Consider the following 57,671-nt stretch of genomic DNA (forward strand, 5'->3'; position numbering starts at 1 on the left):
AACGGCGATCCTTTTTTTATTTACGTTTTTGTTTTCCAGCATTGCGACCTTTATTGCCGTTTGCTTTTGGTTGGTTCGTTTTTTGTGTTACTTTGTTTGTTTCTTTTGGTGTCACATCCTTAATAGGAGTAACCACTTGTTTTGGTGGGTTATTTTTCAATTCTTCTTGTACTTGTTTTTTAATTCTTGGACGTAAGAGGATATTTGTGATGGCAGATTGAATACATGTGAAAATACCACCAACTACCCAGTAAAGCGCTACGCCTGCAGGTGAGCTAAAGGACATGAAAACAATCATTAATGGTGAAACAATCAGCATTGATTTCATTGTTTTCTTTTGTTCTTCAGGAATACCAATCATTGAAATATAACCTTGAGCTAAATAGGCTAAACCAGCTAATGCCACTAAAATCATATTTGGTTGCCCTAAATTCATTCCTAAGAAGCTTGCCGTGGCAATACCTTTTGTATAACGAGCAGCAAAGAACAGAGAAGAGAAAATAGGCATTTGAATTAATAAAGGCAAACAACCAATTCCGCCAACCATACTCACATTGTTTTCTTTATAAATCCTTTGTAGTTCTGCTTGTGCGGCCATTTGTTCTTCACGCGTACTTGCTTGTTTCATTTTTGCTTGTGCAACATCCACTTGAGGTTTGATTGCTTGCATTTTTTCCGTTTGGATAAAGCTTTTTTTCGATTGATGTAAGCCTAACGGTAAAATAATGATCCGTACAATAATGGTGATAAAAATAATCGCCCAACCATAGTTCCAATTAAAGTTATCGACAAGATAAGTAATTGCATTACTCATCGGTAAAACAAGGAAGTTATAGACAAAACCTTCACCAGTTGGTTGTCCATCTGCTCCTGTTTTCACACAGCCTGATAAAAACATTACTAAAAATAGTAAGCCAGAGCCGTAAAGCCATCGGTTTAATTTACGCATGTAATTCGGTCCTTTTCTAAAAAATTTTTACATGGTTAACTATACTTGAAACAGCGCTCTTTTTCAATCAAAATCGAAAAGAAGCTCTTACAAAAATCAATAAAAAGCAGGAACTACTTGCTGTTCAAGGCTTCTTCCCAAAGAAATCAATCGTTAGAAAGTAAGTTTATTGAATCACTTTAAATTGTTCCGTTTCTTCTAACAAAGGGTCTTCTTGAATATCAACATACGTTACACGTCCCGCTGGACTGGGGGAATCTTTGATTTTTTTGATAAATGTTTCCATTATGTCTTCAGGTGCAATTGCTGTGATTGAAACGGACCCGTCGTCTTCGTTTCTCACTGAACCAGTGACACCTAATTGATCTGCCACCATTTTGGTCATGTAGCGGAAGCCAACACCTTGGACACGCCCTTGTACATTCATTCTTAGTTTTTCCATGAGAGACACTTCCTTTGCTTTTTTCTTTATGATAGCGATTTTTCTTGGTTCTAGCAAGTATCCAAGCAAGCTAGAAGCATGCTATAATACAAAGGCGAGGTGACTTATGAAAGAAATTACATCAACGAAAAATAACCAATTAAAAGAATGGAAAAAATTACACAAAAAGAAGTACCGAGAAGAACTGAACCAATATATAATAGAAGGATTTCATTTAGTTGAAGAAGCTGTGAAGGCCAACGCCGATGTTCAGTGGATTTTGTTTAACCAAAGAGGTCAACAAGAATGGGGAACTTGGTTAGCTGAACAAGAAACAGAAAAATTAATTTTTGTAAGTGATGAGGTTTTAAATAGCTTGTCGGAGCTGCCAACTTCACAAGGAATTTTGGCAATTGTCACCTTGGAAACGCAACAAGAGCAGTCGCTTTCTTTTAAAGGTGGTTGGTTACTTTTAGATAATATCCAAGACCCTGGTAATGTTGGTACGATGATTCGCACAGCTGATGCAGCAGGTTTAGCAGGTGTGATTTTAGGCAAAGGCACAGCAGATATTTACAATACAAAAGTGTTGCGCTCAATGCAGGGAAGCCACTATCATTTACCAGTTCTCCAACGAGAGTTGACTGAAGTGGTTCAGGCATTCAAGAAGCAAGGTCTACCAGTTTTCGGTACAGAACTAAATGAAGCTGCGATTGCTTATTATGAACAAGAGGCAGTGGAAAATTATGCGTTGATTTTAGGCAATGAAGGTAGCGGGGTTTCGCCAGAATTGTTAGCAGAAACCACGAAAAATCTTTATATTCCAATGAAAGGTCAAGCAGAATCATTGAATGTCGCTATCGCAGCGGGCGTGTTAATGTTTTATTTTGAAAATAATCAATAACAGAAACGAGTGTCAAAAAATGCTGACTATCAAAAAGACAACCCAGTTAACAGAAAAAGAATTAGAAACCATTATGACTATTTGGCTGCAAACGAATCTAGAAGCTCATCCATTTGTCGCACCAACTTATTGGCAAGAAAATAAGGCATTTGTCCGCGCTGCGTTACCAAAAGCAACACTGATCTTAGCGGAAGAAGAGGGTCAGATAATTGGGTTTTTAGGCTTAATGGATAACTATATCGCAGGAATTTTTATAAAAAAAGCGTTTCAAGGGAAGGGCATCGGTCAGAAATTACTGCAAGTAGCAAAAGAAGAACAGGACCTCTTATCTTTGGCTGTTTACAGGGAAAATCAAGCAGCTTATGCCTTTTATCAAAAACAAGGCTTTGTCCAACAAAAGCGAACCATCGATGAAACGGGAAACGAAGAATGTCATCTTGTTTGGCAAGCGCAGTAGGAGCGACATTTCTTGTTTTAAGGCTTGCTATTTTTCTGAAAATATCTTATACTGTTAAAGGTGTGATTTTCACACACGAAATCCACATTCTTTTCCATCTGCGAAGTGGTGCTACTACGGTAGTTCTTCAAGGAGTTGACGAAAAGAAGAGGAAAATAAAAACCAAACTGGAGGAAACACAACATGGCAGTAATTTCTATGAAACAATTACTAGAAGCCGGCGTACACTTTGGTCACCAAACTCGTCGCTGGAACCCAAAAATGAAGAAATATATCTTCACAGAAAGAAACGGTATCTACATCATTGACTTACAAAAAACAGTGAAATTAGTAGATGCAGCTTACGATTACATGAAAAACGTTGCAGAAGAAGGCGGCGTTGCTTTATTCGTAGGAACTAAAAAACAAGCACAAGAAGCAATCAAAGATGAAGCAATCCGCGCTGGTCAATACTATGTAAACCATCGTTGGTTAGGTGGTACGTTAACTAACTGGGATACAATCCAAAAACGTATTGCTCGCTTGAAAAAAATCAATGCAATGGAAGAAGACGGCACTTTCGAAGTTTTACCTAAGAAAGAAGTTGCTGGCTTAAACAAAGAACGTGAACGTTTAGAAAAATTCTTAGGTGGTATCGCTGATATGCCAAGAATTCCAGATGTAATGTACATCGTTGACCCACGTAAAGAACGCATTGCTGTTCAAGAAGCACACAAATTAAACATTCCAATCGTTGCAATGGTTGATACAAACTGTGATCCTGATGAGATCGATGTTGTAATCCCTTCAAATGATGATGCAATCCGCGCCGTGAAATTAATCACTGCTAAAATGGCTGATGCTTTCATCGAAGGTAACCAAGGGGAAGACCAAGCAACTGAAGAGTTATTCGTTGAAGAAACACCAGAAGCAACTTCAATCGAAGAAATCGTTGATGTTGTTGAAGGAAACAACGAATCAGCTGAATAATAATGATTACGGAGCTGTCTCAAAGGCTAGGCGACAAAAAGCCTGATTCTCCTTTGAGATAGCTTTTTTAAAAAGAATTGATAATATCCGAGGAGGACACAAATAATGGCAGACGTTACAGCTAAAATGGTAAAAGAATTACGCGATATGACTGGCGTTGGAATGATGGACGCTAAAAAAGCATTAGTAAAAGTAGAAGGCGACATGGAAAAAGCCGTAGACTTTTTACGTGAAAATGGTATGGCTAAAGCAGCGAAGAAAAATGACCGCATTGCGGCTGAAGGTTTAGCAAACGTAGCAACTGTAGGTAACGTTGCAGCAATCGTTGAAGTAAACTCAGAAACTGACTTCGTTTCTAAAAACGAAATGTTCCAAGATTTAGTTAAAGATATTGCGACTAAAGTTGCTGAAAACAAACCAGCTACGATGGAAGAAGCAATGGCTATTAAAACTGAAAAAGGCACAATCGAATCTGATTTAATCGAAGCAACAACTGTTATCGGTGAAAAAATCAGCTTCCGTCGTTTTGAAGTTGTCGAAAAAGCTGACAATGCTGCATTTGGCGCTTACTTACACATGGGTGGCCGTATTGCTGTATTAACAGTTATCGATGGCACAACTGACGAAGAAGTAGCGAAAGATGTTGCTATGCACATCGCGGCAATCAACCCTCGCTATGTCAACGAATCTCAAATTCCTCAAGAAGAATTAGAACACGAAAAAGCTGTGTTAACTGAACAAGCATTAAACGAAGGTAAACCAGCAAATATCGTTGAAAAAATGGTTGTTGGTCGTCTACAAAAATTCAAAGCAGAAATCGCTTTGGTTGACCAACCATTTGTTAAAGATCCAGATATGACTGTCGAAAAATTTGTTGCTTCTAAAGGCGGCGAAGTGAAATCATTCGTACGTTTTGAAGTTGGCGAAGGTATCGAAAAACGTGAAGATAACTTTGCGGATGAAGTAATGAGCCAAATGAAAAACTAAGAGCATCAAACGCTCGGTTGAAAAGCCGTGAATCATAAGTATCTAAACAGACAGCGCTCCCCAAAGGAAGCTGCATAAATTGATTACTGCTTGATTCAAGGCAGTCTTTCAGCCATTTGGGAACGCATAACTTTGATATGCGCTCCCTTTTTTTAGGCAAAACCAGTGGATCGCACTGCTTGGTCTAAAAAATCATTTTGGTGAAAAGTCATCTAAATGAGGAATTGAATGATTTTTAGAGAATCTTGGAGGGAATTATGATGGTTAAACCTAAGTATCAACGTGTCGTATTAAAGTTAAGTGGAGAAGCGCTAGCCGGAGAAGACGGTTTTGGCATTAAACCACCAGTCATTAAAGAAATCGTCCAAGAAATTAAAGAGGTCCATGAATTAGGTATCGAAATGGCCATCGTGGTTGGCGGCGGAAACATCTGGCGTGGACAAATTGGTGCTCAAATGGGCATGGAACGTGCACAAGCAGATTATATGGGCATGTTAGCTACTGTGATGAATGCCTTAGCATTGCAAGATACATTAGAAAATCTTGGTGTGCCTACACGTGTTCAAACATCAATTGAAATGCGTCAAATTGCAGAACCATACATTCGTCGTCGTGCAGAACGTCATTTAGAAAAAGGCCGCGTTGTTATTTTTGCCGGAGGAACAGGAAATCCTTACTTCTCGACAGATACAACGGCTGCTTTACGAGCTGCAGAAGTGGATGCGGACGTCATCTTAATGGCGAAGAACAATGTTGATGGTGTTTATTCTGCAGATCCACGTGTGGATGAAACAGCGACAAAATTTGAAGAACTAACACATTTAGATGTTATTTCTAAAGGGCTGCAAGTAATGGATTCAACAGCAAGCTCATTAAGTATGGATAACGATATTCCTTTAGTTGTCTTTAACCTAAATGAAGCAGGAAATATCCGTCGTGCCATCCTTGGTGAAAATATCGGAACAACTGTAAGGGGGAAATAAAGAATGTCTAAAGAAGTTTTAGCAACAGCCAAAGAAAAAATGACAAAAGCGGAAGAGAGCTTACGCCGTGAATTAGGTCAAATTCGTGCTGGTCGTGCGAACGCAAGTCTATTAGATCGTATTCAAGTAGAATATTATGGTGCACCAACACCAGTTAACCAATTAGCAAGTATCAATATCCCAGAAGCACGTGTATTAATGATTACACCGTTTGACAAAAATTCTATCGCTGACATTGAAAAAGCTATTCAAATGAGTGATATCGGCATTAGTCCAACCAATGATGGAAATGTCATCCGTTTAGTGATTCCACAATTAACGGAAGAACGTCGGAAAGAATTAGCCAAAGACGTGAAAAAAGAAGCGGAAAACTCAAAAGTTGCTGTCCGTAACGTTCGTCGTGATGCAATGGATGAGTTGAAAAAAGCTCAAAAAAATGGCGACATCACTGAAGATGAATTACGTTCATTTGAAAAAGATGTTCAAAAATTAACAGACGATAGCATCAAAAATATCGATGCGATTACTGCTGAAAAAGAACAAGAACTTTTAGAAGTATAAAACCAATCACTAATAAAAATTATTGAATCCAGAGAAGCAAATGCTCTGGATTTTTTTGTATAGATGAGGAAGGCGTATCTCAACGCTCTCTTTGCGAAAGTCATTCTAAAGTAATTATTTAAGAAAACGCTTTCTTTAATAAATTTTTTTATTCTACCAGAATTTTTTTCTTTGTGTAGGGAGGATCACTTAAAAATATAGAGAAACTTTGAAATATCAGCCTTTTAAAATTTTCCTTCACAAATTGAATCCTAAAATTTGATGATAAGAGTTGTTATTTTTAGCAATTGTAATTTGCGATTCATTCTCAATTAGGCTAAAATGAGTGAGAACGGAAAAACGATTAAAACAAGTTGGAGGGAATTGTACATGTCTGTGTTAGAAATCAAAAATTTACACGTATCAATTGAAGATAAAAAGATTCTAAAAGGAGTCGATTTAACAATTAATACTGGAGAAATCCATGCAATTATGGGGCCTAATGGAACTGGTAAATCTACTTTATCAGCAGCAATTATGGGAAATCCTAACTATGAAGTCACAGAAGGAGAAATTCTATTTGACGGCGTCAACGTTTTAGATTTAGAAGTAGACGAACGCGCTCGCCTAGGCTTATTCTTAGCAATGCAATACCCAAGTGAAATTCCAGGGATTACCAATGCTGAATTCATGCGTGCAGCAATCAATGCAAAACGTGACGAAGACAACAAAATGTCAGTCATGCAGTTCTTAAAAAAATTAGATAGCAAAATGGAATTATTAAATATGCCTGAAGAAATGGCTGAGCGTTACTTAAACGAAGGGTTTTCTGGCGGCGAGAAAAAACGAAATGAAATTTTACAATTATTGATGTTAGAGCCTACGTTTGCCATTTTAGATGAAATTGATTCAGGCTTAGATATCGATGCGTTAAAAGTAGTTTCTAAAGGGGTTAATGAAATGCGAGGTGAGAACTTTGGTGCGTTAATTATTACCCATTACCAACGCTTATTGAACTATATCACGCCAGATGTTGTTCATATCATGATGGAAGGCCGCGTTGTGAAAACCGGTGGGGCTGATTTGGCAAAACGTTTAGAAACAGAAGGCTATGCTGGTATCAGCCAAGAATTAGGTATTGATTACAAAGAAGAAGCGTAAGGAGGACAAGATAAATGAAAAAAGTAAATCTAATGGATTATCTTGACGAAGTCACCGCTTTTTCACTAGAACATGAAGAACCAGCTTGGATGACTGAATTGCGAACAACGGCTTTAAAAAACGCTGACGAAAGTGAGTTACCACATATTGATCGTGTGAAATTTCATCGTTGGCCTTTATTAAATGTTTACATGGAAAGTTATGTTCCTTCTGAAGGAAATGTCGCAAGTTTTGATCAAATGAAAGACAATCCTTTAATTGTTCAACAAGGATCTTTTCATGCTTTTGAGCAATTGCCAGCCTCATTAGCGGAACAAGGGGTAATTTTTACAGACATTTTTACTGCTTTACAAGAGCACCCAGAATTAGTTAAAGAATACTATATGACTAAAGCTGTATTACCAGAAGAAGATAAGCTGACAGCAGCTCATGCAGCTTTCATGAATAGTGGCGTTTTCTTATACGTTCCTAAAAACGTAGTGATTGAAGAGCCCATTGAATCTTTGTTTATTCAGGATTCAGATAGCAACCAACCTTTCTTTAAACATGTTTTAATCGTTGCAGATAATCATAGTGAATTCAGTTATTTAGAACGCTTTCAATCAACCGGTCATCATGCAGAGAAAGCTTCGGGAAATATTGTTGTGGAAGTGATTGCGAAAGATGGCGCAAAAGTTAAATACTCAGCTGTAGATCAATTAGGGCAAACTGTAACGACTTATATGAATCGTCGTGGCTATATTATGCGGGATGCCTCTGTTGATTGGGCTCTAGGCGTCATGAATGATGGCGATGTTGTTGCTGATTTTGATTCTGATTTAGTTGGCGAAGGCGCTCATTCAGAAGTTAAAGTCGTTGCAATTAGTGCAGGTAAACAAACACAAGGCATCGACACACGAGTGACAAACAAAGCGCCACATTCGATTGGTCATATTTTACAACATGGAGTCATTCGTGAACGTGGTACTTTAACGTTTAATGGAATTGGCCACATTTTAAAAGGAGCAAAAGGAGCCGACGCACAGCAAGAAAGTCGTGTTTTAATGCTGTCTGATAAAGCTCGTGGTGATGCCAATCCAATTCTTTTAATTGATGAAAATGAAGTGACTGCCGGACACGCAGCCAGCGTTGGTCGAGTAGATCCAGAAGAAATGTATTATTTAATGAGCCGCGGCTTGCGTAAAGAAGAAGCGGAACGTTTGGTGATTCGTGGCTTCCTAGGTTCTGTCATTACAGCAATTCCAGTTAAAGAAGTACAAAATGAATTTGTAGAAGTAATTGAAGGGAAGTTAAACGCATGATGGATGCAGCAACCATTCGTCAATCGTTTCCTATTTTATTTCAAGAAGTTAATGATGAACCGCTAGTTTATTTAGACAATGCTGCGACAACCCAAAAACCAACGGCGGTGTTAGATGTTTTACGACATTATTATGAAACCGATAATGCCAATGTTCATCGTGGGGTGCACACGTTAGCCGAACGAGCAACGAAGGACTATGAAGCCTCCCGCGAAAAGGTTCGCCAATTTATACATGCTAAAGAAACAGCGGAAGTTTTATTTACACGAGGAACAACAACCAGTTTGAATTGGATTGCCAAAAGTTATGGTGACTTGGCAGTTACAGCCGGGGATGAAATCGTCATATCTTACATGGAACATCATTCAAACATTATTCCCTGGCAACAATTAGCCCAACGTACAGGAGCCATTTTGAAGTATATAGACGTCACTGAAGACGGCTTTTTAGACATGGCAAGTGCACGTCAACAAATTACAGAAAAAACGAAAATTGTTTCGATTGCTCATGTTTCAAATGTGTTAGGAGTCATTAATCCGATCGTAGAATTAACACAATTAGCCCATCAAAATGGCGCTGTGATGGTGGTAGACGGCGCGCAAGCAGTTCCTCATATGCCTGTGGACGTTCAAGCCATCGATGCTGATTTTTATGCATTTAGTGGTCACAAAATGTGTGGACCAACTGGAATTGGTGTCCTTTATGGCAAACGTCATTTATTGGAACAAATGGAACCTGTGGAATTTGGTGGCGAAATGATTGACTTTGTTCATCTTCAAGAAAGTACTTGGAAAGAGCTTCCTTGGAAATTTGAAGCTGGCACACCTAATATTGCCGGGGCAATTGCCTTAGGTTCCGCCATTGATTATTTAACAGAAATTGGTTTAGAGGCCATTCATCAACATGAAGCAGCCCTTGTTCACTATGTTTTGCCGAAGTTGCAAGCTATCGAGGGCTTGACGATTTATGGTCCACAGAATCCAAAAGACCACACAGGTGTGATTGCTTTTAATATTGAAGGTTTACATCCACATGATGTGGCTACGGCGTTAGATATGGAAGGGGTCGCTGTCAGAGCGGGTCACCATTGCGCGCAACCGCTATTAAACTATCTGAGCGTGCCAGCAACTGCACGGGCAAGTTTTTATTTATACAATACCAAAGAAGACGCAGATCGCTTAGTTGAAGCGATTAAAGCGACAAAGGAGTTTTTCCAGCATGGCACTTTCTAAATTAGATAACTTATATCGCCAAGTCATTTTGGACCATTCTAGCCACCCACATCACCACGGAACGCTAGATGCGTCTAGCCAAACAATTGAACTGAATAATCCTACTTGCGGAGATGTGATTGAACTGGATGTGGCCATTGAAGACGGTGTGATTAAAGATATCGCCTTCCAAGGAAGTGGCTGTTCCATCAGTACAGCAAGTGCTAGTATGATGACTGATGCGGTCTTAGGAAAAACAATCGCCGAAGCAACGGCCTTAGCAGAGGATTTCTCTCAACTTGTTCAAGGAAATGAAGTGGCCGAAGATGAAAAATTAGGTGATGCGGCAATGTTAAGCGGCGTAGCTAAATTTCCAGCTCGGATCAAATGTGCAACCCTAGCTTGGAAAGCCTTAGAACAGGCTGTTGCTAATAACGGCCAAGGCGAAGCCGGTCATTTACATTGTGAAAAATAAAGAAAGGGTGACGACGAATTGAGTACAGTACCTGAATTAGAAGAATATAAATTTGGCTTTCACGACGATGTGGAACCAGTCTTTAGTACCGGAGACGGCCTAACCGAAGACGTCGTTCGTGAAATTTCTCGCGTGAAAGGCGAACCAGAATGGATGCTTGACTTCCGTTTAAAATCGTTAGAACAATTCAATAAAATGCCCATGCAAGAATGGGGTCCAGACCTGTCAGATATTGACTTTAGTAAAATTAAATATTACCAAAAACCGAGTGACAAACCCGCACGCGATTGGGATGATGTACCTGATAAAATCAAAGAAACCTTTGAAAAAATTGGGATTCCCGAAGCTGAGCGTGCTTATCTAGCTGGGGCTTCGGCTCAATATGAATCAGAAGTTGTTTACCACAACATGAAAGAAGAATTTGAAAAATTAGGCATCATTTTTACAGATACTGACTCTGCTTTAAAAGAATATCCTGACTTATTCAAAGAGTATTTTTCAAAACTTGTGCCACCAACAGATAATAAACTGGCCGCTTTAAACTCAGCTGTTTGGTCAGGTGGAACCTTTATTTATGTACCAAAAGGCGTTCGAGTTGATGTACCATTACAAACATATTTCCGAATCAACGCTGAAAATACCGGCCAATTTGAACGGACCTTGATTATTGTCGATGAAGGGGCTAGCGTTCACTATGTTGAAGGTTGTACGGCACCCACGTATTCAAGTAACAGCTTGCATGCGGCCATCGTAGAAATTTTTACAAGAAAAGATGCTTATTGTCGTTATACCACTATTCAAAACTGGTCAGATAACGTCTACAACTTAGTAACCAAACGTGCTAAAGCTTACGAAGGTGCCACTGTCGAATGGATTGATGGTAACCTAGGAGCTAAAACAACCATGAAATATCCAAGCGTTTACTTAGATGGCAAAGGCGCCCGTGGCACGATGTTATCGATTGCCTTTGCTGGTGCTAACCAAATCCAAGATACTGGGGCCAAAATGATTCACAATGCGCCGAATACCTCTAGCTCAATTGTTTCAAAATCAATTGCTAAAGACGGCGGCGAAGTTAACTACCGTGGCCAAGTGACTTTTGGAAAAGACAGCGCAGGCTCGATTTCCCACATCGAATGCGACACGATTATCATGGACGAAAAATCAAAATCAGATACGATTCCGTTTAACGAAATCCATAACAGCCAAGTGTCCTTAGAACACGAAGCCAAAGTTTCAAAAATTTCTGAAGAACAATTATATTATTTAATGAGTCGCGGCTTATCTGAAGCCGAAGCGACAGAAATGATTGTTATGGGCTTTGTTGAACCATTTACGAAAGAATTACCGATGGAATATGCGGTTGAGTTGAATCGATTGATTAGTTATGAGATGGAAGGGTCTGTCGGCTAGTTTTTCACTCTACCAACAAATAATCAACTAAAACAACAACGGAAAGCCAAACAAGAAACACACTAATCATGCTTCTTCAAAGAAAGTACAAATAAAAAAGCGATGACTCGAGAAGAAAATCTCTATGGAGCCATCGCTTTTTCTTATATTTTAGTTAAAAAATTATTTTACTAAAGGTTGAAGTAACTTGTTCCAGAAACTAATGAGTGGGCCAGCACCAAATGCACAAATAATTGTACCAATCCCAATTGGACCACCAGCAATAAAGCCAATTAATAGGACCAACAAATCTTGTGCTTTTCGAACAGAAGCGTAAGGTTTGTTGATTTGTTGACAGATGGTTGGCGCAATCGCATCATAGGGGGATTCGCCTTGATCTGTAGACATGTATAAGGCGCAGCCAAATGTAAAAATCAGGACTCCGACGAATAAAGAAAGTAGTTTGCCAATTGTTGAGCCTCCTAAACTATCGGCGTAAGGTTGAAGCCAAGTAGAAATCTGTTGAATCAAAATCCCTACTAAAAGCATATTTAAAATAGTTCCTAGACCAATGGCTTTTTTGTTTTTTAAATAGACATAGAATAGAATAAACGCATTGACAATAATTTGAAAAATACCTAATTGCATACCAAACATTGAAGAAAGTCCGATATTCATAGCAGTGAAAGGATCAACTCCTAAACCTGCCACTCTTAAGGTGGATGCGCCAATCCCGATAATAACTAAACCAATTAAAATTAAAAAAACATTTTTGACTAGTTTCATGGTAAGCCTCCTGAATAGATTTTGTGTGTGATAGTACAAAGTCTGCAACAAAAATTCATAGAGAATTTTGTTGCAGACTACTTTTTAACCAGCTCCGTGTTGGAACGAAGGGTATAGAGACATCCCGCCATCTACAAAGAGTGTTGTTCCGGTTACGTATGAGGATTCATCAGAAGCTAACCAAGCGGCCGCAGCAGCTACTTGATTTGGTTTACCAATAATGCCCATAGGAACCATGCTCGTTGTTTGTTTTAACTGTTCGGGATCGGAAAATTTTTCAGCATTAATAGGTGTGTTAATCGCTCCAGGTGCAATACAGTTGGCACGAATACCATATTCCGCATATTCCAAAGCGATTGTTTTCGTGAACATTTCGGTTGCACCTTTACTTGCCGCATAGTGGGCGAACGTTGGCCAAGGAATTCTTTGGTGAACGGAGGACATATTAATGATTGACCCTTTGATTTTTTGATCTCTAAATATTCGGAGTGCCTCTCTAGAACCCAAAAAGACACCGTTTAAATTGACATCAATGACACGTTGCCATTCTTTTAATGGCATATCAATTGTCGGAAAAGAAGCCTCCACACCGGCGTTATTTACCCAAATGTCAACATGACCAAACTCTTTTAAAGCGGTTTCAGCTAACGCTTTAATATCTTCTTCATTAGAGACATCAGCCTTCACGAATTTTACGCGGTCTGCGTGCTTGGCTTGGACATCTTCAAATTCTTTAGGCAGCTCACCGACATAGTCAGCAACAACATTCATGCCCTCTAAGATATAACGCAGAGTAATAAATAATCCTAAACCCGTAGCTGCACCAGTGACAACGGCTACTTTACCATGTAATTCTCCATACATTGATTCATTCCCCCTAAAATAACTATTAATACTTTCATGGTAGCACATGTCAATCAGCGTGTTGATAAAATACGACAAACTGTCGGAAAAGTTTATGGTCTAAAGTTAGCTACTATTGTTGAAGGTCTTTAAAATAAATACTGGTCGTAGTAATCAATTCCTCTCATTTATACAGTTTTCTAAAAAAACACAAAATATCTAGGCGAAGTGGTCAAGTCCAATGGTTATTTATGAGTGAATATGCTAAAATAAAACTTGTCTTACATAAGGAAAGATTTGTTCACTAACAGTGGCGACTGTTCTCAGTAAACAGTTGCACTGGTTTATCGGGAAGGGAACAGAGCAAGTTTTACGAGACTTTCCCATGTAATAATAAAAAGCACTGAACGTCAGTGAATGAAGGAAGAAGGACATCTATGAAAACAATTATCACATTCATTATTGTCTTCGGTATTCTTGTCCTCGTACATGAATTTGGCCACTTTTATTTTGCAAAACGAGCGGGTATTTTAGTTCGTGAGTTTGCAATCGGAATGGGACCAAAGATTTTTGCGCATCGTGGAAAAGATGGCACCACTTATACGATTCGCTTATTGCCGATTGGTGGCTATGTGCGAATGGCTGGGATGGGCGAAGACATGACAGAAATCACACCAGGTATGCCTCTATCTGTTGAGTTAAATGCCGTGGGTAATGTGGTTAAAATTAATACAAGTAAAAAAGTACAATTACCTCATAGTATTCCGATGGAAGTCATTGATTTTGATCTTGAAAAAGAATTATTCATCAAGGGCTATGTCAATGGAAACGAGGAAGAAGAAACCGTTTATAAAGTTGACCATGATGCAACGATTATTGAAAGTGATGGAACCGAGGTGCGGATTGCGCCACTTGACGTTCAATTTCAATCAGCGAAATTATCGCAACGCATTTTAACGAACTTTGCGGGACCCATGAATAACTTTATCTTAGGGTTTATTCTGTTTACGTTAGCGGTCTTTCTACAAGGAGGCGTCACTGATTTAAACACGAATCAAATTGGACAAGTGATTCCTAATGGCCCAGCCGCAGAAGCTGGGTTGAAAGAAAACGATAAAGTCTTATCGATTAATAATCAAAAAATCAAAAAATACGAAGATTTTACAACCATTGTGCAGAAGAACCCCGAAAAGCCGTTAACGTTCGTAGTTGAGCGTAACGGCAAAGAAGAGCAACTAACAGTGACACCAGAAAAACAAAAAGTGGAAAAACAAACGATTGGTAAAGTCGGCGTTTATCCTTATATGAAAACCGATTTACCGTCAAAATTGATGGGCGGTATTCAGGATACTTTAAATAGTACGACACAGATTTTTAAAGCACTCGGCTCACTATTCACCGGTTTTAGCTTAAACAAACTAGGTGGGCCAGTCATGATGTTTAAATTATCGGAAGAAGCATCCAATGCTGGAGTAAGTACAGTTGTATTCTTAATGGCCATGTTGTCAATGAACTTAGGGATTATTAATTTGTTGCCAATCCCAGCTTTAGATGGCGGGAAAATTGTCTTAAACATTATTGAAGGTGTACGTGGAAAACCAATTAGTCCTGAAAAAGAAGGCATCATTACGTTAATTGGCTTTGGGTTTGTCATGGTGTTAATGGTGTTAGTTACTTGGAACGATATTCAACGCTTTTTCTTTTAAGGAGAAAGCTTAAGTAAAAAAGTGTGTAAAGAAATCAAAAATAGTTGATTTTAAAATAGAGGAGAGTTTTAATGAAACAGTCAAAAATGTTAATTCCAACGTTAAGAGAAGTACCAAATGATGCAGAAGTCTTAAGTCATCAAATTCTGTTGCGCGCAGGCTATATTCGTCAAGTCGCTGCAGGGATTTATTCTTATTTACCTTTAGCCAATCGTGTTTTAGAAAAATTAAAAACGATTATGCGAGAAGAATTTGAGAAAATTGATGCAGTTGAAATGTTAATGCCTGCGTTATTACCCGCAGAACTTTGGAAAGAATCAGGCCGTTATGAAACTTATGGACCTAACTTGTATCGCTTAAAAGATCGCAATGACCGTGACTATATCTTAGGCCCAACGCATGAAGAAACCTTCACAGAATTAATTCGTGATGAAATCAATTCTTACAAACGATTACCTTTGAATTTATACCAAATTCAAACAAAATATCGTGATGAAAAACGCCCTCGTTCTGGCTTATTAAGAGGCCGTGAATTTATTATGAAAGATGGCTATTCTTTTCATGCCGATGAAGCTAGTTTAGATCAATCATACCGTGATTACGAAAAAGCTTACTCACGCATTTTTGAACGCTGTGGACTAGAATTCCGTGCCATTATTGGGGACGGTGGTGCCATGGGTGGTAAAGATTCTAAAGAATTTATGGCGATTTCTGAAATTGGGGAAGATACTATTTGTTATTCAACAGAAAGTGATTATGCTGCCAATTTAGAAATGGCAACAAGTCTTTATACGCCGAAAAAATCACATGAAACACAATTAGATTTAGAAAAAATTGCAACACCAGAAGTGGGTACAATTGCCGAAGTGGCAAACTTCTTTGAAGTTGAGCCACAACGTATTATTAAATCAGTACTATTTATTGCCGATGAAGAGCCAGTAATGGTCTTGGTTCGTGGCGATCATGATGTCAATGATGTCAAATTGAAAAACTTCTTAGGCGCTGATTTCCTAGATGAAGCAACAGAAGAAGATGCTCGCCGTGTCTTAGGAGCTGGCTTTGGTTCAATTGGTCCAGTCAATGTTTCCGAAGATGTTAAAATTTATGCAGATTTAGCTGTTCAAGATTTAGCCAACGCCATTGTTGGAGCTAACGAAGATGGCTATCATTTGACAAATGTAAATCCAGATCGTGATTTCCAACCAATTAGTTACGAAGATTTACGCTTTGTTCAAGAAGGCGATCCTTCTCCTGATGGCAATGGTGTCTTAGCCTTTACTAAAGGAATCGAAATTGGTCATATCTTTAAATTAGGAACGCGTTATAGTGATGCTATGGGCGCAACAGTTTTAGATGAAAACGGTCGTGAAAAATCAGTGATCATGGGTTGCTATGGCATCGGCGTTAGTCGTTTACTTTCAGCAATCGTTGAACAAAATGCAGACGAGCGTGGTATTAATTGGCCAACAGGAATTGCGCCATTTGATTTACACGTGGTCCAAATGAATGTGAAAGATGAGTATCAAACAAAACTATCACAAGAAGTTGAAGCAATGATGACCGAAGCGGGCTACGAAGTATTAGTTGATGACCGCAATGAGCGCGCAGGTGTAAAATTTGCTGATGCTGATTTAATTGGTTGTCCAATCCGTATCACAGTCGGTAAAAAAGCAGTCGATGGTGTGGTAGAAGTCAAAATCAAACGTACTGGTGAAATGTTAGAAGTACGCAAAGAAGAATTAGAAAGCACACTTTCTATTTTGATGAACACAACATCAGAAGCGGAATAATAATGAAAAGGGTGGACAAAATGATTAGGATAAACTGTTTCCGCCACTTATCAGCGTTTAAGCTTGAAGCAAAAATCACTTTAGATTTTTGCTTCAAGCTCTTCTTAGCTCTTTTTAGAAAAGAAACAAGATTGTTTTTTTACAAAAAACGAGTATACTTAATAGAGAAGCGAATGCAGAGAAACCGAAAAAAGGCACTTGACAGATTTGTCTGAGGGCCTTTTTTCAATGATAGAAGGAGGTTCATTTTGTGACAGAAAAAGCACGCGATTTATTTGATAAACTGATGACGCAAATTCAGTTAGATGACATAGCGAAAGAACATCCCTTAATTCAAAATGGCCGGATTGACAAGGTCATTGTTCACCAACAAAGTCGCTTATGGGAATTTCATTTAAGTTTTGATGAATTGATGCCAGTGATGCTATATCAAACATTTATGCAACAATTGGAACTAGCTTTTCAACAAATTGCACAGGTTTCCGTTCAAATAACCACAAATCAGACAACATTTACTGAGGAACAATTAACGGATTATTGGCAGTTGGCCTTGTTAAATAGTCAATGCAATACGCCGTTAGTTCAGAAAGTCTTAAAAACACAGACACCACAATTTGAAGATCGGAAAATTATTTTACCTGTTGATAATGAAGCAGTTATTCCTTATTTGAAGCAACAATATTTACCAATTATTGAGGAACTTTATTTCTCTTACGGGTTTCCTAAATTTCATATTGAACCAAAAATGGATCAACAGCAAGCTGCAGAAGTGTTGAAAAAGTTTGAAGAGCAAAAATTAGAACAAGCCGCAGCCTTTCAACAACAAGCTGCTGAATCGCTTGTTAAACATGAACAAATGAAAAAAGAAAAACAACAACAAGCGCCTGCGTTTGATGGTCCAATTCGTTTAGGGCGGAATATTCCCAATGATGAACCCATTATGCCAATGGGAAACATACTGGAAGAAGAACGTCGGATAACGATTGAAGGCTTTATTTTTGATAAAGAAGTGCGTGAATTGCGTTCTAAACGAAAAATTTTAATTTTGAAAATAACTGATTATACTTCCTCTTTCGTGGTGAAGAAATTTTCGAATGGGGAAAAAGATGAACAAGTTTTTGATGCGATTCAACCACAAAGTTGGATTCGTGTTCGTGGTAGTGTACAAGAAGATACCTTCATGCGTGATTTAGTCATGAATGCTCAAGATTTGATGGAAGTCGCCCATGCGCCAAGAAAAGACTACGCGCCAGAAGGTGAAAAACGTGTAGAATTACACATGCATAGTAACATGAGTACAATGGATGCGACCAATAAAGTCGGTGACTTGGTGGCGCAAGCGGGGAAATGGGGTCACAAGGCCATCGCAATTACGGATCATGGCGGCGCCCAAGCGTTTCCTGATGCCCATGCCGCAGGTAAAAAAGCGGACGTTAAAATTTTATACGGCGTGGAAGCCAATATTGTTGATGATGGTGTACCTATTGCTTACAACGAAGAACATATTGAATTAACAGATGCTACCTATGTGGTCTTTGACGTGGAAACAACGGGGCTTTCCGCTGTTTATGATACAATTATTGAATTGGCCGCTGTCAAAATGCACAAAGGAAATGTCATTGAGACATTTGAGCAATTTATTGATCCTGGCCATCCATTATCTCAAACAACGATCAATTTAACTGGGATTACAGATGAAATGGTACGCGGTTCAAAATCCGAAGAAGAAGTTTTACGCATGTTTAAAGAGTTTTCAGAAGGAACTATTTTAGTGGCCCACAACGCTTCTTTTGATATGGGGTTCTTAAATACAAGTTATGGCAAACATGGAATACCTGAAGCGGCTAATCCCGTCATCGATACATTAGAATTATCCAGATTCTTGTATCCACATTTCAAAAGCCATCGTCTAAATACCTTATCGAAAAAATTTGGCGTCAACTTAGAACAACATCACCGCGCCATCTATGACTCGGAATCAACAGGTCATTTGTGCTGGATTTTCTTAAAAGAAGCGAAAGAGAATCATGATATGCATTTCCATGATGATTTGAATCGTCATATTGGCGAAGGAGACTCATACAAACGAGCTCGACCTTTCCATGCAACGATTTTAGCAACAACTCAAGCAGGATTAAAAAATCTTTTTAAATTGATTTCCATGTCCAATGTAGATTATTTTTTCCGAGTACCACGGATTCCTCGTTCGCAATTATCGAAGTTAAGAGAAGGGCTTTTAATTGGTTCCGCATGTTCAAACGGCGAAATTTTTGAAGCAATGATGCAAAAAGGTGTCGAAGAAGCAAAAAATCGTGCCAAATTCTACGATTATATTGAAGTTATGCCCAAACCAGTTTACGCGCCATTAATTGAACAAGAATTGGTGAAAAATGAAGCAGATTTGGAAGAAATTATTAGTAATCTAGTGAAAATCGGTGATGAACTTGGCAAGCTGGTTGTCGCCACTGGAAATGTTCATTATTTAAATGAAGAAGATGCCATCTATCGGAAAATTTTAGTCGGGTCTATGGGTGGCGCTAATCCGTTAAATCGCCATAGTTTACCAAAGGTTCATTTCAGAACCACCGATGAAATGTTAACGGAATTTCAATTTTTAGGACAAGACGTCGCTAAGCGAATTGTAGTAGAAAATCCCAACAAAGTCGCTGATTTATGTGAAGAAGTTATTCCAGTAAAAGACGATTTGTATACGCCGAAAATTCCTGGGTCTGAACAAGAAATCACTGATTTAAGCTACAATCGTGCGCGCGAATTGTATGGCGATCCTTTACCAGAAATTGTCGAAAAACGGTTAGAAAAGGAACTGAATTCGATTAACGGAAATGGTTTCTCGGTCATTTATTTAATTTCTCAAAAACTGGTGCATAAAAGTAATGAAGATGGCTATTTAGTTGGTTCACGGGGCTCTGTCGGTTCTAGTTTTGTTGCGACAATGACAGGGATTACTGAAGTAAATCCTTTAGCGCCACATTATTATTGTCCTGAGTGTCAATATTCTGAGTTCTATGAAGATGGTTCCTATGGTTCAGGGTTTGATATGCCTGAAAAAGCCTGTCCGAAATGTGGCGCTCGATTGTTTAAAGATGGTCACGATATTCCTTTTGAAACGTTCTTAGGGTTCCATGGCGACAAAGTTCCCGATATCGATTTGAACTTTTCTGGCGATTATCAAGCCGAAGCCCATAACTACACGAAAGTTCTTTTTGGTGAAGAATATGTCTACCGGGCAGGAACCATTGGTACAGTTGCCGACAAAACAGCGTATGGCTTTGTTAAAGGATATGAAAGAGATCATAATTTACATTTGCGTGGTGCTGAAATTGATCGCTTAGCCAAAGGTTCAACAGGGGTTAAACGGACGACTGGGCAGCATCCTGGCGGTATTATTGTAATTCCTGATTACATGGATGTTTATGACTTTACGCCAATTCAATACCCTGCTGATGATCAAGAGGCAGAATGGAAAACGACGCACTTTGATTTCCATTCCATTCACGATAATATTTTAAAACTTGATATTCTGGGACATGATGATCCAACCGTGATTCGGATGTTACAAGATTTATCTGGGATTGAGCCAAAAACCATCCCAACAGACGATCCAGAAGTGATGCGTATTTTTGAAGGACCTGATGTTCTAGGTGTGGATGCAGAGCAAATTTATTCTAAAACAGGAACTTTAGGAATTCCTGAATTTGGAACACGTTTCGTTCGAGGCATGTTAGAGCAGACCCATCCATCAACTTTTGCAGAATTACTTCAAATTTCTGGACTGTCTCACGGAACCGATGTGTGGTTAGGGAATGCAGAAGAGTTGATTCGCCGTGGCGAAGCCAATCTTGCTGAAGTAATTGGTTGTCGGGATGATATCATGGTATATTTAATTCATGCTGGTTTGGACAGTGGGATGGCCTTTAAGATTATGGAAACGGTACGTAAAGGACAATGGAATAAGATTCCCGATGAACTACGGGATACGTATTTAAATGCGATGAAGGAAAACAACGTCCCTGACTGGTATATTGATTCTTGTTCTAAAATTAAATATATGTTCCCGAAAGCCCATGCGGCAGCATACGTATTAATGGCATTGCGGGTCGCTTACTTTAAAGTTTATTTCCCAATCTTATATTACTGTGCATTTTTCTCCGTTCGGGCGGATGACTTTGACTTAGTGGCAATGTCACAAGGGAAAGAAGCTGTGAAAGCACGAATGAAAGAAATTACGGACAAAGGGATGGACGCCTCCACTAAAGAGAAAAACTTATTAACGGTTTTAGAATTATGTAATGAAATGTTGGAACGAGGCTATAAATTTGGCATGATTGATTTGTACAAATCGGACGCTGAAAATTTTGTGATTGAAGGGGATACCTTGATTGCACCTTTCCGAGCAGTGCCAAGTTTAGGACTCAACGTAGCGAAAGCCATTGTCGCTGCGCGAGAAGAGCAACCGTTCTTGTCGAAAGAAGATTTGGCAACACGAGGCAAAGTTTCTAAAACGTTAATTGAATACATGAATGAAAATGGTGTCTTAAAAGACTTGCCAGATGAAAACCAATTATCATTATTTGATATGTTATAAAAGAAAAATCTCTTAGAAAAAGGCCGGTGAAGCAACTTATTCACCGGCCTTTTTTAGTCATCAAATAAATTAGAAAATCATTGCTAGAAGCGTTTTAATTACTTATTAAAAAGCCATCTTTATTTAATTATGTTGAGCTTGTGCATAAAAAGTAAAATGCTTATGATAAATGAAGAGCTTTATTTTTTTAATAAGAAAGGAATTGGTTATATGGACAAAAAGCAATTACGATGGTTCACCGTCGGGTTAATTGCCTTTAACATGGTCTGGGGTCTTGGAAATGTTGTGAATAATTATGCACAACAAGGGATTTCAGTGGTCACTTCATGGCTTTTGATTTTAGTTTTATATTTTATTCCCTATGCGTTAATCGTAGGACAATTAGGTTCAACATTTAAAGACAGTAATGGTGGGGTTAGTTCGTGGGTGCAAAATACCAGTACTAAACGTCTAGCCTATTATGCAGCATGGACTTATTGGGTAGTGCACATTCCTTACTTGGCACAAAAACCACAAGCAATTTTAATTGCCTTAGGTTGGGCAGTTCAAGGGAATGGAAACCTAGTCAATACGATGCCAATCGTAACGGTATCATTTATTTCATTAATAATTTTCTTGGTTTTCTTGTTATTATCAACAAAAGGGTTAACCACCTTAAAAGTTATTGGTGGTTTAGCTGGAACCGCCATGTTTGTGATGTCTATTTTATTCATTTTATTAGCGGTAGGCGCACCATTTATTAATTCAACGGTTGAATTTGCGACGCCAAACATGTCACAAGTCAGCACCTACATTCCTAAATTTGATTTTAGTTATTTTACAACCGTATCAATGTTAGTTTTTGCGGTAGGTGGCGCTGAAAAAATTTCTCCTTACGTAAATGCAACTAAAAATCCAGCCAAAGAGTTCCCTAAAGGAATGATTTTCCTAGCAGCAATGGTTGGTTTATCGGCTGTTTTAGGTTCATTTGCAATGGGCATGTTATTCTCAAGTGACAATATTCCTAAAGATTTAATGGCAAATGGTGCCTACAGTGCCTTCCAAAAATTAGGCGCATATTATGGTGTCGGTAATCTCTTAATGATTGTTTATGCTTTGACGAATACAGTGGGTCAAGTGGCTGCGTTAGCCTTTTCAATTGATGCTCCACTGAAAATTCTTTTAGCTGAAGCAGATCCAGAATTTGTTCCAAGTTGGTTACGCAAACGTACGAAAAAAGGTACGTTAATTAATGGTTACCTATTAACAGGTATTTTAGTAAGTATTATTATCGCTTTACCGATGTTTGGGTTGAAGGACATGAACGAAGTGGTTAAATGGCTAACTAACTTAAATTCTGTAGTTATGCCAATGCGTTACTTGTGGGTCTTCTTTGCCTATATGCTTCTAAACAAAGCATACAAACAATTTAATTCAGAATATAAATTTGTTAAAAATCCTAAAATTGGTTTTGTGTTTGGTCTTTGGTGTTTCCTATTTACAGCCTTTGCTTGTATCCTAGGAATGGTGCCTAAATTTGAGTATGCCTCAGACCCTCAAGGCTGGTTGTTCCAATTAGCTTCTAACATTGTGACACCAATCGTCTTAATTCTATTAGGAATGATTTTACCAGCAATTGCACGTCGCGAGAAAAAAGACACAATTTTGCCAATTGATTCAGCAGAATAATTGGTTGCATGTTTCAAGGATAAAATAGTCAGTTTAAGTATTTTGCGTGAGATAAATGGTCAATAGGACTGTTTGTCTCACGTTTTTTTCTATCGATTTTTCTCTAAAATTTCTGTTGTCTCTTAAAAACATGAGAAAATCAGAAGAATTTCTCCTGTATACTAAAGGTATCTATCATTAAAAATGGTTATTAACAGAGAAAAAGGAAGTGAAACTCATGACTAAAACACTTGAAACACAACCAGAAGAGAAAACGGTCTTTCTTTGTAAAGAAACGAATCCAGATTTTTTAGGACGAGAAATTTATGCGGATAATGTTGAAACACCGTATAATTTTTACTTAATTCGCAAGCTTTATTTAGCGAAAGAGTATCAAAATTTAGCAGAAGGGGAACAATTTTTTGAGGCTTTATGTGAAAGTTGGGATGAATCAGAACAGTTTGAAGAGTTAATTGTTAAAAAGATTTATGTCTATGTTGAAACGGAGTTAATGTACTACACTGTTTATTTTGGAAGCTTTGAGCCGACCACTCGTGACTTACGATTCGCACTGAAACAATGGATGTATGAAATACCGACAACTAAAAATAAAAAAACAGTCCGTATGAATGAAACCAATGTGCAAGTAGTGCCGCAAGAAAATCAATTAACGGAATTAGCTGGTGAAATTGCTGTCTTACGTGAAATGTTGACACTTTTAAAAGAAAATTTAGCCTCCTTGAATGAAGCCGTTAATCAAACGAGAAATCCCGTCATTTCTAGACAAATAAAAACGATCCATTTGAAAAGAGCTTCTCCTGTGATAGCCGCAGAACAGGCATCTCTGAAAATATCAGAGGATACTAATCCGGAACAACCAGACGTCAATCTCTCGCCTGATAATCTGGAAAAGCAAGAAGTTGAAACAACTGTAGCACCAAGTGAAGCAGTGCTTCCTGTTAACAAACCAGCGCTTGAAGAACCAGCAAAAGAACCAGTGTTATCTGAACCAGCGCCATTTGAAGAAGCGCTGCCAGAAGAACCTCAAGAAAACCAGCAGAGCACCGCGGCAAAACCTTTATTTACTTTTCCACAAGAAACAGAAAAAAGCTCGCTAAATTCAGTGAATGATTCTGCCGAAAAAGAAGAGGAGCAGAAGCCAGAAAAAGAAGCTGTCTCTATGGAAAGTGAGGAAGAAAATTCATCAAGTCGGACAATTCCTGCAGACTTTCAACGACAATTGGACGAATTAGAAGAGGAAATTTATCGTCGCTTTATGAGTCGCCAGTTAGAGGATACTGATGGAAATCAAGCAGTTCCGAAAATAACGATTGAAAAAAGACAGTTAGAAGCACAAATGCTTGAAGCAAAAGCATTCTCACAATCATTTAAACAAGTTCAAAAGAAAAAGGCAGGAGACGTGCGAATTTGCAATCAGTTAAGTTGTATGAAATTAGAAAAAGGATTAGATAAATTTTTAGACGAAGTTACAGAATATGTTGAAAAGCGGACCCTATTTAATAAAAAGGTTCGTTGTCCGCTCCCAGTAATCAGAGAATTGGAAGGCTATGGGCAATTAAACCAGTATATGCAGAAAATCCTTGACTGTTATTAATCGTTTATTTAGGAGAAGGTAAGACAAAACCGTTCAGTTTATCAGCTTTTAAGCCTGAAACAAAAATCACTTTGGATTTTTGTTTCAGGCTCTTTCTTATTATCTCTGGAAAAGATTTCAAGAGAATTTTTGAAATACTAGTGAAAATCCTATAAATTGTAGTATAATTTTCAAAGATGAATGAAAGGCGTGAAGTCATTGAAAGACAAACAAGTGTATGCAGTAGTTGACCTTGAAACGACTGGAACAGATCCTACAAGTGATCGGATTATTCAGTTTGGATGCGTTCTCGTTCAAGATGGAAAGATTATTGCGAACTTTGCGACAGATGTGAATCCCAATCAAGTAGTACCAAAACAAATTCAAAGTTTAACGGGGATTAGTAATACGCAAGTTCAAAAAGCGCCTTATTTTGAAGATGTAGCACATACAATTTATCATTATCTGGAAGATACTATTTTTGTGGCGCATAACGTCCACTTTGATTATAATTTTTTAGCTCGTGAACTGGTACGGTGTGGCACGCCGCCACTTACCATTCCAGCCATTGATACAGTGGAATTGGCACAGATTTTTTTACCGACAGAAAAAAGTTTCCGTTTAAGTGATTTGTCGGAAAGTTTAGGTTTGTCTCATGAGAATCCCCATCAAGCAGATAGTGATGCGCAGGTTACAGCCGAACTTTTGTTATTAATTCAAGAAAAAATGAAATCTTTACCGTTAGTCACTATGGAAAAAATTGCAGAATTAAGTCAACAGACAGCGCGGGAAACCAGTGCCTTTATTCAACAAACGTATGAACAAATGAAAAAACAAGTCACACCATTAAATCCAGCTTATCAAGTGGTCAGTGGCATTGCTTTACGCAAAAAAGAAGTCCCACTTTTTGAAGAAACGTTCTATCAGACTAGTACGTATCCCAAAACTAAAAAAGCCAAAGAAAAACTGTTTGGCGAACGTTTCGCTTATCGTGCGGAACAGAGTCGGATGATGAATTTAGTCTATGATCATTTTACAGAAGGAACGACAAAAGATTTATTTATTGAAGCAGCGACTGGAACGGGAAAAACATTAGGCTATCTGTTGCCGATGAGCTATTTAGCAACGCCAGAAAAACCAGTCATCATTTCAACAGTTTCGATTGTTTTACAAAATCAATTAGTGGAAAAAGATTTACCATTAGCCAATAAAATCTGCCAAGGGAAATTACGAGGCATTGTTATTAAAAGCCATCGACACTATCTTGATTTACAACGCTTTAAGGCAACGTTGAATCAGCCCACTCCGCAAAAACAATACGCTCTTTATCAAATGGGCGTTCTCGTCTGGTTGCTAGAAACAGAAACGGGCGATTTAGATGAACTACAATTGACGAATTTAAATCATTTATTCTGGAAAGAAGTTACACATCGCGGATTGGATTTTCTTTCAAAAAAAGATGAACTTTATGAAGTTGACTTTTTAAGACATCTGTATAAAAAAGTCGCTCAAAGTAACGTGTTGATTGTTAATCATGCATTTTTGGCGCAAGAGTCGCTAAGAAAACAACCGTTATTACCTGAAAGTCCGTGGCTAATTATTGATGAAGCACATCATTTACCAGACATCGCTAGTCGGATGGCAAGCGAACGAGTAAACAGTGTGATACTAAAAAAACAAGTCACGCATTTTATTGAAAAAGAACAACTTTTTGTTGCTTTACAGCAAATTTTTCAACAGTTTTCTGAAGAGCAGCGGTTTGTAAAAATTTATCAGCAAGGTTTACTGGATTTTGTGGATGAATGGCAAGATTTTCTTTTTGAATTGCATCGTTTATTTAGTAAAACGCAGAAGCGAATAGACCATCAGGAGTTGCTTTTAACCAAAGAACGTATTGATTATTTATCTGCTGCGGGAGAAAAACATAGTCAAACGCTCCAGCTTTTACTGCAGGAGCTGTTAACTATTCAAAGTAAGTTACAGCAAACAATTATGAGTCAGTTGGAAACCTTTAGTTTGGCTGATCGCATCGTTTTTGTTCGCTTGTTTCAATTTTTTGATGAAATTGAACGTATTCATCACTGTTTTACCATTTATCTTGATGATTGGCGTCCACGTTGGGTAAAAGAATATTTACCACAAAATGAAGACCATGGCTTGATTGAAATTCATGACTTAGAAGCTAGTTTGCTTCCTGAAACAAAGTGGTATCCGCGGTATGAACGAATTATTTATACAAGCGGCACATTGAAGTTTGGCAACAATAAAAAGTATTTACCGCAACGGTTAGGTTTAACAGAGGTGACGTTCAAAACCCTGCCAACGCCATATAACTATGCAGAAAATGCGCGAGTCTATGTACCGGAAGAAGCAGTAGCCATTCAAAATGCCTCTTCCTATGAAATGGGTCAATACATTTCAGATACCATTGAAAAATTGATGGCGCAAGAGGAACGTTCGATGTTGGTTCTTTTTACTTCGCATGAATTATTGTCCACCGTGTATCATCAAGTCCAGCCAAGATTATTGGAAAAAGGACAAGAGGTCCTCGCCCAAGGGATTAGCGGCAGTCGTGAAAAAATTCTTAAACGGTTCTCTAATGGAAAACCAAATGTCTTGCTAGGAGCCGATAGCTTTTGGGAAGGTGTGGACTTACCAGGAACAGCTTTACAGTTATTGATAGTCACGCGTTTGCCTTTTGAAAACCCGAAACGACCACTTGTGCAAGCAAAATATGCGTATTTAGAAGCAGAAGGGATACAACCATTTGCTCAAGAAGCGGTACCGAAAGCAGCCTTACGTTTGCGACAAGCACTGGGCCGTTTAATCCGTTCTGAAGAAGATAGAGGGGCATTGCTGATTCTGGATCGTCGTTTAGTCACTGCAAAATATGGCAAACGATTAATCAAAGCGTTTCCCAAGGGACTTTCAGTAAAAGAAGCGCCCATGCCTGAAATTTTAGAAGAATTAAAGGAATTTTTAAACAAATAATCGATTATTTTTAGGTCATATTTGTGAAAGGCCGCTATTTTTCTGCTATAATAAGACCCAGTAAGTTTAGAGAGGATGGAAGGCTTTTTGGAGGAATTAGAAGAAAAGAAAGAGAAGAAACGGATTACTGTCCTTTTAACCCTATTGGCAATCCTTTTAGCAATTCTTGTAACAATAATTATCTTTTTTGTACGAACCAATCAACCAATGGCTCAAGCCAAAAAAGAAGCAACCGCAATTGCCAAAACTTCTGCTAATTTAGAAACAGTTGATAAATTTTACTGGTTTACACGCAAAAATACGTATTTTACTTTAACCGGCAAAAATGATAAAGGCACAGAGATTGTCGTGATTGTCCCTAAATCGGGAGAAAAAGTCACGGTCTTAAATCAAAAAGATGGTCAAACAGAACAACAAATAACAGACATTGTTGCTAAAGCCCATCCCGATGAATCGGTGATGAAAGCTACGTTAGGGCTTTATGATAAGCGCCCTGCATGGGAAGTGGTCACCGAAAATGATCAAGGAGTACTGACGTATTATCTGATGAGCTTTGATAAAGGCGAAGAGATCAACGTTGTCAAAGATATTTAATTTAGATAGGTTTTGATGAAAGTGGGAGTGAAAGGTGTATGAACGTATCAAATCGAGCACAGCAATTGACTCCTTCTGTTACATTAGCAGCTGCCGCCAAAGCGAAAGCATTAAAAGCAAAAGGTGTAGATGTTTTAAGCTTAACGGTTGGGGAACCAGATTTTGTAACCCCGAAAAATATTCAAAAAGCAGCAATTGCTTCAATTGAGGATGGAAGAGCAAGTTATTACACACCTTCTGGCGGCATTCCTGAATTAAAGCAAGCAATTGTCTCTTATGTGGAACGAGAATATCAACTTCGTTATCAACCCAAGCAAGTTATTGTGACAGATGGTGCCAAATATGCGCTGTATCTATTATTTCAAGCCATTTTGAACGTTGGGGACGAAGTGATTATCCCTGTCCCTTATTGGGTAAGTTATGGTGAACAAGTCAAGTTAGCAGAAGGCAAGCCAGTATTTGTATCAAGCACGCAAGAGCAATCATTTAAAGTGTCAGTCGCACAATTAGAAGCTGTACGAACGGACAAAACAAAAGCAATCATTTTAAATTCACCATCTAACCCAACTGGTGTTATTTATACGGAAGAAGAATTACGCCAAATTGGTGAATGGGCAGTTGCTCATAATATCCTCATTATTGCAGATGATATTTATGGTCGTTTGGTGTACAATGGACATCGGTTCACACCAATTGCAACCATCTCAGAAGCAATTCGTCAACAGACAATCATTATTAATGGTGTTTCCAAAACATATGCAATGACAGGCTGGCGCATTGGTTTTGCAGTCGGTGATGAAAAAATTATTCAAGCAATGACACAACTCGCTTCACAATCCACCAGTAATCCAGTCGCAGTTAGCCAATATGCGGCAATTGAGGCTTTAACAGGTGAACAGTCGACAGTTGAAGACATGCGTCAGGCCTTTGAAAAACGCCTGAATCATATCTATCCAAAAGTAGCAGCTTTGCCAGGTGTTTCGCTAATAAAACCTGAAGGCGCCTTTTATCTATTCCCGAATGTCAAAAAAACGTTAGAAATTTGTGGGTATGATAACGTGACTAACTGGGTGGAAGATTTATTACAAGAAGCGCATGTTGCTCTGGTAACGGGAGAGGGCTTTGGTGCACCAGAACATGTGCGGATGAGCTATACGACAGATTTAATGACGTTAGAAAAAGCGATTGAGCGAATGAACGACTTTATAGAAAAGAAACGGATTCAGCACAACGCCTAAAAGAATAAACTAAGAAATGAACGGAGAGACAAACGTGGAACAAATTCAAATTATTGATTCAAACAAACATGTTGGAGAAACAGTAAAAATTGGCGCTTGGATTGCTAACAAACGCTCAAGCGGAAAAATTGCCTTTTTACAATTACGTGACGGGACAGCCTTTTTCCAAGGTGTCGTGTTCAAACCAAACTTCATTGAAGCCTTTGGTGAAGAAGCTGGTACAGAAAAATTCCAAGAAATTAAACATTTATCACAAGAAACAGCAGTCATGGTTACTGGTGTTATCAAAGAAGATAGCCGTTCTAAATTCGGCTATGAAATGGATATCACTGATTTAGAAGTCGTTGGCGCTTCAGAAGATTACCCAATTACGCCGAAAGAACACGGCACAGATTTCTTAATGGATCATCGTCATTTATGGTTACGTTCAAGCAAACAACATGCGATCATGTTAGTTCGTAACGAAATTATTCGTGCTACTTACGAGTTCTTTAACGAACAAGGATTCATTAAAATTGATAGCCCAATTTTAACAGGCTCAGCACCAGAAGGCACAACAGAATTATTTGAAACAGATTACTTCGGACAACCAGCATTCTTATCACAAACAGGTCAATTATATGCAGAAGCTGGTGCGATGGCATTTGGAAAAGTCTTTACTTTTGGACCAACCTTCCGCGCGGAAAAATCCAAAACTCGTCGTCACTTAACGGAATTCTGGATGATTGAACCAGAAATGGCATACACAACTCATGAAGAATCACTAGATATTCAAGAAGCTTACGTAAAACATTTAATTAAATCAGTATTGAAAAATCAACAATATCCATTGGATGTTTTAGAACGTGATACAGCGTTACTGGAAAAATATGTTTCGGAACCATTCAAACGTATTACTTACGATGATGCGATTGAGTTATTACAAAAAGAAGAAGCAAACAATGATTATGATCACATTGAATGGGGCGAAGACTTTGGTAGCCCACATGAAACCTTTATTTCAAATTACTATGGCGTTCCAACATTCATTTTAAATTATCCAAAAGCAATTAAAGCCTTCTATATGAAACCACATCCAACACGTGAAGATGTTGTAATTTGTGCCGATTTAATTGCACCAGAAGGTTATGGTGAAATTATCGGTGGTTCAGAGCGTGCAACTGATTATGATTATTTGAAAGAAAAAGTAGCTGAGTTTGGCTTATCTGAAGAAGAATACAGCTGGTATTTAGATTTACGTAAATACGGTTCTGTGCCACATTCTGGCTTCGGATTAGGTTTAGAACGTGCTGTTACGTTCATTACTGGTAATGAACATATTCGTGAAGCGATTCCGTTCCCACGTATGTTAAACCGTATTTATCCATAGAGAACAAATAAAAAAGAGAACTTCGGCAAAAGCCGAAGTTCTTTTTTTAATTCTGCCATAATTTTTGCATCTGGTCCAAAATATCAATGACTTCTGTCGTGAAAAATAAGGAGCGGTTGGGTTGAGTACCTTTGATTGCTTCAACCATATTGTAGATTTCATAATTCATGGCTTCAGCTGAGTACCCAGAAACGATGGTCTCAACCGTACCGTCATTGTAGTGAACGATTGCTTCATCTGCACGTGGATAATCTGTAATGGTAATATAGGCATCTTCAAAAGCAACAATTCCTTGCTTTGGCATTTTTGCTTGGAATGTTAATGAAATAGTAGCCAACTCATTTTCTTTATTCCGAAGCAATGTCACCGATTGTTCATCAACGCCAGTAGAGAAGGGAACCATGCTAGAAGCTAAAACGTCTGGCTGTGAGCTGAGAAACCAACGAGCAAACGAAACCGCATAAGTACCAATATCTAACAATGCGCCGCCTGCTAAGTCAGGATTAAAAAAGCGATTTTTAGGATCGGGTTCTTTGTAACTTCCAAATGGTGCTTGAATCATTTTTAACTGACCAAATTTGCCAGCATCCATCAAGCGACGTAATTCGTCGTATAGTGGCATGTTAAAAATAGTCATGGCTTCTGCTAAAATAAGGTCATTTTTTTCTGCAACTGCCAAGGCTTGTTTTAATTCTGCCGCGTTCATCGTAATAGCTTTTTCACACAACACATGTTTTCCGGCCTGGAGCGCTTTTAAAATGTGTTCAGCATGTTGTTTATTTGGTACTGCTATATAGACAACATCGATCGTTTCATCTGCTAGCAATTCTTCATAAGAACCATAGGCTTTAGGGATTGAATAATCAGCGGCAAATTGTTCTGCTTTAGCCAATGTCCGCGAAGCAACAGCTGCAAGTTGGCTAGTTTCTTGTTTAAACGTTGAAGCAAATTCGTGGGCAATCCCACCTAATCCTACGATGCCCCATTGATATAATTTTTTTGTCAAAAGAAGTCCTCCTAATCTATGCAATTTCTTCAAATCTTCTTCATTATTTATTATACTGTAAACAAGAGAAATTAGAAAACAAGGACAATTTTGTAAATATGATAAAATCCAGAGATAAAAAGATGCTTTTTTTAGAGAATTTCAGTAAAATAGAAAATGGAGGCGAATGATTATGCATCAAGTTTATGTAGATATTATTGTTGACGCAATTATTGAACAGTACCAAACAGAAGAAAATTTTTACTCCGCTTATCAAATTCAAGCAGCCGATTGGCAAGCTTGGAAAGAAGGCCAATTTGGTTTGGACAATGAAGTCATGCAAAAAATTAAGAATTTGTTTACGGATTATGAGTGGATGCTGACTCAAAAAATACTCCGCCAAACCATCTTATTTCCGGAAAAACGTAACCTAGCTGTTTCGGAATATAAACGGTTAAAAACAACAATTGCCAAAAAATGGCTACAATCTGATTTGGGCGTTGTAGAATTAATTCCTAACAATAAACAGGAACAAGAAATTGCTGCTGGTTATATTGATTTGAAAGTGACGCTGGCCTATGGCGAATGGGGTTTTGATGATATTATTACATTCCGGTTACCAGCTACGATTCAACGACAATTGGAAGGTTCAAAAGTTGAATTATTAGATTGGGTCAATGAAAATCTGATGGATACTTACGTAGGTGAATAACGAATAGGAAGGATGGTCTTTTGAAATACACAATTGCTGGGATTTTATCTGTGATTATTATGTTTGGTGCGGTAATTTTTGTCTTTTTTGGCAAAAAGCCAGTTGAAGAATCTGTTCACACATCAACTGAAACAACAGTGAAATCATCCACTAAAATTTCTGAAAGTAGTACAGTTTCTTCAACTGCTACCACTGAATCAAGTACTGAAATCACGAGCGTAAGCAGTGATGAAAATTGATAATTTTCTGTGAAAATGATACAATTATTCGGTTATAGTAACAAATGAAATCAATCACGAAAGTGAAAGATAATGAAACATTTTATCGGAAAATAAAAGATGAAGTGGGGAATTAATGAAGTGAGCAACTATCAGAAAAAAAGAAAAAAACAGCTGAATTTGCCAAAGTTATTCTTAGGCGTAGTTGTCGTCGGTTTAGCCTTTGTCTTTTCGTTATCTGTCCTTTCTGATTCAGATAAGGGACAAAGCGAGTCAGTCAATCGCCAAAATGAAAACATCTCAAAAGAAGAATTTGTTGCTGAAATCACACCGTATGCACGTGAATTACAAGAATCTTACGGGGTGTTACCAAGTATTATTATGGGGCAAGCAGTTTTAGAATCAAATTTTGGACAAAGTCAATTAGCATCGAAATATAACAATCTTTTTGGGATTAAAGCATATGGCAATCAACCAAAAGTCAATTTAGAAACAAAAGAGTATGTCAATGAGGTCTGGATTACGATTCAGGGTGATTTTCGAGTTTATGACAATTGGGAAGAATCCATGCGAGATCATACCAAGTTATTTGTTGATGGGGTCGATTGGGATCCAAATTTATATGAAAAAGTCTTGTTAGCCAAAAATTATAAAGAGGCCGCACAAGCGCTTCAAGATGCTGGATACGCAACGGATCCTACATACGCTGATAAGATCATTCATGTAATTGAAGAATACAATTTAAATAAATACGACCGTTAAGCATGGAGGAACGATGACAATGAGCGAAAAGTGGATTCCAGAAATTATGACGCCGCTGAAACAAGATATTGTAAAAATGCCAGAGATTATTCGGCAAGCCAGTGGCATTAAAATTTTTGGCCGTAAAATAAAATCAATTATTTTTACGACAGATATTGCGATTATCCGCAATACGGATGCACAGGCAGTGATTGCTGTATATCCTTTTACACCGCATCCAGCGATTACAAAAGGCATTATTGAAGCAGCGGATATTCCTGTCTTTTCAGGAGTCGGCGGCGGTTTAACGCAAGGCATGCGTTCTGCTTATATGAGTTTATTTGCAGAAGCACAAGGCTCAATGGGTGTTGTTTTGAATGGTCCTACACCAATTGAAACAATTAAAATGGTGGATGAAGCAATCGATATTCCTATTATCAGCACAGTAACTTCTATTCATACGCCAATTGAGGAAAAACTTGCGGCTGGCGTGGATATGATTAATATCAGTGCAGGAAAAGACACTGCAGCCACCGTACGCTATTTCCGTGGCAAGTATCCAGAATTACCGATTATTGCAACAGGAGGACCAACTGAATCGAGTATTCATGAAACCATTATCGCTGGAGCGAATGCTATTACATATACGCCCCCTAGTAACGGTGAATTATTCAGCAAAAAAATGAAAAAATATCGTGAACAAGAAAAAGCAACCGATGAAGAATAAAAAACGCTTTGGCAGCCGATCCTGCCAAAGCGTTTTTGGCTATTTAATGTTCGCTTTTACGGAACAATGGAAGAATGAACCAATTATTTGAAAATTCTAATGAAAAAAAGTTGTTAAACCATTGAAAGTTAGAGATTTTTGTACTATCCTAGAGAAACATAGAAGCTTGTATAAGGTCAAAATACGGTTGACCGTCTCTACCCAGCACCGTAAATGCTGGTCTATAAGTGAAGAAGAGCGGATAGCCCTTTTTTGCTTTGGCAAAATGGGCTTTTTTCTTTTGTTAGAACACGAATATAAATAGCACTTTGTTTTATTTCGTTCGTTTTTAACGAACCGTCCTTTCCTCAGGATGAGAACAAAGCATCTATCGAAAAATAAGTAAAGGAGTTCATATTGTGAAGGAATTAGTCGAACGTATTAAAAATGATGGCCGTGTATTAGGTGAAGGTGTTTTAAAAGTAGATAGTTTTATTACGCACCAAGTGGATCCAGAATTGATGGAGGCTATGGGTAATCGTTTTGCTGAGGTTTTCGCAGAAGCAGGCATTACCAAAGTAATTACAATTGAAGCATCAGGAATCGCTCCTGCCTTATACGCAGCGCAAAAATTAGGCGTGCCAATGATCTTCGCGCGTAAGGCAAAAAGTTTAACCATGGATGAAGAGCTTTTAACAGCTTCAGTTTATTCATTTACAAAACAAGTGACAAGTCAAATTTCCATTTCAAGAAAATTTTTATCTGATGCTGATAAAGTGTTGATTATTGATGACTTTTTAGCTAACGGACAAGCTGCTAAAGGATTGGTAGAATTATGCCAACAGGCTGGTGCAAAGGTTGAAGGAATTGGTATCGTAATTGAAAAATCATTCCAAGATGGTCGTCAGTTATTAGAAGACATGGGCTTAAATGTAGTCTCTTTAGCACGTATCGCTTCATTAAGTGAAGGAACGGTGACGTTTTTAGAGGAGGATGCATAATCTTGGATACAAAACAATTGAATACACAACAACAGACGGAAACACCAAATGGGAAAGCCGCCGTTTTAGGATTGCAACATTTATTAGCGATGTATGCTGGAGCAGTTGCCGTACCTTTATTAATCGGAACCGGCTTGAATTTTGATTCGCAACAAATGACGTATTTGATTTCAATCGATATTTTTATGTGCGGCGTTGCGACACTTTTACAATTGACGGTGAATAAGTTTTTTGGGATTGGCTTGCCAGTCGTTTTAGGTTGTGCCATTCAAGCAGTTGCGCCTTTAATCATGATTGGTACGAACAAAGGGGTTGGTGCAATTTACGGTTCAATTATTGCTTCGGGCATTTTTGTCGTTCTTATTGCAGGATTTTTCTCAAAAATTAAACGTCTATTTCCGCCTTTAGTCACCGGCACAGTCATTACAGTTATTGGTTTGACCTTAATTCCTGTTGCTGTTGAAAAAATGGGTGGCGGCTTAGCAACGGACAAAAGTTTTGGTGATCCTAAAAACTTGCTCCTCGCATTTGTAACAATTGCCTTAATCATTGTTGTGCAAGTTTGGGGACGTGGCTTTATCAAGTCAATTGCCGTGTTAATCGGCCTAGTCGGCGGCACAATTTTAGCTGCGTTTCTGGGATTAGTGGATTTGTCTCCTGTTGGTCAAGCTACGTGGTTTCATTTTCCACAGCCATTTTATTTTGGCAAACCAACGTTTGATCTTTCTTCTATTGTGTTGATGATTATTATTTCAATTGTTAGTATGGTTGAATCAACAGGTGTTTATTTTGCCTTAGGAGACATTACAGGGAAGAAAATTGGCGAAGATGATTTACGTCGTGGGTATCATGCAGAAGGTTTAGCCGTCATTTTAGGGGGGATTTTTAATACGTTTCCTTATACAGGTTTCTCGCAAAATGTCGGGTTAGTTCAATTATCTGGGATCAAAACACGTCGGCCAATCTATTTTTCTGCTTTTTTCTTAATTATTTTAGGCTTATTACCAAAAATTGGTGCGATGGCCCAAATTATCCCAGAGCCAGTTTTAGGCGGCGGAATGCTGGTTATGTTTGGAATGGTGGCTGTCCAAGGAATGCGCATGTTGTCAAAAGTTGACTACTCAAATGACAAAAATTTATTAATTATTGCCATTTCGATTGGCTTTGGTTTAGGCTTTAATATTATGCCAACGCTCTTTAATAAAGTACCAGAAACTGTTAGCATGTTTACTGGTAATGGAATTGTCATGAGCAGCATTACCGCAATTATTTTAAATCTTTTATTCAATGGTTTAAAAGAAACCTCAGAAAGTAACGAATAGTTTCAAAAAAGTATGATAGATAAGGTCAGGTGGCTTTTCTTTCATACTTTTTTGACCTAATCATCGTTTAGAAAAATTTAATGTTTTCATCAATTTGAAGAGAATAAGAGAAAAATGCTTGGTTACAAAGAGACGAATAGTAAGTTACCGCTGTTTTATCCTAAAATATGTTAATAAATTCTGATGAGAAAACCTAAGGGAAACACTGCTGGCACTTGAAGTTGAGCCTTTTTCCTTGTATCATGTAAAAAGAGCACTCTTAAAGGCTAGACTGCGACGAGAAACCGCAGAAGGATTTTAAGGATAAAACTGTGATGGAAAGTTGTGATGAACTTGGATAAACCACTATTACCTGGTCAAGTGATTGGTATCATTGGTGGCGGACATTTAGCAAAAATGATGGCCCTTAGTGCAAGAGAAATGGGGTTTCGAGTGGGTGTGCTAGATCCACAAATTGATTGTCCTGCTGCACAAGTTGCCGATTGGCAATTATTAGGAGCGTATAATGATCCTGAAGCGTTAGAGAAATTGGCAAAACGTGCCCAAGTGATTACGTATGAATTTGAACATGCAGATGTTGATGCGTTAACAGCGATTCAACATTTGGCGAATATACCGCAAGGAACAGACATTTTAGCAATTACGCAAGATCGTTTAATGGAAAAAAGTTTCTTGGAAGATAATAATATTGTGATTGCCCCTTATGCAACGATTGTTAGTCCGACTGATATTCAAGAAGCAATTGATGGCATTGGCTACCCGTGTATCTTGAAGAACACGCGAGGGGAAGGTCGTTATGTACTACATAGTACTTCGGACTTAGCGCCATCCATGAATCTTCTAAGAGAAGGAACCTGTGTTTTGGAAGCTTGGATTCCTTACGAAAAAGAATTATCTGTTCTGATTTCTGGTAATGGTCGTGGCGAATTTGCGACATTTCCAGTTGTGGAAACAATTAAAAAAGAGCGTAAGCTACATGAAACGATTGCACCAGCCCGAATTGATGACGAAGTCAGTGGCGAGTTGCAACGAATTGCTAAGGTGATTGCTAAAGCTGTTGGTTTAGTCGGCACCCTTTCAATTGAAATGTTTTATACAGAAACAGGCGGGATTTATGTAAATAAAATTTTACCTCGTCCAGAAGATGCTGGGAATTTTTCAATAGATGCTTGTTCTTTTAGCCAATATGATACGCATATTCGTGGCTTATGTAATTGGCCAATGCCAACGATTCAACTGTTGTCAGAAGCGGTTACGGTCAATGTGCTTGGGAATGAAGCCTATGAAACGATGGACATTATTAATGAACATCCAGATTGGCATTTCCACTATTATGGGCACAGTGAAGCAAAAGCGCAACGAGCGATGGGGCATATTACTATATTAACCAAAGAAATCGATGAAACACTGGAAGAAATTAAAGAAACAAAGATTTGGTCGTAATTATTTTTCAAAAATTGAGGAGTAAAGAGGGGATAAGGCACAATGATTGATCGTTATACAAGACCCGAAATGGGCGCAATTTGGACAGATGAGAACCGTTACAAGGCATGGCTAGAAGTTGAAATTTTGGCGGATGAAGCTTGGGCAGAACTTGGCGAAATTCCTAAAGAAGATGTACAAAAAATCCGAGAAAATGCATCATTTGATGTTACACGTATTTTAGAAATTGAAGCAGAAACACGTCATGATGTTGTCGCTTTTACCCGTGCCGTTTCAGAAACGCTTGGTGAAGAGCGAAAATGGGTGCACTATGGGTTAACCAGCACAGATGTTGTGGATACTGCCTATGGTTATCTATTGAAACAGGCGAATGATATTTTACGGAAAGATTTACAAACATTTACGGAGATTGTCGGAGCCAAAGCCAAAGAGTATAAACATACGGTCATGATGGGAAGAACGCATGGCGTTCATGCAGAACCGACTACATTTGGTTTGAAATTAGCGTTGTGGTATTCTGAAATGAAACGCAATATTGAACGTTTTGAACATGCAGCCAAAGGTGTCGAAGCAGGTAAAATCAGTGGAGCCGTGGGTACCTTTGCCAATATTTCACCATTTGTTGAAGAATATGTTTGCGAACATTTGGGAATCCGTGCTCAAGAGATTTCGACACAAGTTTTACCACGTGATTTACATGCAGAATATGTTTCTGCCATGGCATTAATTGCGACAAGTATTGAAAAATTTGCGACAGAAATTCGTGGTCTACAAAAATCAGAAACACGTGAAGTAGAAGAATTTTTTGCAAAAGGACAAAAAGGATCTTCGGCAATGCCGCATAAACGGAATCCAATTGGTTCTGAAAATATGACTGGTTTGGCACGTGTGATTCGTGGTCATGTCATTACTGCCTTTGAAAATGTGAGTTTATGGCATGAACGAGATATTTCTCACTCGTCTGCTGAACGGATTATTATTCCCGATACGACGATTTTACTAAATTACATGTTGAATCGTTTTGGTAATATTGTCAAAAACTTAACGGTCTTCCCAGAAAATATGAAACGTAACATGGATGCGACCTACGGACTAATTTACAGCCAACGTGTCTTATTAAAATTGATTGACCATGGCATGACACGTGAAGAAGCGTATGATTTGGTCCAACCAAAAACAGCTTACGCATGGGATCATCAAACGGCGTTCCGTCCGTTGTTAGATGCGGATGAAAAAATTACTTCTGTCTTATCAAAAGAAGAGCTAGATGATGCTTTTGATTACCATTATCATTTAAAAAATGTTGACACGATTTTTGAACGTGTTGGTTTAGGATAAAAAAGAGCGTTCAGGAAAAAACACCAGTTTCTTCCTGAGTGCTTTCTTCTTTTTCAGAAAAAACATTGGAAATTGTTTAGTAACAATTGGAAGAAAAGATATTAAATTTTAGCGAGCAAACGTCAAAAGGTAAATGAGTGACTCATACCTTTTGACGTTTGCTCGCTATTTGTTTGGTTGTTCCTTAGATTCTAAAGGAGATATTTTCAAAAAAAGATGAAATTTAGGCATTTTCATAGGTGGAAAGCGTCATCAAACCCTTATGGGATAAGAAGATGCCATTTTTTAATTATGGGTTTAAAAATTCAAAATTTTTTTTTGTGTGTCTTCAGCTATAATTAGTCTATTAACGATAAGTATTAAAAGAATGGGGGAAAGTTGATTGTAATGAAATTGTCACAAGTCCCAAATAAAACGACAGGGAATGGAATAAAAATATTCGGTTATCTCTGTTTTGTAGTTAGCTGTTATCTAATCTTTTTACGCTTCGAAGTTGCTTTAGCCCAACAACCAGAGCCACAGCCACTGGCGGGTTTCACAGTTGAAAGTGTGATACCAGATAATCAGCTAGATAAGAACCAAACTTATTTTTATTTAGGCGTTCAGCCAAGTAGTCAGCAGATTATTCAAGTGAAAATCAGAAGTTTGCAAAAAGAGCCCGTAACTGTCGCTTTAAGTATTCATGATGCAGTGAACGGAACGGATGGACAGATTGATTATACGCAGACGAGCCCCAAACTAGATTCTAGTTTGACGAATTCCATCACACAAATTGTTCATTTGCAAAATAAGGAAGCTACGGTCACTGTAAAAAACTTTGAAGAAAAAATAGTGAATTATGAAATCAAAACACCCAAAGAGCCATTCTCTGGAGTTAAATTAGGCGCATTACGGTTTATTAAACAATTAGAGGATGAATCATTAACAAGTAATCAGTTTACATCAACTTATGCTTATACTATTTCCGTCATGCTGACAGAAGATAAACAACCATTTGATGAAGGAGCAGAATTACAACTAAAAAAAGTTAGTACAACAATCAGTGCTGGTCAACCTGTGGTTCAAGTAACATACCAAAACCAGCAACCAAAAGTTATGAAAGGAGCGACCATTACCAACTGGTTAACCAAAAAAGGTCAGACAAAAGAATTACTAAAAAAAGTACAAGCAGATGTGACAGTGGCACCTAATTCGCTATTAGCTATGGATCTGCCATTGAATGAAGTTGTCCTGCCAGCGGGAACTTATACTATTCACAGCCAATTAAGCGCTGGTAATCGCGAATGGCAGTGGCGAAAAGATTTTACAATTACACAAACGCAAATAAAACAATGGTCGACGAATACACCTTCAGCAAAAAGGCAACCGTTTTTGTTAGTGGGGAGTAGTGCAATAGTCCTCGTTGTAATTAGTATTTATTTTTATCTTAAAAAGAGTAGAACAAAATAAAGAAATAAAAAGGAAAAGCAGGTGTTGGTTATGAACAAGAAAATGACTCATCTAATCTGTGTCATATTATTAGGCACGATGATTTTACCAATTAATGGCTTAGCTGAGGGGACTGAGTCAACAACAGTAACGAGTGAAATGCAACAAATTATTGAAGATTCATTACCTAAGCTATCAGAACCGTCCAAGCAAACGATAGAGACAACTGAAACAACCGATTCTTCAACTGAAAAAACTCAAGCAACTGAAGCAACGAAAGAAGTAGAAACTGTTTCTTTTAGTTGGTCACAACAAGAACCAGAACGTCAAGTAACTGCCGGATCGGATTTTTATCTAAAAATAATTAGCAATGCAACTTGGGCGGAAATCCAATTGCCTCAGGAAATTCAATACAATCCGCAAAAAAACCAACAATTACAGGAGCACGGTTCTTATAATCAAGAACAACATAGCTTGATTTTAAGAGACTTTGCCCAGTTGGGGGAAAGTTACTTGCTGTTAACGACAACAAAAGTAGGAACCTTTACCTTGTCAGTCAAAGATAAAAACCAAGAAACGTTGGCTAATAATTTAGACGTGACGATTGCGAAAGAGCAAGTAGTAGTGCCACAAGAGACCCAGAAGAGTAGTGAGCAGAAGCAAACGAAGGAAAATGAAAAAAGCCACCCCGTCGTTAAGTCTAAAAACATTGCCGCCAAAGCGAATGGGATTACGGTCGGTTTGACTGCTCCAACCACTTATCGCACGTATACTGATCCCGCAACAGGAACAGCACCAGATTACTTAACTATTTCTTTACCAGTTTCCATCGACCAAGCAGGCCTCACTGGTACTTCGATTGAGCTTCCTTATGGCTTTTATCCAAGTAAAAGCGACCCAGTTTTTAAAGACTTTGATAATACGACACCGATTTTTTCGTTGGTGACACCTAGTGCACCTAGCGCCAACTCGATTGTGGCTTCGTATGTAAATGATACAACCAATAAAAAATTAATTATTCGCTTGAAAGAAACCAAGACAACTTTAGAGACGATTAATTTACGTTTTAAATTTAATAATGTCTATGATGCTAAAATCCCACCTGAACAAATCGTATGGAATAATCTCCAAGCAAAGGTATTTGATAATACAGGGACACAAATAGCAAGTTCAGCGGCAAATAAAACCGTAAAAACTGATGTGGCTAGTTCTAGTGCTTCATATGTATATTCTGGTTACGCAGTTCCTAGTGACGACAGTTATTTTGACGGTGATATTATTGTGACAAACTCTTATCGGTTTAATTATTTAGCTAGAGCTAATTTAGACCCTAGTTATAATCATCAAGTGTATGTTGATATTCCCACAGGAGCTACATTTAAGGGAAGCTTAGCTAATGCGTTATTAAAAACAGGGGTTACAAATGCACAAGATCCTAGTGTGCCAGCAGGTTTTACTCGGTACTTTCAGAAATTAGTAACTCTCTCACCAAATATTTTAGAAAACCCAGCAGCTCGAGTTGATTTATCCTATCTTGACACAAGGGTTACTTTGAATAAAACGTATGGAGAAGGGAGTACTTTTTCTGTTAATTTTGGAATGAAAGTAAAATTCCTGAATGGAAAAATAAATACACTTACCACTACGAAAAGTTATACAAAGCGTTCTCGACCAGATTTTCAATTGTCAGGAACAGGATATCATTCAACTTTTAACACTTCTACTAACACAGTTAATAACTTAGACGGTTTAGCGACAGCTGGAACTTTTTCCACTTTTGGCTATGGTTCATTTAGCCGCTATGCTACTATTAAGAATACTGGCGCTAAACCAATTCAAGGAGTGACATACAAATTACAAGAATTAACTGCAGACTCAGCTAAAGGAAACTTCACTGATTTATATATTTATGGTGTTACTGATGGAGTGAGTGCCCCCTCCTATTATCGGCCTTTGTATCATATTAAAAATGCCATAACTGGAACGAGTCGTTCTGTTTGGAGCAGTACACCGGCTAAGACTGGCAACTTTAGGCCAGCTTTGCCGACTTTAGCAACCAATGAGTATATTTCAACTATTGATATTATTCCTATGGGAACCGATGGCACAACCGCCAATTCGTTACCTCCAGGGAACGGAATGATTCTTGAATATGGCATTAAAAGTTGGCCGACTGGGAAGTGGCCAGATGGGACAGCGCTTTCTAAGAAAACTAATCAAATCACCTTTGGAGCCACGATGCAGTATCAAGATGCAACAGGGACTCCTACAGAGCTTAAATTAAACAATAATGTAGTGTATTATAATAACGGCGTATCTTTAAGTACTGGTGTTAGCTTTAACAGTGTTAATAGGGAAAATAAACTGCCTGGGGACACGATTAACTATGAAATAGTCGGGAGTAATTATGGCTACTATACAGATACTTCTTTGGGGGATTGGGAGAATCCTATTATTACAATTAAAGTTCCCAAACAGTTACGCTTAAAATCAACCACGAAAAAAGATTTTATTGATGAGGGTAACCAAGTTACCTATCCAGCTTCGGTGACCGTTGAAACCTTAGCTATGAATGACACAACTTACAATTATTATCGGTTTAAGACGTCCAGCACAGCTTATAAATCTAAAGTAAGGGGAAAGGCTAGTGTTTTTCGAATTCCTTTAGAATTTGTAGTGGATAGTTCAGCTGCTTCTGGAAGCTATCAAATTCCTTATATCGCCTATAGTAGCCCTAAACCAACTGATTTCTTTCATGGTGTACTCGCTCAGCTAGATGCTGCAGAAGCTAAAAAAATCGGTTTAGACAACACGAACGAAAATAGCTACGTAATCAACTCAACTACTTCTAATATCGGCTTTTCTGTCGTGGATTCTTCTAAGTTAGACAGTGCTACTAATGCTCGTGGTTCCGCGACGCAAGCTTGGTCAAATACGAATATCTTTGCGGTAGACCGCAAAGGCACCCCGCAAATGCAAACGGTCATTAAAAATTCTGGAAATACAAACTTCACTAGCGTTCGCTTGTATAATATTTTGCCTTCTTCTAGTGATGGTCGTGGTTCAACAGGCAGCATCGGGTTTACAAACTTGACCAGTAATAATGGGACAGCCAAAATTTACTATACAACAAAGCCTATCTCACAATTGCCTAGTTATACTAACAACGATTTACAAGCGTGGAATGCCACTAAACTAACCAGTTTAGGTTTCACTACAACTAAACCCGCTAATTCAGCTTTAATCACAGCAATCTATGTCGATTTTGGCGCAACGACAATCAAACCAGGTGGGACCTTAGATGCGATTATGAATTTTTTAGTGCCAGATGCAGATAATCAAAAAGCCATTAACCAATTTCAATATTCTGCTAAAGAAGCTAAAGCAGGAGCAACTTTAGCAGCAGTCAGTGATAAAATTACCTTTAGTACAGAGTTTGCTCAAGTAGCGTATGAACAAAATTTACCGAGTATTATAGTTCCTGGAAGTGGAGTGAAAGACTTACCTTCTCCGCAAACGATCCAGTTAGATGTAAATGATGCCGGCAAAATTGTCATTCCAACAGCCAAACCAACGCTTAGTGGTTATACTTTTGTGGAATGGCAAGATGTTGCAACACCAACCAAAAAATATCAACCGGGTGCAACGATTAGCTTTACGTCTACGTCGACTACCACAAAAATAACTCTGCAAGCTATTTGGAAACCAATCTCAGTGAATGTGACTTTTAATGCCAATGGGGGCTCGGGTGGTACGGCTGCTAAAGCCTATACTTTTGGAACAGTAGTTAATTTAAGCACGGTTGTGAAGCCAACCAGAACCGGTTACACTTTCCAAGGTTGGGCGACAACAGCCAGTGCCACAACACCAGATATTACAACAAACCCTCTCGTTAATTATGCTTCAGCTAGGACCTATTATGCTGTTTGGAAGGGGAACGCTTATACCGTAAAGTTTGATGCGAATGGGGGAACTGGTACCATGCCTAACGCTAGTTTTATTTATGGAACAGGCAAGCCATTACCAGCCAACACCTTTACAAAAGAGAGTAATACGTTCCTTGGTTGGTCGAAGACACGGACAAGTGCAGTTGTCTATACGGATAAACAAATAATTTCGACATTAACTGCTACTAACAATGGGACTGTAACTTTATATGCGAAATGGAGTGGCCAACGACCTGTATTGATGGGAACGCCAAGTACGTTTGATTTTGGCAAACAAACGATTTCGCCAATGGCAAAAAGTTATGGACTAAATTCAGCAAGCTATGTCGGAAGTCCCGAATTACAACAAGCTGGTTTTATGTTACGTCTAGAAGATAATCGACCAACTAGTACAGGTTGGAAATTAAACGTTAGTTTATCTGAATTTAAAGATAAAACTGGTAAATCTTTACCACAAGGAGAAGGAATTGCCTTGAACTTTGCGAACACTCAACTTCAAAAAGTTCAATATGCTAATACAGCTGAGGAATCAGTAACGACTGGTTTTACCAATGGACCGACGTTAGGGTCTCAAGCTTTTCGATCGGGTGCTACAGCTCAATCAATAATCACAGCAACTGGAGCACAAGGAAGTGGAACTTGGCAACTATATTTTCCTTTTGAAGAGATAAAATTAACTGTGCCTGCAAATGTAGGAGAAATATCAAAAGTATATCAATCGACAGTAACTTGGTCATTGGACGATGTAGTCTAATCTTAGTATGATTTACTTAGAAGGAAAGTTAATTGTATTAAGAAAAAACGCTTCTAAGTTTTACAGGAATATTAAAAAGAGGTCGGGAAAGAACCGTTTAGCTCCGAGAACCAAGTAGGTACTGTTCAACATCTATTTGCTTTGCAAATAGTGTTTCTCAGCAATAAGAAGGAATTTCCGAAAATTGTCATAAAACACAACGAGGTACGAGTTGATGTTGCATGATACCTACCCGGTGCTCTTTAATTTTTGGAGAATTTCGGCTTATTTCCGAAGGAGTTGGTTCTGTTCCCGCCGTTTATCAGTTTTTGAGCGTGGAGCAAAAATCCAAAGTGATTTTTGTCCCACGCTCTTTTTTCTATACTTTTTTCGATTTATCCTTTATAATGTAACTTCGATAGTTACATTAACTATTAAATGCAAACAAAGGAGGAGAAGTATGGATAAACAACAACGAGGCATTCAAGTGATTAGAATTTGGCTAGGGGTGACGATGCTAATTCATGGAGTGATGAAAGTAACGTCATTGGAAGGTACTTTAGCGTTTTTTGCTAGTATTGGTTTGCCAAGTCTTTTTGTTTATGGTGTAGCAGCAATTGAATTAATTGGCGGATTATTTATGATTATTGGCTTTTTAATTCCATTGGTATCAGTAGGATTCATAGCAGTTTTAGTCGGAGCTATTTTTTCTTTTGGTTTGGCAAGTGGTTTTAGTGGTTATGAGTACGAATTATTTTTAGCAATAACCAGTTTGGCTATTTTGATTAGCCATGCCGATAAAAAGTATCTTACGTTAAAACTTTATTTTTAATAAATCAAAGCAATAAAGAGTTGGTCAAACTAGTTGTGATTGCGAAAAAAGCCCTAAAACAGTGATAGTTAGCTGTTTTAGGGCTTTTTTTATCCGGAAGGTCAAAAAAGGTCAATTTTGTTATTGACCTTTACTGACCAATAGGGTATAATAAATTTATAAGGTTTACAAATACCTTAACTTTTGAAGAAATCCATCAAAAGTCGGATAATAATAATTGTAAAGAATGTTAAAATAAAAAAAGACAAAACAATAAACGGGAGGGATCGTTTATGAATATTGAAAAAATGACAACAACGCTACAAGAGGCGATTGCTGAAGCTCAAAAAGTTGCGGTGACACGGCAACATCAAGAAATTGATATCGCACATTTATGGAAAATTTTTCTTCAACCAAACCATTTTGGGCGTAATTTTTACACAGATGCGGGTTTAGATGTTGACGCATTTGAACGAGAAGTAGATAACGCGTTAGATGAATATCCAAGTGTGGCAGGCGGTAATGTGCAATATGGTCAAAATTTAAGTCAAAATTTGTTCCATTTATTGCAAGAAGCTGATTCACTTCGAGAAGAATTCCAAGATGAATTTTTATCAACCGAAATTGTACTTTTAGCTTTAATGAAATTGAAAAATTATCGTTTAACAAAATATTTAATGCAACAAGGCATTACAGAAAAAGAGTTAAGAAAAAATATTGAAGAGATGAGAGGAGGAGATCGTGTGACTTCTCAAAACCAGGAAGAACAATATAAAGCACTAGAAAAATACGGTGTTGACTTAGTACAACAAGTAAAAGCAGGAAAACAAGATCCAATCATTGGTCGTGACGAAGAAATTCGTGACGTTATTCGGATTTTATCAAGAAAAACTAAAAATAATCCAGTCTTAATTGGTGAACCAGGTGTTGGTAAAACAGCGATTGTTGAAGGATTAGCACAACGAATCGTTCGTAAAGATGTTCCCGAAAATTTAAAAGATAAAACCATTTTTTCTTTAGATATGGGTGCCTTAATTGCGGGAGCAAAATTCCGTGGCGAATTTGAAGAACGGTTAAAAGCTGTTTTAAAAGAAGTGAAAAAAAGTGATGGCAAAATCATTTTATTCATTGATGAAATTCATAATATCGTCGGAGCTGGTAAAACTGAAGGCAGTATGGACGCCGGGAATTTATTAAAACCGATGCTAGCACGTGGTGAATTGCATTTAATCGGTGCCACAACGCTTGATGAATATCGCCAATATATGGAAAAAGATAAAGCCTTAGAACGTCGTTTCCAAAAAGTATTAGTCAAAGAACCAACAGTAGAAGATACAATTTCTATTTTGCGTGGCTTAAAAGAACGATTTGAAATTCACCACGGCGTGAATATTCATGACAATGCTTTAGTTGCTGCTGCTACTTTATCCGATCGCTATATTACTGATCGTTTCTTACCAGATAAAGCGATTGACTTAGTCGATGAAGCAAGCGCAACGATTCGAGTGGAAATGAATTCGATGCCAACAGAGCTCGATCAAGTAACACGTCGGTTAATGCAACTAGAAATTGAAGAAGCGGCCTTGAAAAAAGAATCGGATGATGCAAGTAAAAAACGGTTAGCCAACTTGCAAGAAGAATTAGCAGATTTGCGTGAAGAAGCCAACTCAATGAAAATGCAATGGGAAACGGAAAAAGAAGAAGTTAATGCGGTTTCCAACAAACGTGCAGAGATTGATAAAGCAAAACACGAATTAGAAGATGCTGAAAATAATTATGATTTAGAACGTGCTGCTGTTTTGCGTCATGGAACAATTCCGCAATTAGAACATGAATTGAAAGAATTGGAAGAAAAGAACGCTAAAGATAACGTCAAAATGGTACAAGAATCGGTTACTGAAAACGAAATTGCGCAAGTGGTCGGTCGTTTAACCGGCATTCCTGTGACAAAATTAGTTGAAGGCGAACGAGAAAAATTAATGAAACTGAATGAAACATTACACAAACGTGTGATTGGTCAAGATGAAGCCGTGGATGCTGTTAGTGATGCGGTGATTCGTTCAAGAGCAGGCTTACAAGATCCAAATCGCCCACTTGGTTCGTTCCTTTTCTTAGGACCAACTGGTGTTGGTAAAACAGAACTTGCTAAAGCTTTAGCTGAAGATTTGTTTGATTCTGAAGATCATATGGTACGGATTGACATGAGTGAATACATGGAAAAACATGCCGTGTCTCGTTTGGTTGGTGCCCCTCCAGGCTATGTTGGTTATGAAGAAGGTGGCCAGTTAACAGAAGCTGTTCGTCGAAACCCTTATACAATTGTCTTATTAGACGAAATTGAAAAAGCGCACCCAGATGTCTTTAATATCTTATTACAAGTTTTAGATGATGGTCGTTTGACAGATTCTAAAGGTCGGGTCGTTGATTTTAAAAATACAGTTTTAATTATGACAAGCAACATCGGTTCTCAGCTTTTACTGGAAGGTGTGACACCTGAAGGAACAATTCCCGAAGAAGTTGAAAATCAAGTCATGAATATTCTAAAAGGACACTTTAAACCAGAGTTCTTAAACAGAATTGATGATACCATTTTATTCACACCATTAAGCTTGGATAATGTGAAAGGAATCATTGGTAAAATGACCGCACAACTTGCTCATCGTTTAGAGCAACAAGAAATTGTGTTGGAAATCACTGATGAAGCTAAAACATGGATTGCTGAAAATGGGTATGAGCCAGCTTATGGAGCTCGTCCGTTAAAACGTTTCATTACTCGTGAAGTCGAAACACCATTAGCAAAAGAAATTGTTTCTGGACGAGTAATGCCAAAAACAAAAGTCACGATTAGTCTATTAGACAATCAATTAGTTTTTGAAAATGAACCAATAGAAGAAGTGTAAAAAAAAGAACGAGCGAATTCGCTCGTTCTTTTTTTAGTATGACAATCGTTGCTTAATTTCTTCCAACAAATCCTCTTCTGAAGAAACAACCCGACCATTCAATTTAATCAAACCAACTGTGTAAAGGTTTAAATAATGGAATTGATTTTCAGCGATTTCGTTCAAAGCATCAAGCTTTTGGTGATTATCAGCACCTTGTTGGCGGCTGTCTGTGTAAAGGGCAACCACTGGGATTCCTTTGGCATAAGCAACACCAATTTCGGAAGCTACGCCCGCATCAATGGTTGGACCGTCTAATAAAGCAACCAATAAATCGCTAGCAAGGACCTTTTCTGTATCTGCTAAGGCAATCATTTTACTATCGGCATAAGCAGATTTGTCGTTAATCGCCGCATTTTCTTGTGGTAAATAAAGATCGATTGTTTTATCCAATTGTCGAATTTGTTCGACTAAATAGGCATTATAACGTAAGTCAGCTTGCGAAAATAAAGGTCCTGCAAAATAAATTTTTGTCATTTGTCTGTCTCCAATCCAAGGTTTTAGAAATAATCACTGAAATAAGCTTCTTGGTCAGGAAAAATCCGTTCCAAAGAATTTAAAGTTTCTTTATCTGTATCAATGCGCTCAATTCGATGTAAGTACGAAGGGCGTCGGTAATTCATGACTAAACAAGTTAGTGTTTGAATATCTAAGTGAACGGCGGTGCCTAGAGGTTCATCCGTAATGGTTACTTGATCATTTTCATCCCAAATTAAGCCAAAAATACCATTGTTCCACTCAGCGACAGGATCTTTAACGACAAAATGGAAGGGCTTAGCCGTACTTTCAAAAGGAAAGTTTTCTAAAAAGGCTTTGACATCGACAATTCGAGCCATATAATAGGGCTCAATGCTTTCTTTAATTTGGCTATCTTCTAAAAGAAAAGCTAATGGTTCGTTTTTATAGATATCGCCCTTGACCCAATAAACCATCGAAAAATGCGCAGTAATAAAATTCCACAAGCCATTTCGGGCTTCTTGGTTCAAGTAAAACATTTCCTTAATATGAAATACCTCATCGGCCACCCAATAGAAAAGTACTCCTAAAGGTTCTTGATTGGCACCATAATAGACAGCAGCAGTCCGTTCTTCCTCGTTTTCGAAACGCCAATATTCTTCCCAGTTGAAGGCACTACGAATGAGCGCGCCGTGATTTTGACGAGCGAATCGCGCATAGACATCAAAGACATCTGGGTGATCGACAGCTAACCGTTCAATCATTCCTGGAACGGGAACAGTTTTTGGTAATTGCGTATCCCGAATTTTAAAAGATAACTTGTCGGACATGATTTCCCAACCTTTACGTCGATAATAAGGAATGTTGTAAGGGAAAAGATAAGAAATCCACTGTTTATCTTGGCGCATTTCTTCTAATGCTGTTTGAATCAAGTCTTTCATTAAACCGTGGTTGGCATATTCAGGATAGGTACCGACACCAGTAACGCCGCCCATTTTATACAAAGCACCATGGATATTGACTTCGCATGGATAGATAGCAATTTGTGAAATTAATTGATTTTCGTGAAACCAGCCAAATACTTTTGAAAGTTCTAAAATCGGTTGTTTTGATTTGATAAATGCGCGTTTGTTTTCAAAACCACTTTCTTCAATATCTGCTTCAGTCACTTGAAAAACATAGGAAAGAAGTTCATTAAATTGATCAATGTGTTCTTCCTCAACAGGCTTTAAGGTCAGTTGCTTTCGAAATTCTTGTTCATCCATTTTTCCATCTCCAATAAATTTACTGTTTTTAGTATACCAAATTTTTCGAAACTCTGTTAGCCTTTCGAAACCAAAAGAATAAAAGGGAAGTGCTTTAAATCTTCTTCAAAAATTGGTATAATGAAAAGTGCTGATTATCCTAGACCTTTAAACATGATAATTTGATAAAAAAGGCAACTAAAATATAACAATTGATTGATGAAGCTAGCAGGGAGCTAGCTTTTCTTAAAAGAAATGAGGCAAAAAATGAACAATAAAGAAATGAAAGCAAGACAAGAGAAAATTCGTAATTTCTCGATCATTGCCCACATTGACCATGGGAAGTCAACTTTAGCCGACCGGATTTTGGAAAAAACAAATACAGTTAGCAGTCGAGAAATGCAAGATCAATTACTTGATTCAATGGATTTAGAGAGAGAACGCGGCATTACCATCAAATTAAACGCAATTGAATTAAACTATACAGCCAAAGATGGTGAAACCTATACTTTCCATTTGATTGACACACCAGGGCACGTCGATTTCACCTACGAAGTTTCTCGTAGCTTGGCAGCTTGTGAAGGGGCTGTTCTAGTTGTTGATGCGGCGCAAGGAATTGAAGCGCAAACGCTAGCAAATGTCTATTTGGCATTGGATAATGACTTAGAAATTTTACCTGTTATTAATAAAATTGATTTACCCGCCGCTGATCCAGAGCGTGTTCGGACAGAGATTGAAGACGTAATTGGAATTGATGCATCGGAAGCTGTTTTAGCAAGTGCAAAAGCAGGGATTGGGATTGAAGATATTTTAGAACAAGTGGTGGAGTATGTACCAGCTCCATCAGGCGATATTGAGGCTCCTTTAAAGGCTTTGATTTTTGACTCTATTTACGATAGCTATCGAGGGGTCGTTTTAAACATCCGTGTAATTGACGGTGTCGTTCGTCCTGGGGATAAAATCCAAATGATGAGTAACGGTAAAACGTTTGATGTAACAGAAGTCGGCGTTTTTTCACCGAAACCAATTGCTCGTGATTATTTAATGGTTGGCGATGTGGGCTATATCACCGCTAGCATTAAAACGGTTCAAGATACACGGGTCGGGGATACAGTGACTTTAGCCGACAATCCAGCAGCAGAAGCACTACCAGGCTATCGTAAAATGAATCCAATGGTGTATTGTGGCTTATATCCAATTGATACGTCGCGCTACAATGATTTACGGGAAGCATTAGAAAAATTACAATTAAATGATGCGGCGTTACAATTTGAACCGGAAACATCGCAAGCCTTAGGGTTTGGTTTCCGTTGTGGTTTCTTAGGTTTGCTGCACATGGATGTTGTTCAGGAACGTTTGGAACGAGAATTTAATTTAGAGTTAATTACAACAGCACCGTCTGTAATCTATCACGTTAATAAAACAGACGGAACAACCGTTGTTGTTGACAACCCAGCTGAATTTCCAGAACCAGTAACGATTGAATCTGTGGAAGAACCTTATGTTAAAGCGCAAATCATGGTGCCAAACGATTATGTAGGAGCAGTAATGGAATTATCACAACGTAAACGTGGCGAATTCATTACAATGGATTACTTAGATGATTATCGTGTAAACGTAGTTTATGAAATTCCGTTATCTGAAATCGTGTTTGACTTTTTCGATAAATTGAAATCAAGTACAAAAGGCTATGCATCCTTAGATTACGAAATGGCTGGCTATCGTACCAGCCGTCTAGTGAAAATGGATATTCTATTAAATGCTGAAAAAGTGGATGCGTTAAGCTTTATTGTTCACCGAGATTTCGCATTTGAGCGTGGTAAAGCGATTGTTGAGAAACTGAAAAAACTAATTCCACGTCAACAGTTTGAAGTCCCAGTTCAAGCGGCGATTGGTCAAAAAATTGTGGCTCGTTCAGATATTAAAGCCTTACGCAAAAACGTACTGGCTAAATGCTATGGTGGCGATGTTTCTCGTAAACGTAAATTGTTAGAGAAACAAAAAGAAGGGAAGAAACGGATGAAACAAATTGGGTCCGTGGAAGTTCCTCAAGAAGCCTTTATGGCGGTTCTGAAGATGGATGAAGATGATCAGAAAAAATCATAAATTTATTCTTTTTTTATTGAAAGTGGGACATTAGTCATTTCGACTTGAGCCGACTCCAAAAAGTTAGACCTAGAAATCTAACTTTTGGGGGTCGGCTCAACTTATGTCCCACTTTTTAACTCTTAAGATAATCAGTTTGAACAAAAGAAGACTTTTAAGAAAAGCCTTTTTATTTTTTTGATCTAAACATTTATTCTTTAATCAGCTATTATTTTAGTAAAAAATAGATTAATTTACTAAAATAATATATAATAAAGGTAAAACTAGGAGGGAAGCATATGACGTGTATTTCATTATCGATTTTAAATCAAGAACAAGAAGTTAGAAAAGCTAAGATAGATGATTCAGATTCTTTGAAAGAGTTAACTATTACAGGAAAAGATTTTGTTTGTTTAGCTGCTCGGGATTGTCAATTACAAGACGGCGATGTGATTCAAGTTTGTTTAGATACGCCCAATACTTATTTAATGGTGAAGTTAGATGCTACGCTTGATAGCAGTTTAATTTATGTTCCAGAACAAAAATGGACGTTTCCAATCATAAAAAATGAAAACGCTATCGAAGCGCGAGCAGCGTATCGTTTTGAAACCAAGAAACCTTATATAAGTGTGCGTATTGCCACGAAAGAAGAAATTAAGAGTTATCGTAATTGGGCGTTAAATCCACATGATTTACAACATTTTACTGGTGCGTATCCTCATGCATCTGCCAATGTGGAAACGCGAAATGATGCCACTTTTTTTGCTTGCAATGCAATTGACGGTACCTTCGCTAATCTTTATCATGGGCCGTATCCTTATCAATCATGGGGGATTAATCAGCAATTAGATGCCGCATTAAAAATTGAATTTGGGCGTGAAGTCTTGTTGGATAAAGTGATCTTAACATTACGAGCGGACTTTCCCCATGATAATTATTGGCAACAAGTGACTTTAAAATTTTCCGACGGTACACATGAAGTTTTTAAAACTGTTAAGACTGAGCAACGCCAGAGCTTTACCTTTGCGAAACGGGCAGCGGAGTGGGTGATACTAACAGAGTTAATTCAAGCAGATGAACCATCACCATTTCCAGCATTAACACAAATTGAATTATTTGGTCAAAACAAATAAAAAATAAGGACGGTTCCTTTATAGGAGCGGTCCTTATTTTTTATTTCTGGCGTGGGCTAGTTGTCGATTGGCGGACAACCAATTCTGTGTTTAACAGGACTCTACGAGGAATGCTAGGCATTTGAATTCGTTTGTGCAATAAATTAATGCCTGTCTCGCCCATTTCTTCAGTAAAGGCATGGACAGAGGATAGCGGTGGTGAGACATATTGAGAAATAGAGATATCATTGATCCCCATGACACTAATTTCTTCAGGAACCTTTATACCGTGTGCGGCTAACGTATGTATCACACCGATTGCAAAGGCGTCATTATAAGCAAGAATCGCAGTAGGTAAATCATTTCCCCATTTCTCTAACGCTTCTTCTGTCAATTGTTCCCCCGTTTTGACATCCAACATGCCATTTTCTTTTAAGATAAAATAATCTTCGTTAAACAAGTGATAATGCTGCATAATGTCAAGATAAGCGTTGGTTGTCGGCGTTTTATAACGACGGAAACCATACATATTTTTACTTTCTTCGGCACCAATAAAGGCAATTTTTTCGTGGCCCAATTCCAAAAGATGGGTTAAGGCAATCTCGGTTGCTTGGTAAAAATCAGTATTTACAGAATCAAATTCTTCCAATGGGAAATTACTGCCAATTACACAAAGGTTTGGATGCAGTTGCTGCAACTCTTGTAACGTCTTTTGAGTGAATTTACCAATTGCCAAAATGCCATCAATCCCTTGAAGGTTATGTTGTTCCAATTGAGAAACTTTTAGAATATTGTAACCTAACTCTTCGGCCCGTTTTTCAGCGCCTAAACGAATCGACATATAGTAAATATCCGTTAGTTCTTCGTCATCTGAACGCCACTGAACGACGGCAATCGAAGGCTCTTGCGGAGCTGTTTGTACGGAAAGGTTAGGTGTCAGTTGCTCCTGCTGTTTGTTTTTATTTTTAGTTTTATATTTCGTATAATTCAGGGTTTCTGCTGCTTCAAAAATTTTTCGCTTGGTTTCCTCTGTAACGGATAAGTTTGGATCATAGTTCAGAACTCGCGATACAGTTGAAATTGAAACATTCGCGACTTTTGCGATATCTGTGATAGTTGCCATTCTAAATGCCTCCTTCTCAAGTACTATTATAGCATATAGTATATTTCTTTTTAGTAAAAAAAAGCAAGAAAAAGCTTTTTTTACTTTTTTTTAGCAAAAACTATTGATTTTTTGACTAAAAAAATATACTATAAAGTCGAAGAAAGCGCTTTAATTCGATGGAGAAGGTGGTTTAGTGAAAAGATTTTCACTTTTTTTACTAATTTTACTTGCTTTAACAGGTTGTAAATCCGGTGAAAAAGAATTTGATGAAGAATCTCTTCAAAATCTAAAGGAAACGGCACAGTCTTATTCAGAAACAGAATTACAAAATGGTGACGTTCGTTTAAATGAATATATTTCTTTGAAAGGGGAGATTGTTGAGAGCGACAGTCGTTCCAGTTTAATAAAAAAAGGTGATCGTTTTATTTTGAAAAGTGGTTCTAGTAAATATCAAGTTTTTAATGAGCAAAAGAAAAAATTGAAGATTGGTGACGAAGTGACAGTTTACGGAGAATATTACGGCTTTTTGAAAGGGATATTAATTGAAAGTGAGGAGAATCATGATTCAGCCACGAATTAGACAGAATCCTTTTGAAACATACGAAGAAGTTGCAGAAGGATTTGAAGATTTATTAGCGCCACTGGAATTGTTTTTTGATCGAGAGTATCAAGGTCATCTGGATTTAGGGACACACGGAACGGTTTATTCTAAAGGGACACGTGATGCGGAGGCATTTTTACGACCATTATGGGGACTAGGTCCTTATGTAACGCAAAATGAAAGTGAGTATTTGAATGACTTTCTAACGGGAATTATCGAAGGAACCGATCCTGAGAGTTCATCTTATTGGGGAAAAACAAAAGATTATGATCAATTGATTGTTGAGATGGCAGCATTAAGTACATTTCTTTTGTTAAACAAAGAAAAAACGTGGGACCAATTAACAAAAGAACAGCAAAATAATTTACACAGTTGGCTGATACAAGCCAATGAAAACATTATTCCGCCAAATAATTGGCATTTCTTTAGAGTGTTGCTGAATTTAGCGATGAAACATTGTGAAATGCCGTATTCAAAAGAACAGATTGCTGTTGATTTGGCTGTAATTGATCGTTTTTATGTCGGTAATGGTTGGTATTATGACGGAGTCGAGACACAAGTTGATTATTATGTTTCTTTCGCTATTCATTATTATAGTTTATTGTATTGTCGTTTTGCCCCGGAAGATACCGCAAGAGTGGCTATTATGAAGGAACGAGCAACTTTGTTCGCGCAAGAGTTTAAATATTGGTTTACTCAGCCAGGAGAAGCGATTCCCTTCGGACGTAGCTTAACGTATCGTTTTGCTCAAGTGTCATTTTTTAGTGCCTTAGTTTTTGCAGATGTTGAAGCATTGCCGTGGGGTGAGATCAAAGGTCTAATCAGCCGACATCTTCATCAATGGATGAACAAAGATATTTTTACAACAGATGGATTATTGTCGGTAGGTTATGATTATCAAAATATGGTCTTTGCCGAAGGCTATAATGGTCCTGGTTCACCTTATTGGGCCTTTAAAACGTTTATTTTGTTAGCGATTCCAAAAGATCATCCTTATTGGCAAGCAGAAACACAGCCTATTAGTTTTCCAGAAAAACACTTACCTTCACCAGAAAGTCGGAACTACTATCAAGTAAACGATTCAGGGACACATGGTTTAATGTTTCCAGCGGGACAATTTATTAATTATCAAGCTCATGCGCATGATAAATATAGTAAATTTGTTTATTCTTCTCATTTTGGTTTCAGTACTATAAAGAGTGATTATTGGTATTACGAAGGTGCTTATGATAATTGCTTGGCTTTAGCTGAAGACGACCATTATTTCCGCACGAAAGGATTAGATGATCAGTACGAAATTCTTGATGATCGTATCATTCATCAATGGCATCCTTGGTCCGATGTAGCAATCAAAACGACAATTGTACCCTTAGAAGGCCAACATTTACGGATTCACGAAATTGAGACACAACGTGCATTAGTGGCTTATGAAGGCGGCTTCTCAATCCCGCTCTTCGATGAAAAGGTCACTTGCGTTTCTGATCAAATGGCTGAGGTAAAAAATGCAAAAGGTGTGTCAAAAGTAGAAAATATCAACGGCTTTTCTGAAGCTGCGATTATTCGAACAGAACCGAATACAAATTTACTTTATCCGTTAACGGAGTTGCCATATTTGAAAGCAAACTTGTCGAAAGGGAAACATCTTTTAATTTCATTGGTGACAGGCGTACTACCGAATGAACAAATTGAGCCAGTTAAAGTTAGGTTAAAAGAAAATCAGCTTTTAGTTGAAGAAAAAGTTGTAATTTTGGGGAATTAGGGGGAGAAATACACAATGACAGAAAATGGACAGATTGAGTGGTTGCCGAAGCAAATCAGTTTTGCTTTAAA

At 38.0% G+C, this 57,671-nt stretch carries 45 protein-coding genes and 1 riboswitch (1 of these 46 running past the window's edge); of the genes, 37 read left to right on the forward strand and 8 right to left on the reverse strand.

What is annotated here, in order from left to right:
- Positions 1-16: 16 nt before the first annotated feature.
- Entirely contained in the window at positions 17-949 is a 933-nt protein-coding gene (yidC, locus tag AB3I72_RS02480; RefSeq protein ID WP_002382768.1) for a membrane protein insertase YidC, read from the reverse strand.
- A gap of 166 nt (positions 950-1,115) precedes the next feature.
- Positions 1,116-1,391 carry an acylphosphatase gene (locus AB3I72_RS02485; RefSeq protein WP_010706543.1) on the reverse strand — a complete coding sequence of 92 codons (276 nt, stop codon included), beginning with the start codon at positions 1,389-1,391 and terminating at the stop codon, positions 1,116-1,118.
- A gap of 106 nt (positions 1,392-1,497) precedes the next feature.
- On the opposite strand from AB3I72_RS02485, the gene AB3I72_RS02490 reads away from it, so the two are divergent.
- The 11 genes from AB3I72_RS02490 (at position 1,498) to sufB (ending at position 11,771) form a co-directional block, all read left to right on the forward strand.
- Positions 1,498-2,274 carry an RNA methyltransferase gene (locus AB3I72_RS02490; RefSeq protein ID WP_002356757.1) on the forward strand — a complete coding sequence of 259 codons (777 nt, stop codon included), beginning with the start codon at positions 1,498-1,500 and terminating at the stop codon, positions 2,272-2,274.
- 19 nt (positions 2,275-2,293) lie between these two features.
- Positions 2,294-2,731 (forward strand): GNAT family N-acetyltransferase, encoded by a 438-nt coding sequence (locus AB3I72_RS02495; RefSeq protein WP_104806355.1) that lies wholly within the window; start codon positions 2,294-2,296, stop codon positions 2,729-2,731.
- Between the two features lie 183 nt (positions 2,732-2,914).
- Positions 2,915-3,700 carry a 30S ribosomal protein S2 gene (rpsB, locus tag AB3I72_RS02500; RefSeq protein WP_002356759.1) on the forward strand — a complete coding sequence of 262 codons (786 nt, stop codon included), beginning with the start codon at positions 2,915-2,917 and terminating at the stop codon, positions 3,698-3,700.
- Between the two features lie 105 nt (positions 3,701-3,805).
- Complete coding sequence (tsf, locus tag AB3I72_RS02505) at positions 3,806-4,687, forward strand: translation elongation factor Ts (protein ID WP_002356760.1); 882 nt, start codon at positions 3,806-3,808, stop codon at positions 4,685-4,687.
- A gap of 260 nt (positions 4,688-4,947) precedes the next feature.
- Positions 4,948-5,670 carry a UMP kinase gene (pyrH, locus tag AB3I72_RS02510; RefSeq protein ID WP_002356761.1) on the forward strand — a complete coding sequence of 241 codons (723 nt, stop codon included), beginning with the start codon at positions 4,948-4,950 and terminating at the stop codon, positions 5,668-5,670.
- Positions 5,671-5,673: 3 nt separating this feature from the next.
- Positions 5,674-6,231, forward strand: a complete 558-nt coding sequence (gene frr, locus AB3I72_RS02515) for a ribosome recycling factor (RefSeq protein ID WP_002356762.1) — start codon at positions 5,674-5,676, stop codon at positions 6,229-6,231.
- 369 nt (positions 6,232-6,600) lie between these two features.
- Complete coding sequence (gene sufC / locus AB3I72_RS02520) at positions 6,601-7,371, forward strand: Fe-S cluster assembly ATPase SufC (protein ID WP_002356763.1); 771 nt, start codon at positions 6,601-6,603, stop codon at positions 7,369-7,371.
- 14 nt (positions 7,372-7,385) lie between these two features.
- Positions 7,386-8,672, forward strand: a complete 1,287-nt coding sequence (gene sufD / locus AB3I72_RS02525) for a Fe-S cluster assembly protein SufD (RefSeq protein WP_368023517.1) — start codon at positions 7,386-7,388, stop codon at positions 8,670-8,672.
- A complete protein-coding gene (locus AB3I72_RS02530; protein WP_104806356.1) occupies positions 8,669-9,904 on the forward strand; it encodes a cysteine desulfurase in 1,236 nt (411 codons plus the stop codon). The genes sufD and AB3I72_RS02530 overlap by 4 nt, the downstream gene beginning before the upstream one ends.
- Complete coding sequence (gene sufU, locus AB3I72_RS02535) at positions 9,891-10,358, forward strand: Fe-S cluster assembly sulfur transfer protein SufU (RefSeq protein WP_002356768.1); 468 nt, start codon at positions 9,891-9,893, stop codon at positions 10,356-10,358. Before AB3I72_RS02530 ends, sufU begins: the two co-directional genes overlap by 14 nt.
- 18 nt (positions 10,359-10,376) lie before the next feature.
- On the forward strand, positions 10,377-11,771 hold the full coding sequence (gene sufB / locus AB3I72_RS02540) for a Fe-S cluster assembly protein SufB (protein WP_002356769.1): 1,395 nt from the start codon (positions 10,377-10,379) through the stop codon (positions 11,769-11,771).
- A 162-nt stretch (positions 11,772-11,933) separates the two neighbouring features.
- On the opposite strand, the gene AB3I72_RS02545 is transcribed toward sufB, so the two are convergent.
- The gene (locus tag AB3I72_RS02545; protein WP_368023519.1) at positions 11,934-12,536 is read right to left on the reverse strand and encodes a YitT family protein; all 603 of its coding nucleotides are present in this window, start codon (positions 12,534-12,536) and stop codon (positions 11,934-11,936) included.
- A gap of 84 nt (positions 12,537-12,620) precedes the next feature.
- Positions 12,621-13,400, reverse strand: a complete 780-nt coding sequence (locus AB3I72_RS02550; protein WP_002359767.1) for an SDR family oxidoreductase — start codon at positions 13,398-13,400, stop codon at positions 12,621-12,623.
- 416 nt (positions 13,401-13,816) lie between these two features.
- Here AB3I72_RS02550 and rseP point away from each other — a divergent pair, with 416 nt between their 5' ends.
- The 9 genes from rseP to asnS all read left to right on the forward strand — a co-directional run bounded on the left by rseP (position 13,817) and on the right by asnS (position 30,914).
- Positions 13,817-15,085, forward strand: a complete 1,269-nt coding sequence (gene rseP, locus AB3I72_RS02555; RefSeq protein WP_002359768.1) for an RIP metalloprotease RseP — start codon at positions 13,817-13,819, stop codon at positions 15,083-15,085.
- Between the two features lie 71 nt (positions 15,086-15,156).
- Positions 15,157-16,875, forward strand: coding sequence for a proline--tRNA ligase (locus AB3I72_RS02560; protein ID WP_002356780.1), 1,719 nt, complete (start codon positions 15,157-15,159; stop codon positions 16,873-16,875).
- Between the two features lie 250 nt (positions 16,876-17,125).
- Entirely contained in the window at positions 17,126-21,481 is a 4,356-nt protein-coding gene (locus AB3I72_RS02565) for a PolC-type DNA polymerase III (protein ID WP_368023520.1), read from the forward strand.
- Positions 21,482-21,691: 210 nt separating this feature from the next.
- Complete coding sequence (locus AB3I72_RS02570; RefSeq protein WP_002356790.1) at positions 21,692-23,149, forward strand: amino acid permease; 1,458 nt, start codon at positions 21,692-21,694, stop codon at positions 23,147-23,149.
- A 217-nt stretch (positions 23,150-23,366) separates the two neighbouring features.
- Entirely contained in the window at positions 23,367-24,743 is a 1,377-nt protein-coding gene (locus AB3I72_RS02575) for a hypothetical protein (protein WP_368023521.1), read from the forward strand.
- A gap of 180 nt (positions 24,744-24,923) precedes the next feature.
- The gene (locus AB3I72_RS02580) at positions 24,924-27,713 is read left to right on the forward strand and encodes an ATP-dependent DNA helicase DinG (protein ID WP_368023523.1); all 2,790 of its coding nucleotides are present in this window, start codon (positions 24,924-24,926) and stop codon (positions 27,711-27,713) included.
- Positions 27,714-27,788: 75 nt separating this feature from the next.
- Positions 27,789-28,307: a DUF5590 domain-containing protein gene (locus tag AB3I72_RS02585; RefSeq protein WP_002382785.1), complete on the forward strand. Its 519-nt coding sequence runs from the start codon at positions 27,789-27,791 to the stop codon at positions 28,305-28,307.
- 38 nt (positions 28,308-28,345) lie between these two features.
- On the forward strand, positions 28,346-29,545 hold the full coding sequence (locus AB3I72_RS02590; RefSeq protein WP_368023524.1) for a pyridoxal phosphate-dependent aminotransferase: 1,200 nt from the start codon (positions 28,346-28,348) through the stop codon (positions 29,543-29,545).
- A gap of 16 nt (positions 29,546-29,561) precedes the next feature.
- Positions 29,562-30,914, forward strand: coding sequence for an asparagine--tRNA ligase (gene asnS / locus AB3I72_RS02595; RefSeq protein WP_002376912.1), 1,353 nt, complete (start codon positions 29,562-29,564; stop codon positions 30,912-30,914).
- 46 nt (positions 30,915-30,960) lie between these two features.
- Here asnS and AB3I72_RS02600 read toward each other — a convergent pair whose 3' ends face one another.
- Positions 30,961-31,920, reverse strand: coding sequence for a Gfo/Idh/MocA family protein (locus tag AB3I72_RS02600; RefSeq protein WP_010823836.1), 960 nt, complete (start codon positions 31,918-31,920; stop codon positions 30,961-30,963).
- 172 nt (positions 31,921-32,092) lie between these two features.
- Between AB3I72_RS02600 and AB3I72_RS02605 the strand changes: the two genes are divergently transcribed.
- The 12 genes from AB3I72_RS02605 (at position 32,093) to clpB (ending at position 49,199) form a co-directional block, all read left to right on the forward strand.
- Positions 32,093-32,611 (forward strand): hypothetical protein, encoded by a 519-nt coding sequence (locus AB3I72_RS02605; RefSeq protein WP_002356797.1) that lies wholly within the window; start codon positions 32,093-32,095, stop codon positions 32,609-32,611.
- Between the two features lie 59 nt (positions 32,612-32,670).
- Entirely contained in the window at positions 32,671-32,850 is a 180-nt protein-coding gene (locus AB3I72_RS02610) for a hypothetical protein (RefSeq protein ID WP_368023586.1), read from the forward strand.
- Between the two features lie 99 nt (positions 32,851-32,949).
- Complete coding sequence (locus AB3I72_RS02615) at positions 32,950-33,591, forward strand: glycoside hydrolase family 73 protein (RefSeq protein WP_002366997.1); 642 nt, start codon at positions 32,950-32,952, stop codon at positions 33,589-33,591.
- 19 nt (positions 33,592-33,610) lie between these two features.
- Complete coding sequence (locus AB3I72_RS02620; RefSeq protein ID WP_010816649.1) at positions 33,611-34,297, forward strand: hypothetical protein; 687 nt, start codon at positions 33,611-33,613, stop codon at positions 34,295-34,297.
- 146 nt (positions 34,298-34,443) lie between these two features.
- Positions 34,444-34,541, forward strand: a riboswitch (purine riboswitch).
- A 154-nt stretch (positions 34,542-34,695) separates the two neighbouring features.
- Positions 34,696-35,277 (forward strand): xanthine phosphoribosyltransferase, encoded by a 582-nt coding sequence (locus tag AB3I72_RS02625; RefSeq protein ID WP_002356804.1) that lies wholly within the window; start codon positions 34,696-34,698, stop codon positions 35,275-35,277.
- Between the two features lie 2 nt (positions 35,278-35,279).
- The gene (locus AB3I72_RS02630) at positions 35,280-36,599 is read left to right on the forward strand and encodes a nucleobase:cation symporter-2 family protein (protein ID WP_002408809.1); all 1,320 of its coding nucleotides are present in this window, start codon (positions 35,280-35,282) and stop codon (positions 36,597-36,599) included.
- Between the two features lie 327 nt (positions 36,600-36,926).
- The gene (purK, locus tag AB3I72_RS02635) at positions 36,927-38,042 is read left to right on the forward strand and encodes a 5-(carboxyamino)imidazole ribonucleotide synthase (RefSeq protein ID WP_002382795.1); all 1,116 of its coding nucleotides are present in this window, start codon (positions 36,927-36,929) and stop codon (positions 38,040-38,042) included.
- Positions 38,043-38,084: 42 nt separating this feature from the next.
- Positions 38,085-39,380, forward strand: coding sequence for an adenylosuccinate lyase (gene purB / locus AB3I72_RS02640; RefSeq protein WP_368023526.1), 1,296 nt, complete (start codon positions 38,085-38,087; stop codon positions 39,378-39,380).
- 387 nt (positions 39,381-39,767) lie between these two features.
- Positions 39,768-40,829, forward strand: a complete 1,062-nt coding sequence (locus AB3I72_RS02645; RefSeq protein ID WP_368023527.1) for a DUF916 and DUF3324 domain-containing protein — start codon at positions 39,768-39,770, stop codon at positions 40,827-40,829.
- A gap of 30 nt (positions 40,830-40,859) precedes the next feature.
- On the forward strand, positions 40,860-45,509 hold the full coding sequence (locus AB3I72_RS02650) for an InlB B-repeat-containing protein (protein ID WP_368023528.1): 4,650 nt from the start codon (positions 40,860-40,862) through the stop codon (positions 45,507-45,509).
- A 439-nt stretch (positions 45,510-45,948) separates the two neighbouring features.
- Positions 45,949-46,320 carry a DoxX family protein gene (locus AB3I72_RS02655; protein ID WP_368023529.1) on the forward strand — a complete coding sequence of 124 codons (372 nt, stop codon included), beginning with the start codon at positions 45,949-45,951 and terminating at the stop codon, positions 46,318-46,320.
- A 272-nt stretch (positions 46,321-46,592) separates the two neighbouring features.
- Positions 46,593-49,199, forward strand: coding sequence for an ATP-dependent chaperone ClpB (gene clpB, locus AB3I72_RS02660; protein ID WP_002356811.1), 2,607 nt, complete (start codon positions 46,593-46,595; stop codon positions 49,197-49,199).
- 33 nt (positions 49,200-49,232) lie between these two features.
- On the opposite strand, the gene AB3I72_RS02665 is transcribed toward clpB, so the two are convergent.
- The gene (locus tag AB3I72_RS02665; RefSeq protein WP_061101277.1) at positions 49,233-49,715 is read right to left on the reverse strand and encodes a nucleoside 2-deoxyribosyltransferase; all 483 of its coding nucleotides are present in this window, start codon (positions 49,713-49,715) and stop codon (positions 49,233-49,235) included.
- 23 nt (positions 49,716-49,738) lie between these two features.
- On the reverse strand, positions 49,739-50,959 hold the full coding sequence (locus AB3I72_RS02670; protein WP_002356813.1) for an enhanced intracellular survival protein Eis: 1,221 nt from the start codon (positions 50,957-50,959) through the stop codon (positions 49,739-49,741).
- A 246-nt stretch (positions 50,960-51,205) separates the two neighbouring features.
- Between AB3I72_RS02670 and lepA the strand changes: the two genes are divergently transcribed.
- Positions 51,206-53,044 carry a translation elongation factor 4 gene (gene lepA / locus AB3I72_RS02675; protein ID WP_002362887.1) on the forward strand — a complete coding sequence of 613 codons (1,839 nt, stop codon included), beginning with the start codon at positions 51,206-51,208 and terminating at the stop codon, positions 53,042-53,044.
- A 278-nt stretch (positions 53,045-53,322) separates the two neighbouring features.
- Positions 53,323-54,156, forward strand: coding sequence for a hypothetical protein (locus tag AB3I72_RS02680; protein ID WP_002369000.1), 834 nt, complete (start codon positions 53,323-53,325; stop codon positions 54,154-54,156).
- 40 nt (positions 54,157-54,196) lie between these two features.
- Here AB3I72_RS02680 and AB3I72_RS02685 read toward each other — a convergent pair whose 3' ends face one another.
- Complete coding sequence (locus AB3I72_RS02685; protein WP_086280134.1) at positions 54,197-55,258, reverse strand: LacI family DNA-binding transcriptional regulator; 1,062 nt, start codon at positions 55,256-55,258, stop codon at positions 54,197-54,199.
- A 175-nt stretch (positions 55,259-55,433) separates the two neighbouring features.
- On the opposite strand from AB3I72_RS02685, the gene AB3I72_RS02690 reads away from it, so the two are divergent.
- The 3 genes in view from AB3I72_RS02690 to AB3I72_RS02700 are tightly spaced (at most 15 nt apart) and all read left to right on the forward strand, a layout consistent with a single transcriptional unit that may run on beyond the window.
- Positions 55,434-55,820 carry a hypothetical protein gene (locus tag AB3I72_RS02690; protein WP_002397171.1) on the forward strand — a complete coding sequence of 129 codons (387 nt, stop codon included), beginning with the start codon at positions 55,434-55,436 and terminating at the stop codon, positions 55,818-55,820.
- Positions 55,801-57,600, forward strand: a complete 1,800-nt coding sequence (locus tag AB3I72_RS02695; protein WP_086280135.1) for a DUF2264 domain-containing protein — start codon at positions 55,801-55,803, stop codon at positions 57,598-57,600. The genes AB3I72_RS02690 and AB3I72_RS02695 overlap by 20 nt, the downstream gene beginning before the upstream one ends.
- Positions 57,601-57,615: 15 nt before the next feature.
- A protein-coding gene (locus AB3I72_RS02700; protein WP_368023531.1) for a glycoside hydrolase family 88 protein crosses the window boundary here: on the forward strand, positions 57,616-57,671 show its beginning. It continues 1,087 nt past the right edge of the window; 56 of the gene's 1,143 nt are visible here — the first part of the coding sequence; its start codon is at positions 57,616-57,618; the stop codon falls past the right edge of the window.

It is taken from the genome of Enterococcus sp. GC34 (assembly GCF_040886645.1).
Classification (GTDB): Bacteria; Bacillota; Bacilli; order Lactobacillales; family Enterococcaceae; genus Enterococcus; species Enterococcus faecalis.

Coding starts and splice junctions, on each gene's coding strand:
- purK (WP_002382795.1), top strand. CDS start 36,927: ATGAACTTGGATAAACCACTATTACCTGGTCAAGTGATTGGTATCATT.
- yidC (WP_002382768.1), bottom strand. CDS start 949: ATGCGTAAATTAAACCGATGGCTTTACGGCTCTGGCTTACTATTTTTA.
- AB3I72_RS02670 (WP_002356813.1), bottom strand. CDS start 50,959: ATGGATGAACAAGAATTTCGAAAGCAACTGACCTTAAAGCCTGTTGAG.
- AB3I72_RS02695 (WP_086280135.1), top strand. CDS start 55,801: ATGATTCAGCCACGAATTAGACAGAATCCTTTTGAAACATACGAAGAA.
- sufD (WP_368023517.1), top strand. CDS start 7,386: ATGAAAAAAGTAAATCTAATGGATTATCTTGACGAAGTCACCGCTTTT.
- AB3I72_RS02585 (WP_002382785.1), top strand. CDS start 27,789: ATGGAAGGCTTTTTGGAGGAATTAGAAGAAAAGAAAGAGAAGAAACGG.
- AB3I72_RS02560 (WP_002356780.1), top strand. CDS start 15,157: ATGAAACAGTCAAAAATGTTAATTCCAACGTTAAGAGAAGTACCAAAT.
- AB3I72_RS02550 (WP_002359767.1), bottom strand. CDS start 13,400: ATGTATGGAGAATTACATGGTAAAGTAGCCGTTGTCACTGGTGCAGCT.
- AB3I72_RS02665 (WP_061101277.1), bottom strand. CDS start 49,715: ATGACAAAAATTTATTTTGCAGGACCTTTATTTTCGCAAGCTGACTTA.
- AB3I72_RS02580 (WP_368023523.1), top strand. CDS start 24,924: ATGAAAGGCGTGAAGTCATTGAAAGACAAACAAGTGTATGCAGTAGTT.
- AB3I72_RS02620 (WP_010816649.1), top strand. CDS start 33,611: ATGAGCGAAAAGTGGATTCCAGAAATTATGACGCCGCTGAAACAAGAT.
- pyrH (WP_002356761.1), top strand. CDS start 4,948: ATGGTTAAACCTAAGTATCAACGTGTCGTATTAAAGTTAAGTGGAGAA.
- tsf (WP_002356760.1), top strand. CDS start 3,806: ATGGCAGACGTTACAGCTAAAATGGTAAAAGAATTACGCGATATGACT.
- lepA (WP_002362887.1), top strand. CDS start 51,206: ATGAACAATAAAGAAATGAAAGCAAGACAAGAGAAAATTCGTAATTTC.
- sufC (WP_002356763.1), top strand. CDS start 6,601: ATGTCTGTGTTAGAAATCAAAAATTTACACGTATCAATTGAAGATAAA.
- AB3I72_RS02570 (WP_002356790.1), top strand. CDS start 21,692: ATGGACAAAAAGCAATTACGATGGTTCACCGTCGGGTTAATTGCCTTT.
- rpsB (WP_002356759.1), top strand. CDS start 2,915: ATGGCAGTAATTTCTATGAAACAATTACTAGAAGCCGGCGTACACTTT.
- AB3I72_RS02615 (WP_002366997.1), top strand. CDS start 32,950: ATGAAGTGGGGAATTAATGAAGTGAGCAACTATCAGAAAAAAAGAAAA.
- AB3I72_RS02485 (WP_010706543.1), bottom strand. CDS start 1,391: ATGGAAAAACTAAGAATGAATGTACAAGGGCGTGTCCAAGGTGTTGGC.
- purB (WP_368023526.1), top strand. CDS start 38,085: ATGATTGATCGTTATACAAGACCCGAAATGGGCGCAATTTGGACAGAT.
- AB3I72_RS02490 (WP_002356757.1), top strand. CDS start 1,498: ATGAAAGAAATTACATCAACGAAAAATAACCAATTAAAAGAATGGAAA.
- asnS (WP_002376912.1), top strand. CDS start 29,562: ATGAACGGAGAGACAAACGTGGAACAAATTCAAATTATTGATTCAAAC.
- AB3I72_RS02575 (WP_368023521.1), top strand. CDS start 23,367: ATGACTAAAACACTTGAAACACAACCAGAAGAGAAAACGGTCTTTCTT.
- clpB (WP_002356811.1), top strand. CDS start 46,593: ATGAATATTGAAAAAATGACAACAACGCTACAAGAGGCGATTGCTGAA.
- AB3I72_RS02655 (WP_368023529.1), top strand. CDS start 45,949: ATGGATAAACAACAACGAGGCATTCAAGTGATTAGAATTTGGCTAGGG.
- AB3I72_RS02590 (WP_368023524.1), top strand. CDS start 28,346: ATGAACGTATCAAATCGAGCACAGCAATTGACTCCTTCTGTTACATTA.
- AB3I72_RS02530 (WP_104806356.1), top strand. CDS start 8,669: ATGATGGATGCAGCAACCATTCGTCAATCGTTTCCTATTTTATTTCAA.
- AB3I72_RS02650 (WP_368023528.1), top strand. CDS start 40,860: ATGAACAAGAAAATGACTCATCTAATCTGTGTCATATTATTAGGCACG.
- AB3I72_RS02605 (WP_002356797.1), top strand. CDS start 32,093: ATGCATCAAGTTTATGTAGATATTATTGTTGACGCAATTATTGAACAG.
- rseP (WP_002359768.1), top strand. CDS start 13,817: ATGAAAACAATTATCACATTCATTATTGTCTTCGGTATTCTTGTCCTC.
- AB3I72_RS02495 (WP_104806355.1), top strand. CDS start 2,294: ATGCTGACTATCAAAAAGACAACCCAGTTAACAGAAAAAGAATTAGAA.
- AB3I72_RS02685 (WP_086280134.1), bottom strand. CDS start 55,258: ATGGCAACTATCACAGATATCGCAAAAGTCGCGAATGTTTCAATTTCA.
- frr (WP_002356762.1), top strand. CDS start 5,674: ATGTCTAAAGAAGTTTTAGCAACAGCCAAAGAAAAAATGACAAAAGCG.
- AB3I72_RS02610 (WP_368023586.1), top strand. CDS start 32,671: ATGTTTGGTGCGGTAATTTTTGTCTTTTTTGGCAAAAAGCCAGTTGAA.
- AB3I72_RS02680 (WP_002369000.1), top strand. CDS start 53,323: ATGACGTGTATTTCATTATCGATTTTAAATCAAGAACAAGAAGTTAGA.
- AB3I72_RS02645 (WP_368023527.1), top strand. CDS start 39,768: ATGAAATTGTCACAAGTCCCAAATAAAACGACAGGGAATGGAATAAAA.
- AB3I72_RS02545 (WP_368023519.1), bottom strand. CDS start 12,536: ATGAAACTAGTCAAAAATGTTTTTTTAATTTTAATTGGTTTAGTTATT.
- sufU (WP_002356768.1), top strand. CDS start 9,891: ATGGCACTTTCTAAATTAGATAACTTATATCGCCAAGTCATTTTGGAC.